Consider the following 57,671-nt stretch of genomic DNA (forward strand, 5'->3'; position numbering starts at 1 on the left):
CTGAACAGCATGTACGATCGTTTCTGGTCAATTCTTCCTATTGGTGTGCTTGCCATAGCGATCGCTCGTGTATCTGTGAGCGTTCCTCAAGGCCCGGGTTGTTCGTTTCACTATGCGACTGGGTTGTGGTGCCCTGGGTGTGGAGGTACTCGTGCGCTTCATGCTATGTGCCACGGACAATGGAGCGAGGCGTGGGGGTACAACCCTGCTGCATTCATTATTGTTCCGGGGCTGATTGCCATGAGCATATGGGTGGCATGTCAAACGCCAGTACGGAGCCTGCCTGTGCTTCCCGTGAAAACCATCATGGTTGCGGCCATGATGCTAATTGCGTTTGGAGTGGCTCGGAATATTCCTGACTTGGTACCGATTTTGTCTGAGCGCCTGGGGCCCACCGAATGGATGACTCGCTGATTCCATGCGAAGCAATTTGAGGATTTATGGCGTGTGTTAGCCGGATACTTAGGGGAGAACTCCCCGTAGGAAAACCGAGACATACTCGTGAATTCATCACCGTTTTTGATAGGGTCTATCCGTCACAGTGAATGAGAAGTCATTCTGAATAAGTTGAGGAGTCTGTTATGACCGCCCCGTACAACCCCGCCCCATACTCGGGACAGAACTATGGCTACCCTGCCACTGCTCCCAAGTCCAAGACCGCCGCAGCACTGTTTGCTTTCTTCCTTGGCGCTATTGGTGTCCATGACTTCTACCTGGGTAAGAAGACTCTCGGCATCATTCACGTCGTGCTGGCCGTCATTGCTTTTGCTCTGGTGATTGCAGGTTTTGTATATGTCGGTGCTCATGCCACTGGTCCTAACGGTGAAGTACCAAGCGATGAACTTGGTCCTGTCGCTCTGTTCCTCGGCTTGGGCTATGGAATTGGCATCATCAACGCTCTGTGGTCATTCGTTGAATTCATTCTCATCCTCGTCCGCAAGGATCCTAACCTTGTTTGATTGACAGTCCGGCGGTTCACCGCGAATCGCTATCATTGTCTTTGATGACTCGTGTGCGCGCCGGCTTTGCCGGCGCGCACACGTCTATTCACTATCCGGACGAGATTTGCTTTCCTATGGTGGTAAGCGTCACTATTAAGCGGTTAAGTCATTGAAAAGCGAGGGAAGATGAACGAAAGCGTCGTGGACATAGCCCGCGTTCGTGCTGCCGTTCATCAGCGTCAACAACAGATCAGTCTTGATGATCTGAAGGAAAAAGAGCAGCGCATTGCCGGAGCGCGTCCTGTCCTTGATACCTTGCGGCGTTCGCGATCAACGGTTCACGTCATCGCTGAAGTTAAGCGAGCAACTGCCACATTCGCCGACATTAGTGGTGTGGGGGACCCCGGTATGCTGGCCCGATTCTACGAATCTGGGGGAGCGGTGGCAGTCAGTGTGGTTACCGAGTGTACGCGTTACCGTGGCTCATTGACCGATCTTGATGCCGTCCGATCAGCTGTAGATGCTCCTGTTCTAGTCAATGACATGATTGTCACCCCTTATCAGGTCCATGAGGCGCGTGCCCACGGAGCTGACCTTATTCTTCTTAAAGTGCGAGCCCTGCCACACATCGCTTTAGAATCTTTGATTGAACGGACCCATTCGTTGGGCATGGTTGCGGTCGTTGAAGCGCGAACTACTGGCGAAGCCATGATTGCTGTGGATTCTGGTGCTCAAATTATTGCTGTGGATGCCCGTGATCCGGTCACCTTCGATATTGAACGTAATCTGTTTGAGCGCGTAGCCCAATGCTTACCGCCTTCGGTGGTGTCTGTCGCTGAGGGTGGTGTTCGCGGACCCCATGACGTGATGGATTATGCTCGGGCCGGTGCCGATGTGGTAATTGTGGGTGAAGCAGTGGTCCGCTCTGCTGACCCGCACCAGTTTGTTGCCGAACTGGTTGCCGCAGGGGCTCACCCTGCACTTTGCCAGTCTGCGCGTTCTCGTCACGGAAGGTAATCCATGTCCCTGTCAGCCATGATGGCCACCTCAATTCCTTCGCCATCTCAGGGAGTGTGGCACTTGGGCTCGATTCCTCTTCGTGCCTACGCGCTGTGCATCCTTGCTGGCATCATGGTGGCTGTCTGGTGGTCAGATAAGCGCTATCGTGCCGATGGCGGAGAAAAAGATGTGGTGCTTGACGTCTGCCTTGTGGCGGTCCCCGTGGGCATTATTGGTGCCCGCATTTACCACGTCATCACTAGCCCTGATGCCTATTTTGGTCCTCACGGTGATCTCACACGCATTCCCTTGATTTGGGAAGGTGGTTTAGGGATCTGGGGAGGCGTGGCAGCAGGTCTTCTTGCCGCATGGATTTACACCCGCAAGCGTGGCATCAATTTCCCTCAACTGGCTGACGCTGTTGCACCCACACTGCTCATCGCTCAGGCAATGGGCCGCTTTGGTAATTGGTTCAATCAAGAACTTTTTGGTGCCCCCACGACTAAACCTTGGGGCTTAGAGATCGATGTGGCCCACATGCCCTCCGGTTATGCTCCCGGAACGCTGTTCCACCCGACGTTTGCTTACGAAGCATTGTGGAATTTAGCCGGTGCCGCTTTCCTTGTGTGGGCCCAAAAGCGTTTCCATCTTCACGGTGGCCGCGTTATGTGGTTGTACGTTGTGGTGTACACCAGTGGCCGTCTATGGATTGAGATGTTGCGTATTGACTCTGCCCAGCACATTTTTGGTCTTCGTCTCAACGTATGGACTTCGCTTATTGTGCTGAGTGTTGGCCTGATCGGTTTTGTTTTCACCGGTATGCGTCAGCGTGCCCAGGAAGTAGAACCCTCCGAATTAGTCACACGGTAAACCCGGTTTTTCTCACAGCTCGTGCGCGGTGTGTCATCACTGAGCAAGCCTGGCGTTCGACACCATGAAATTGAACGTGTGACATAGGGAAATTAACGTGCCTTAGGTACTTTCGTGCCCTAGGCTTAGGGTATGCGTAGAGCCAAAATTGTGTGCACCCTAGGTCCGGCCACAGACTCGCCCGAACAGGTGCAAGCCCTTGTCGATGCCGGAATGAATGTGGCACGCATCAACCGTAGCCACGGTCGTGCAGAAGACCAAGAAGTAGTTATTGAGCGCATTCGCGCCGCCGCTGAAGCATCCGGCCGTTCAGTGGCAGTCCTCGTTGACCTCCAGGGGCCGAAGATCCGCCTGGGCCGATTCATCAATGACCAGAAGGTTATGCTCCATAAAGGTGATGAATTCACCATCACCACTGACGATGTTTTAGGAAACGTTAAGCGTTGCTCCACCACTTTTAAAGGCCTCCCGGGCGACTGCCGTCCTGGCGATCGTCTCCTCATTGACGATGGAAACGTCGCTGTTCGCGTCACTGCCGTGACGGATACGGATGTAGTCACCCGTGTTGAGGTTCCCGGCTATGTTTCCAACAACAAGGGCATTAACCTGCCCGGTGTCGCTGTGAGTGTTCCAGCCCTCAGCGAGAAGGATCGTGAAGATCTTCGCTGGGCCATCCGCATCGGCGCGGACCTTATTGCTCTGTCATTCGTTCGTAATGCCCAGGACATTGAAGACGTTCACCAGATCATGGATGAAGAAGGAATGCGACTTCCTGTCTTTGCCAAGATCGAAAAGCCTCAGGCCGTGGACAATCTCCTCGATATCGTCGAAACTTTCGACGGCATTATGGTGGCCCGTGGCGACCTGGGTGTGGAAATGCCCCTTGAAGCGGTGCCGCTGGTTCAAAAGCGCGCCATCGAACTGGCACGTCGCAACGCCAAGCCCGTTATCGTGGCAACTCAGGTTCTTGAATCCATGATTCACAACCCCCGACCAACTCGTGCAGAAGCTTCCGACTGTGCTAACGCTATTCTTGATGGCGCTGATGCAGTGATGCTCTCGGGTGAAACTTCCGTGGGTGCCTACCCGATTGAAGCTGTGCGTACAATGGCACGCATTATCGAAAATGTCGAGGAAAACGGTGGCGAACGCATCGCTCCTCTCGGCTCTCACCCCACCACATGGGCTGGCGCTTTGACTCGCGCTGCTGCAGAAATGGGCGAACAACTTAACGTCGATTATCTGGTGACCTTCTCCCAGTCCGGTGACACCACTCGTCGTCTCTCCCGTCTGCGTTCACCCATTCCGCTGCTTAGTTTTACTCCGTTGCAGAGCACCTACAATCAGATGGCTGTGTCGTGGGGGGTTCAGCCTTACCTTGTGCCCGAGGTGCGTCACACCGACGAGATGGTTGCCCAGGTCGATGAACTGCTTCAGGAAAAGAATCTTGCACAGCCTGGCGATCAGGTGATTATCGTGGCCGGTATGCCTCCGGGCACTCCAGGTTCTACCAACTCACTGCGTGTTCACACCGTGGGTACACCGGTCAACCTCGGCTGACACTCATGGCCTGAGTAAGTTCATCGTGAACTTACTGGCACTAATACGCATACCGCTTGGGCGGCAATGGGGAAGTTCTCCCCATTGCCGCCTAGCAGCGTATAAGGCAAGGTGAAGGCATGTTCTCCTTCTTCACCGCTCAACGTCACAGAACTAGGCATTCCACTGGAGAAACGCATCAGTCTGGACAGCGTTATCACCCACCGTCAGGCCAAGAGAGCCAAAAAAATCCCCAAAGCATAATGCCCACGATGCTTGCCGATGAACAATCGGCTGTTTACACCACGCAAGAAAAATCCCACGACCTGCATGTGTCGGATGGAGAGGCTATTCATACAGTCTATGACGAAGATAACACCGATCTTCCGTGTACTCCGGTGAGATGCCTAAGTGCACAAACGTCTTGTGCTCCAACCCTTGATTCCCCAGCGAGCCCCGAATAGCCCATCACCCCAGATTTCTTCACACAACCGGTGATGTGAGCACCGGCGGGACACAGAGGATGGGTGAAGAAGACGGTGGGCCCGATGCCTAAAGCATCGGGCCCACCGTTGTGTTAACAGTGCCGGATGTGGGACTCGAACCCACACGCCCGTAAGGACAACGCATTTTGAGTGCGTCGCGTCTACCATTCCGCCAACCCGGCAAGGAGGCGTTCTCAATCGAACTGCTCAGTAACTGTAGCGACTAATGCGTCTTAAGTCCAACTAGAAACTCCACAGAACTCTCACGATTCACGGACACTAACCGGTTAAAAGACTTTCATAAGGTGAGTACACTATGTATCCGTGAGCACTGAAGCAACAAAGCGTCGCGTACTCGTCGCTGAAGACGAAGCGCTAATTCGCTTAGATATCGTAGAAACATTAACTGACGCCGGATTTGAGGTTGTTGGTGAAGCCGCCGACGGTGAAGAAGCTGTGCGTCTCGCTGACGAATTTGACCCTGACCTGTGCGTGATGGATGTGAAAATGCCCGTCATGGACGGTATTACCGCAGCTGAGCGCATCCTTAAGAATCACTCCTGCGCCATCGTCATGCTGACCGCCTTCTCCCAGAAGGAATTAGTCGAGCGCGCCAGCGCAGCAGGAGCCATGGCCTATGTAGTGAAGCCTTTCACCCCCGCTGACCTCATTCCGGCACTCGAAATCGCTTTTTCCCGTCATGAGGAAATCCTTAGTCTCGAAAGTGAAGTATTCGATCTCACTGAACGCTTCGAAACTCGAAAGCGTGTGGATCGTGCTAAGGGACTGCTCATGGAGAAGATGGGTCTAACTGAGCCTGAAGCATTCCGCTGGCTCCAGAAGACCTCGATGAATCGTCGACTAACTATGCGCGAAGTCTCTGACGCGGTTATTGAGCAGGTCGGTGGGGGAGCTAAGAAAACTCCGAAAAAGACAAAAGCCCGCCCCGCTGACCAAGACAGCCCAGACTCGGCAGTCAGCCCGGCGTCGTCTGATTCGGCAGATAGCGCTGATTCAGCAGACTGAACGTTAGTAAGAACCCCCAACGGGTGTGAGCGCGTCGGAACGATGCTCACTCTTTCCGATTGCTAGTTCACCATCGTAAACATACTGCGCAAGGTGCCGGTAGCCATGAGGTTACCGGCACCATCGTGTACATCCACCCGATACAAGGCGCTTCGTGCACCACAATGAACAGGTGAAGCGGTCGCAGTGATCGAGCCTTCGCGAACCGCCTTGATGTGATTGACATGCAGTTCCATACCCACGGGCACGTGTCCTTGTGGTGCCGCCTCACGAGCAGCCACGGAAGCAGCCGTCTCAATGAGTGCAGCGCTAGCCCCGCCATGAACGATGCCTACCACCTGCAAGGCACCATCAACAGGCATCGTGACAACCGTGCGCTCAGCACTGCGCTCAAGTACGCGCATGTGGAGGGTTTCCATGAGAGTACCGCGTTCTTGCTCATCCCATGAGGACTCGGCGGATGGTGAAAAATCGGCCTGGCTGGCAGCGGAGGAGTGGCTCATACCTTTAGGCTGTCATGGTGAGCACTCTTGACGCTACCTCCCAAGCCCAGTCCGCACGACTTCTCCTCATCGACGGCCATTCCATGGCCTTCCGTGCCTTCTATGCGCTTCCGCCCGAAGGATTTACTACCTCCATGGGGCAGCATACGAATGCCGTGCATGGCTTCTTGTCCATGGTGCTCACCCTGGTGTCCACGGAAAAACCCACTCACATGGCCGTGGCATTCGACTTACCCGGCGGCACCTTCCGCACCCGCGAATACACCGAATACAAGGGCACCCGCCCTGATACTCCTGAAGCATTTAAGGGGCAGATTGAACTGATCCAACGCATGCTTTCCACTGTGGGCATCACCTGGCTCACTTGCGAGGATTTTGAAGCGGACGACATTCTTGCCACATTGTCCCGTCAGGGGCGCGAAGCTGACATGGACGTTCTCATCTGTTCTGGTGATCGCGATTCTTACCAACTCATCACACCGACCTCCACTGTGCTCTGGCCGATTAAAGGGGTTTCCACGCTTAAACGTATGGATGAGAAGGCTGTGGAGGACAAGTATGGCGTCAGCCCTACGCACTATCCTGACTTAGCTGCCCTGGTGGGAGAGAGCAGTGACAATCTGCCTGGTGTACCCGGCGTCGGTCCGAAAACTGCTGCCAAGTGGATCGCTCAGTACGGCGATTTGGAAGGCGTCCTTGCCCATGCGGACGAGATTAAAGGGAAAGCCGGTCAGTCCCTGCGCGATCACCGTGAGGACGTTGAACGTAACCGCCGCCTTAATGCACTCGTCGCTACTCTCGACCTGGGGGTGGAGGTCTCTCACGACCTGACTATGCGCACTCCCGATTGGGAAGCCTTTAACGCACTGTGTGATGAATTGGAATTCCGCACCATCCGTGGCCGTACCGTCACTGTGCTTTCCAATGACGCCGCTTCTGTGCCTTCCAGCACCACCGGTATTGCTGAGGGGGGAAATGAGCCGGTTGAAGAAACCGCGAGGGACGCGGCGGCCAAGCAGGCATCTCAAGAAAAGGCCCGCCAAGCAGCCATCCGCACCGCACTGGTCACCGATGATTTAGGGATCTCATTTGATGGTCTCAAGCGCCTGGAGAATCAGCATATTGTGGTCAGTGAAGATTCTGGCCTGCTCGATATGTTTGCTACCGAATCCCAAGCTCCTGCCGTGCTCGACGCGATGGCCAAAGCTGGGGGAGTAGTCGCTATCGATACCGGACGTGGCCTTATAGGTGACGGCCAGCCGTGGGGGCCTATCAGCCTCGTCAGTGAAGCGGGTGCTGTGGTCCTTGACCGCGATTTTGTCGCCATGGCCCGTGACGGCGAACTGGCTGGAGACGCTGACTTCCAATCTTTAGCAGCACTGGTTACCTGCGAGGACATTAACTTCGTAGCCCTCGATTCCAAGGCAGTGCGCCACGACTTGTGGGCACTCGACCTGGAACTTCCGGCCACATGCAAAGACGTCAGCATCGCTGCTTACGTGGGAGATCCTGATGATGGCGCTCTTGATACTGAAAAACTCTGCCAAACAAAGGGTGGGGTGGACCTTGCCGACCGCTGCGGAATTGATCGAAGCCGTCGCGGAAAGGCAGCCGTGGCTCAGTGGAGCGAAGAAGTCAGCAGAAACTATGGTGAGGGGGAAAGTCAACAGCTTTCTCGCCGCGCACACCTGGCCGCCCTGCGTGCTGCTGTCCTTCCTGACCTGTATGCGGCATTCGACAAACGCATGACGAATCGCGGTGCCACACCGCTGTATGACGACGTGGAGATGCCGGTATCTCGAATCCTTGGCGACATGGAACAAGCAGGCATCGCCGCGGATATGGATGAACTTAACTCCCGCGTGGAGCAGTTGCGCCAGCGCGTAGAAGCGGCGCAGGAAGGTGCCTGGGAAGCTGCGGGTGGCAAGAAGGTCAACCTCTCCAGCCCCAAGCAACTTCAAGAAATTCTCTTCGAAGACTTGAAGATGCCTCCTACACGCAAAACCAAGCGCGGATATACCACTGACGCTGAAGCACTGGCCACCCTGTATGAGACCACCGGCCACCCCTTTCTCAAGAATCTTCTTGAGCACCGTGATGCGATCAAGTTGCAGCAAACCGTTGAGGGCCTGCGCAAAGCCGTGGCTGACGATGGACGCATTCACACCACCTTCCAGCAGACTGTTGCTGCTACGGGGCGCTTGAGCTCAACAGAACCCAACCTCCAGAACATTCCCGCACGCACCGAAGAAGGCAACCGCATCCGCGAGGCCTTCGTGGTGGGCCAGGGATACGAATCTCTCATGACCGCGGACTACTCCCAGATTGAGATGCGCCTCATGGCTCACCTGTCCGGAGATCAGGCTCTTATTGACGCTTTCAATTCCGGCGAAGACCTTCACCGCTATGTGGCAGCAATGGTTCACGGCGTGAGGGTGGAGGAGATTACCCACGAACAGCGTTCGCACATTAAAGCCATGAGTTACGGCTTGGCCTATGGGCTGAGTGCCTTTGGTCTGTCGCGCCAACTGGGAATTTCCGTGCCTCAGGCGCGTGCCCTGCGCGATCGCTATTTCGCACGTTTCGGCAAGGTCCAAGAGTATCTGGAAACTGTGGTGGCTCGCGCTCGTCAAGACGGCTTCACAGAAACGATGCTTGGCCGTCGCCGTTACCTGCCTGACTTGACTAGTGACATTCGTCCGCGCCGTGAGATTGCGGAACGCGCAGCACTCAATGCGCCGATTCAGGGAAGCGCCGCAGATATCGTCAAAGTTGCCATGATTCGCGTCGATGACGCACTGGTTGCCAATGAGTTGAAATCCCGCTTACTCTTGCAGATTCACGATGAACTTATCCTGGAGATTGCTCCGGGTGAGAAGGACCAGGTTGAGGCTCTTGTCCGTGAGGCCATGGAGGGGGCTGCACAGTTGAGCGTGCCCCTTGATGTATCCGTTGGCGTGGGCCCCAATTGGAAGGCTGCTGCACACGATTAACGTGAGCAAACTTACGCGCCTATCAGCCTGATAGGGATGCCTCTCAGTGGCGGATAATTCCGGTAAACCTGGTATCGTAGGCCAGGCATGCCCTAGAACCTCTGTATCTGAGGTTCAGCGGAGTGACTCGTTGGACCGGACCAACAGTGACAAAGTGGGGTATGTGGTAACTATTCGTCCGTACATTTAGTCCGTATTCGGAGCACCTACTCAATGACCACTACTACGCCCTCCACGCCGAGCATCGCTCAGGTTGCCGTCAACGACATTGGCTCTACCGAGGAACTCCTCGCAGCCGTTGACGAAACCATCAAGTACTTCGACGATGGTGACATCGTCGAGGGCACCGTCGTCAAGGTCGACCGCGACGAAGTTCTTCTTGATATCGGCTACAAGACCGAGGGCGTCATCCTCGCTCGTGAGCTGTCCATCAAGCATGACATCGATCCTGACGAGATTGTCGCTGTTGGCGATGAAATCGAAGCTCTTGTCCTCCAGAAGGAAGACAAGGAAGGTCGCCTCCTGCTGTCCAAGAAGCGCGCACAGTACGAACGCGCTTGGGGCACCATCGAAAAGGTCAAGGAAGAAGACGGTGTTGTCACCGGCTCCGTTATCGAGGTCGTCAAGGGTGGTCTCATCCTCGACATCGGTCTGCGTGGCTTCCTGCCCGCATCCTTGGTTGAAATGCGCCGCGTGCGTGACCTCCAGCCCTACGTTGGCCGTGAGCTCGAAGCCAAGATCATCGAACTGGACAAGAACCGCAACAACGTGGTCCTCTCCCGCCGCGCATGGCTTGAGCAGACCCAGTCCGAGGTTCGCACCAACTTCCTCCAGACCCTCCAGAAGGGCCAGGTTCGCCCCGGTGTTGTGTCCTCCATCGTCAACTTCGGTGCATTCGTGGACCTTGGTGGCGTAGACGGTCTCGTTCACGTCTCCGAGTTGTCCTGGAAGCACATCGATCATCCCAACGAGGTTGTCGAGGTTGGCCAGGAAGTCACCGTCGAGGTTCTCGATGTGGACTTCGATCGCGAACGCGTCTCCCTGTCCCTCAAGGCCACCCAGGAAGATCCCTGGCAGACCTTCGCACGCACCCACGCCATCGGCCAGGTCGTGCCCGGTAAGGTCACCAAGCTCGTTCCCTTCGGCGCATTTGTTCGTGTTGAAGACGGCATCGAGGGACTCGTTCACATCTCCGAGCTCGCTCAGCGTCACGTTGAGGTTCCCGAGCAGGTCGCCAAGGTTGGTGACGAGGTCTTCGTGAAGGTCATCGATATTGACCTTGAGCGTCGCCGCATCTCCCTGTCCCTCAAGCAGGCCAACGAAGGCGTGGATCCCTCTGGTGAAGAGTTCGATCCCAGCCTCTACGGTATGGCCGCTGAGTACGACGAAGAGGGCAACTACAAGTACCCCGAGGGCTTCGATCCCGAGACCAACGAATGGCTCGAAGGCTACGAGGCACAGCGCGAGGCTTGGGAAGCGGAATACGCTGCTGCTCACGCTCGCTGGGAAGCACACAAGGCCCAGGTTGCTAAGGCAATCGAGATCGACGTGGAAGCAGGCGAAGAGGCTGCTGCAGCACCCGCTGCCAACACCTCCTACTCCTCTGCTCCTGCGGAGGCAACTGGCACTCTCGCTTCCGACGAGGCACTTGCTGCTCTTCGCGAAAAGCTCACTGGCAACTGATTCATTAATAATCAGGCGTATTCCTAGCGGATACCATTAAGCCTTCTGCGTGTGGCCCGAACCAATTGGTTCGGGCCACACGTCATTTTGGGGAGGTATTTGGAAGTAGGTGAATAGCGCGTGACATGTTTCGTGTTGTAGAACAGAGGATGTATCGGGTGAAATGGTTTTGCTTGTTGTGTGAGGTGGCAATCACCCACTCCGATACATACATGTATCGAAAGTTGATAAAGTATGGCTATGAAGAAACTCTTTTCCGATCGTGCTGTGCACGCACACCGGGCCGGCTCCCATTCCCATTCGCATGCCCACCGCGAGCATGATGTGGAAATCCCTGAACTCCCGCCGCCACCACGTGCCGCCCGTATTGGCCTAACCGGCGGTATCGGTGCCGGAAAGACTGCCGTCTCACGTCTCCTGGCTGAGCGTGGAGCAGTGACCATTCGTGCCACCGAAATGGGTCACGAACTGATGATGAGTGGTCAACCTGGCTACGACGCAGTTCTGGCTGAATTTGGCCCCATGATTCTTGACCCTGAGACCAAAGAAATCGACCGTACCGCTCTGGGGAGCCTCGTCTTCGATGACACGATGGCCCGCGTTCGCCTAGAGACGATTCTCTTCCCCCTCATTGCCGCCGAAGCATTACGCCAATTCGACGAACTTCCTCCTGGCAGCGTTGGCGTGCTTGACGCACCACTCATTATTGAAACTGACGCACAAGATGCATTCGATGTGGTCATTACTGTTGAAGCAGACAAGGAACTTCGCCGTGAGTGGCTCCTTAACCGCGGGTACACTAAGGCACAGGTGACCAAGCGTATGAATGCCCAAGCGCTTGATGATGATCGACTTTCGGTAGCAGACGCAGTAATCACCAACACTGGTGATAACGCCAAACTCGTCTCTGATGTGGACGCGGTATGGCGCACCATTATCGTTCCAGCCATTCGTCGCCTGCGTTAAGGCACACTAGAGACATGATCCTTCAATTAACGCCGCGCAGCCTCACCGCCGCGCGGCGTTGCCATCGGAGCACACCTATCGACAAAATTGCTCCATAATTCTTATATCCACCATACAAGCCCGTGAACTTCACGGTCTTTGCACGCAAGGGCGCACTCATGACTTCACAAGCTCACCAGGTGACGACACCTGCAGCCACCACACTGGACGTGCGCGCAGAAATCGTGCGTCCGGCATCGGGACGTGCCCTTCTTGTCGGGCTGACCGGAGGTATTGGGGCCGGTAAGTCCACAGTGGCCAACCTACTGGCTGAATATGGTGCGACCATCGTTGATGCTGACCAGATTGCTCGTGACATCGTGGAACCCGGTGAGCCTACACTTGAGGCAATCGTGGAAACATTTGGTAGTCAGGTACTCAACGCTGATGGCACCCTTAATCGCCAGGCTCTGGCTGCCATTGTTTTTGACGATGCCGCCGCTCGCCAAATCCTTGAAAGCATTACCTTGCCCATAATTGCGGCAACCTCACATGAGCGCTTGTCATCCCTTCCTGCAGGACGTGTGGGTGTCTACGACATGCCGCTGCTGGTGGAAACTGACTCTGCAGGTGCTTTTGATGCCGTAGTCGTGGTCGATTGCCCCCTGGAAACACGCCTGGAACGTCTTGTGGCGCGTGGTGTGAGCATGGATCAAGCACGAGCTCGTATGGAAGCACAGGCGAGTGATGGCGAACGGGAGGAAGTTGCTCACGTGCTCATTCATAATGACGGCGACGTGGATCATCTTCGCTCACAGGTGAGCGAACTGTGGCAGTTCTTGGCCAGACACGTAGGCTAGATGGTATGAGTTCTGAGCGAGTCATTCCGAGAAGCACCAAGCCTTTCGAGGTTATTTCTCCCTACACGCCAAGCGGTGACCAGCCTCAGGCCATTGCTGAACTCGCTGAACGTATCAAGGCAGGAGAGAAGGACGTTGTTCTTCTTGGCGCTACTGGTACCGGTAAATCTGCCACTACTGCGTGGCTCATTGAACAAGTCCAGCGCCCTACCCTCATTCTCGAGCCCAATAAGACGCTTGCCGCTCAGATGGCTGCAGAGTTCCGCGAACTGCTGCCAAATAACGCAGTGGAGTATTTCGTCTCCTACTACGACTACTACCAGCCTGAGGCCTACGTCCCTCAGACCGATACTTTCATCGAGAAAGACTCATCCATTAACGATGAAGTGGAGCGTTTGCGTCATAGCGCCACTAACTCGCTTCTTACCCGCCGTGATGTGGTGGTGGTTGCATCGGTTTCCTGCATCTACGGCTTGGGTACGCCCCAGGAATACGTTGAGCGTATGGTCAGTCTGGAAGTGGGCCAAGAAATTGACCGTGACGCCATGCTACGTATGTTCGTTGACATGCAGTACACCCGCAATGACATGGACTTCACCCGTGGCACTTTCCGAGTTCGCGGTGACACTGTGGACATTATTCCCGTCTATGAGGAACTGGCCCTGCGTGTAGAAATGTTCGGTGATGAAATTGAATCACTGGCTACGCTTCATCCCGTCACCGGTGACGTCATTGAGCAGGTGGAACAGGTCTTTATCTTCCCGGCATCGCATTATGTGGCCGGTCCTGAGCGCATGAAACGAGCGATTGAAGGTATCGAACAGGAGTTAGCTGCGCGCCTAACTGAGCTGGAGCGCAGTAACAAGTTGCTGGAAGCCCAGCGTTTGAAGATGCGCACCACCTATGACTTGGAGATGCTTCAACAAATTGGTATGTGTTCGGGTATCGAGAACTACTCACTCCATATTGATGGTCGTGAGCCTGGGACTCCGCCGAATACGCTTCTCGATTACTTCCCTGATGATTTCCTTCTCGTCATCGATGAGTCACATGTGACCGTACCTCAGATTGGTGCCATGCATGAGGGTGATGCCTCACGGAAGCGCACTTTGGTTGATCACGGTTTCCGTCTTCCTTCCGCACTCGATAATCGGCCGTTGAAGTTCTCTGAATTTGAAAACCGTATCGGGCAGACCGTGTACCTGTCCGCTACACCAGGCAAATACGAGTTAGAACGCAGTGATGGAGTGGTGGAACAGATTATTCGTCCCACCGGCCTGGTAGATCCCAAAGTGGTAGTTAAACCTACCGAGGGGCAGATTGACGACCTTCTTGGCGAAGTGCGTCAACGCGTTGATCGTGGCGAACGCGTGTTAGTAACCACCTTGACTAAACGTATGGCTGAAGACCTCACTACCTACCTAGCAGAGCGAGGTATTCGCGTGGAGTATCTGCACTCTGACGTGGACACGCTTCGCCGTGTGGAATTGCTCCGTGAATTGCGCTTAGGGCAATTTGATGTGTTGGTGGGCATTAACTTGCTTCGTGAAGGCTTGGATTTACCTGAAGTGAGTTTGGTAGCCATTCTCGACGCCGATAAAGAGGGCTTCCTGCGCTCATCCACTTCTCTCATTCAGACAATCGGCCGCGCGGCTCGTAATGTTTCTGGTGAAGTGCACATGTATGCTGACCGCGTCACTCCAGCAATGGCTCAAGCTATTGAGGAGACTGAGCGCCGCCGTACTAAGCAGATCGCCTATAACACCGAGCACGGCATTGATCCGCAGCCTTTGCGTAAGAAGATCGCGGACGTAACAGACATGCTGGCCCGTGAGGACGTGGACACGGAAGAACTTTTGGCCGGGGGATACCGCGGTCATGAAGATTCCTCTGCTCGCCTCAAACGGAAGAAGAACGCGGAAAGCAGCGTACGTGAGAAGTTGGCTGGTGCCGCTGAGGGTGAATTGGTGCAACTGATTGAGGAACTGACCGCCCAGATGCATCAGGCTGCGGAGGATCTCCAGTTCGAGTTAGCTGCCCGTTTGCGTGATGAAGTTAAGGACTTAAAAAAAGAATTACGTGTGATGCGTGAAGTCCAGTAGGGTATCAGCGAGACACTGACTCCTGTTTCCTTATCCACCGGAGAATACGCTCCAGCATGATTTCATCTTTCCTATGGTAACGAGCCATATCAGTTGAGCATTTGCCAGGATCGGTGTGGGCCGTGGCCATCAGTCAAGGTTTCCAAGCCCTTGCCACAATCTTCTTTCTTCTCTCCGTCACTATCAATGGTGTCACTAATGACAATCTCATCGGGCTTGGTCTTACTTTTGCTGCTTGTAGTCTTCCTATGATCATCACTCGGTGGAGTATTTGCAGACCGATACAGCGCTGTGACTATTGCGCCGATAAGCCAAATTGTCAGGAGTGTTATTTATCTTTTCAGCGCAATCACTGTTGCCCTGTACGGTCTAGGCTGGTCACTTCAGGTCCTTGTTCTCATCACAGGTATTGCTCATGCTGCAGGCACTCCAAGTCTCTACGCACTCTTGCCAGCACTGGTTGATGAGGCTAACAACATGCGAGCCAATGCCTTAGTGCGGACTTTCCGTCACTTCGTTTCTGGTATGGGAACTCCACTAGCAGTAACGCTAGCGTTGGTGACATCTGATGCCACGGTTATCGGATTATCCGCAGTGGTGATGGCCCTAACCGCTATCGCATTAGGAGGCGTTCACATTGACAATCACGCTACGCCAGAGGCCTCGTTGCTCTCTGACATTCGTAGTCTTGGTGCTGTTATTCGTGCTAATCGTGTGATGGTGACTCTTATCGGATATTAGGCAATCATTCTTACCGTGGAAGGGGCGGTTGCTTCCATCCTTGCTCCTGGCGCAGTCATTCATCTCACTGCTCCAGGGACATGGTCTTTAGTATCGGCAAGTTCCGCTGCGGGATACATCCTCGGCTTACTCATATCGTTGCGTTTGCCTACTGTTCGTTACCTGTTAGCAGGTTCTGTGGGATTGATGTCTTTGGCAACAGTGCCACTGTTTGCTTTTGCCTATAGCGCCGACCCGCTTATTTGGTGTCTTGCTGGCGGCATCGGAGGAATAGGACTGGAATTATCGGGAGTCTTTTGTGGGACAGTTCTTCCAACACGTACCTGCGGCTCAGTGATGACAGCGCCAATCGGAGTCTTTTGGGGCCAGTTCTTCAAACACCTACCCAACGTGAGTATGTAGGTCGCTTATCGAGTTGTGATTATGCCGTGAACTTTGGTTTTTGCTGATCGGTTATGCAATTGCGGGCTTGATAAGCAATGTGTCTTACACTCAACCGCTCCTTATAGGAAATAGGAATCTTCCTCGTCGTTACTGCATTAATCACCACTACGGCCACCATCCCTGTTGACCGCAAGCACCACAGCACTATGTGATGTCACTTGCAAAGAACCTTTCAGTGCACTGAGGACGCGGAACTACCCCTTAGAATGAACCGTCCACACGGAGGGGAGTACTCCCACCAACAGTGACGTCGTCATCACGGCCTCTGGTAAGCAGACGTAAACCAGCGCCCGGCGTCACCGGCCACACTGCGACGACTCACGCTACGGCGTCGGAGAACACTCGCGAGAAACAGTGGCGGGAAGAGACCTCCGGTACCAACCCCGTACCGGAGGAGCATTCATTGCACGTCCATACTCTCGGATGGATTGGCCTGGCTGCCATCGTCCTGACCCTCATCACTATTGACTTCGTTGGCCACACCCGTAAATCCCACGCTCCCAGTCTCAAAGAAGCAGCAATCTGGTCTGGTTTCTATATTTTCTTAGCCGCCTCCTTTGGCGTCATGGTGTGGGCAATTTATGGCAGCCATTACGCCGCCCAGTACTACGCAGGTTGGCTTACCGAATGGTCCCTGAGCGTCGATAATCTCTTCGTCTTCATCATCATCCTGGGAGCCTTCCGCGTCCCGCGCGAGTACCAGCAAAAAGCCCTGCTTTTCGGTATTGCCACAGCACTTATTCTCCGACTTATTTTCATTCTGCTTGGCGCCGCTCTTATCGAACACTTCAGTTGGGTTTTCTACTTCTTCGGAGCATTTCTCCTGTGGACCGCCTATAGCCAAGCCAAAGAATCCGGCGGATCTGAGGAAGACGACGAATACGAAGAAAACCAATTTACGCGAATCATTCGCAAGGTTCTGCCCACTACCGATGGATTTGTGGGTGACAAACTCTTTCACCGCGTTAACCACCGCACCTACGTCACTCCTCTCTTCATTGCCATCATCGCCCTGGGCAGCGCAGACATCATGTTTGCTTTCGACTCCATCCCGGCGATCTTTGGCCTGACCCAAGAGCCTTATTTAGTATTTGCAGCCAATGCCTTCGCATTGCTCGGTCTTCGTCAACTCTTCTTCCTTATCGATGGTCTACTTGAACGTCTCATTTACCTCAACTACGGTCTGGCCATCATTCTGGGATTCATTGGTCTGAAACTCATCAACCACGCGCTGCACCACAATGAAATCCCTTTCATCAACGGTGGTCACCCCATCACCGCTATTCCCGAGCCATCAACCATGCTGTCCCTGGGCGTTATTGTGGTCACCCTTGTGCTTACCGCGGTAACCTCACTCCTAGCAACCCGTGGACAGGATCAGGTCACCAAGGCCTAATTAGTCACGAGCCGACTACCCATGTTCAGGCCATATCGATGATGTGACCGCACACCAACAAGGAGTACACGTGAGTACACCCGTGCCTGTGGAACCAACCGACGGACTTGTGGACGCCGGCGGCCTCACTCAGGCGCGGGTCGCAGAACTCACCCACGACGGTTACACCAACGCCTACAAAGAACGCTCTTCACGTTCGGCTGCACAGATCCTGAGAGCGAATATCTTCACGATCTTTAACGCCATCCTTGCTGGCGCTGTTGTTATTGTTCTGGCCGTTGGCCACTGGCAAGACGCCGTGTTCGGATTTGTTCTGCTTATCAACACGGCCACCGGCACTATTGCCGAAATCCGTGCTAAGCGCGCACTGGATAAACTCAGCGTACTTGCTGCCCCTACAGCTACCGTGATCCGCGGCGGAGAAGTAGCCACCATTGAGGCAGAAAAACTGGTGCTCGGTGACTTGATGAAAATCAGTGCCGGTCAGCAAATCCCTGCTGATGGTGTGGTCCACGAATCCTCCGGCGTGGAAATCGACGAATCCATTCTCACCGGCGAATCGGACACAGTTCGTAAACGTCGTGGCGAGATGGTGATGAGTGGAACTACCGTCACCGCAGGCAGCGCATTAATGGAAGTTACTGCCGTGGGTGCTCATGCCTACGCACGGCGCTTGGCTGCCCAAGCCAAGAAATATTCTGTGGTCCGTAGCGAACTGCAAGAAGGTACGAACAAGGTCTTACGCTGGATCAGTTGGGTTATCGTACCGATGACGATCCTTCTGGTCTGGTCTCAACTGCGAGTAGCCGGGGGAGTAGTGACCTCTTGGGATGATGGTGCTTGGAAACCTGCGGTAGTCCTCGCCGTTGCTGGCGTGGTGGGCATGGTCCCGCAGGGCCTAGTTCTGCTCACCAGCGTGAACTTCGCGGCCGCATCGATATCATTGGCCCGTAAGAACGTCCTGGTTCAGGAACTCCCTGCCGTAGAAGTCCTCGCCCGCGTGGACAGTCTCTGCCTGGATAAAACCGGCACGCTCACCACCGGCGCCATAGGCCTTCATGACGTCAAACCCTGCGGGGACTACACCCAGGACACCGTCAACGCTGCTCTCCTCGCCCTTGCACGAGTAGGCGAAGCGAACGCCACCGCCACTGCTATTGACTCTGGCCTGGGAGAGTCCATTACCGCACTTGATGTTGTAGATTTTGTTCCCTTCTCCTCGGCCCGCAAGTGGAGCGCCATCCGCACGAATGCTCCGCAATCACATGGCACCTGGGTGCTTGGCGCTCCTGAGATTGTTCTTGCCCAGGCTGAGGGCGGCGAGCACACTCTCGCTATCGTGAACGAGATTGCGTGCGGGGGAGTGCGTGTGGTGGCCCTGGCTCATTCACCAGCCACTATCAATGCCTCCGACGCCGAACCCTCACTCCCATCGCCCCTCACCCCAGCCGCTTTGGTCACCCTCGGTGAAAAAGTTCGCCCCGATGCAGCACAGACGTTGGCCTACTTCAAAGATCAAGGTGTGCAAGTCCGCATTATCAGTGGTGACAACCCCACCACTGTGGCTGCGATCGCTGCCAGTGTTGGCGTGAGCGCACCTGATGGTGGCCCTGTGGAGGGTATTGATGCCCGCACACTTCCACACTTGGCAGATAATCCCCGCGGTCTGGCTCAGGCACTGGAAGATGGCCGCGTCTTTGGTCGCGTCACTCCTGAGCAAAAGCGTGACTTCGTCTCCGCACTCCAGTCCCGAGGCCATGTGGTGGCCATGACGGGTGACGGCGTCAATGATGCTCTCGCTCTCAAAGATGCTGACCTCGGTATTGCTATGGGTAACGCCGCTCCCGCCACCAAGGCTGTCGCGCGACTCGTTCTTCTCGACGGTCAGTTCTCTTCACTGCCCAGTGTGGTTGCCCAAGGACGCCGCGTTATGGCCAATATGGAACGCGTCGCCTCACTCTTCCTCGCCAAAACCACCTACGCCGCACTCATTGCACTCGTGGTGGCAATGTTGGGAATTGGGTACCCTTTCTTGCCACGTCAATTAACGATTGTGGGTTCACTGACGATCGGTATCCCTGCGTTCATCATGGCGCTTGCCCCCACGTCGCAGCGCTACCGTTCTGGGTTCCTTGAGCGTGTTCTTCGTTTAGCCGTACCATGCGGCCTGGTGGTCGGCATTGGTGTGCTTGTGACTCGTACGTGGCTGGTGTGGACCCATACCCCCGATCTTCAGGTGGCAACCGGTTCCACGCTGGTGTTGGTGGCTGGAGGCCTGTGGCTGCTGTCTATGACGGCTCGCCCCTGGGAACTGTGGCGCATCGCGTTGGTAACTGTCATGGCTGCGAGCGCCGTGCTTGCCGTGTTCATTGAACCGGTCCGTCATTTCTTTGCCCTTGAATGGCCCGATGCTCATACCTGGATGGTTATTGCCATCATGGGAACGATTGTTTGTGCTGCTGTTGAGGCTGCGGGGCGATTCGGTGCTGTTGTTGAACTACCGTCACGCAAGTCTCGCCGCTAAGGACTCCTCGTAACCACAGTTCGCGGATAGGAACCGTCCTTAGTGAACAGTTCATTGTCATCTCTCTTGAGACGTGCTGCGGACAGTAACGGTTCTCGGCTAACAGTGCATCGTGAAGCCTAGTGACTGTGATTGGTATCGGCAGCATGTGGAGTTACCTCCTGCGCAGGTGCCTGAACCATAGAAACCTTGCCGTGAATGAGTTTGCGTTCTGAGCGCGTTTGACGCCGAGTAAAACGACCGAGTTGATGGGCTTTCCAGGCAAGAACTGCGCTGACAGCACACAAGATAAGCACCGTGACAATCGAGCCTTCCATGCCCATCGAACCACCCGAGAGAATCTCGGGTCCGCTCATGTGGGAGGTGAAGAATCCGCCTGATGTCCCTGTTCCTGATACATCCCCGCCGAAGAGCCCTAGTTGAAGTGCATTCCACGCAGTGTGGACACCTGCACACATCCATAGCCGCCGCGTGATGATGAATAACAATCCGAATAACACGCCTGCCTCCAAGGCAATGGCGATTACGCCCCAAATGGTGGCACCGGAGTTTGTGATGTGCAGGCCGCCGAAGATCGCTGACGTAAGAATCAACGCAGGAACAGAACCCATTAATCCATCAAGCAGACGCATTCCTGTGGCGCGCATGAGGAATTCTTCGCTGAATCCCGGAGCAATTCCAACCGCTAACCCTGTCAGCATGACTGGCGACCATCCCACGCTGTCGACGTGGTAGACGCCGATAAGAGCCAGCACACCGAAACATAACGAGACCAGCACGCTTCCGGCGAGGAGCCCAAGAGCGAACTCACGCACACGTCCTGGACCGCCGAGAAGCAAACCGGGGCGCTGTCCAATAAAACGTATCACCAGTGCTAAGCCACTCACGCACAAAATGGCAAGGAGGCATGCAAGAACAACCTGAATCAGCCCGTCTGGGTATGACTCCGCAGGACGCATTAGAGGTGTGGCAGGGAATAACCAGGCGGATAGCAACTGCGTGATCACCATGCTGACGATATACACTGCAAACAGAGCGAAGAACTGGGCCACGCGATGTCGATCAGTCCGGTCAATCGGTGACAACGCCAGTCCGAGGAACTGAGGACGTTGCTGATCTGACAACTGGGGATGCTCGTCCATGCGATGAAGAATAACGTGATGTTCTCAGGCGAAAACAGTGTTTCCGAAAACTTATGCAGCGTGGCTTCGGGCAAGAGAAGAGGCGATGAGGCCACAGGCCACTAACTGCAACGCGTGGAACACAATCAACGGCACGGCTACGCCCGCAGCCACAGCAGGAGTAAAGATCGCACCGGCTAAAGGCAGACCTGTGGCTAAAGACTTCTTTGATCCGCACATCAGTAACGCCACTCGGTCCCCATAGGGAAGCTTCAAGACTGAACCGGAATACCAGGTGATTGCTAGCATGACGAGCAGGATGATGAGGCACACCATCATCATCACGAGCAGGCTTGTTGCGTCCACACCGGACCATACGTTCTCACGCACGGATTCAGCCATTGCCGTGAGGACCACAAGCCAAATGACGCTCTGGTCCCACCATTTGAGCATCAACTTATGCCTTCGAACCCGCTGACCAATCCACCGCTCACACAGGTGCCCGATAATGAAAGGAATAAGGATCTGCTTAATGACGCCAAGGAACCCCGCCGCACCGGTTGATCCGTGGGTTCCTAGCACCATAAAGGCCAGCAGGGGAGTAACGAACATACCCAGCAGAGTTGATGCTGTTGCCGCACACACTGCGCCGGCAATATTGCCTTTGGCTACGGACGTGAACGTCACCGAGGACTGCACTGTAGAGGGCAAAAGACACACAAACATCATGCCCATGGTGAGCGCAGCACCCATCAATGGCTCGGCAACTAGCGTGATGCCTTTGCCGAGGAGAGGAAATACCACGAAGGTTGCTAATACGATGGCGCCCTGGAGTTTCCAATTTGTGAGCCCAGAGAGAACTTCTTTGGTGTGAAGCCTGGCACCATACAGGAAGAAAAGAATGACAATGCCCCACCACTTTGCCACACTCAAAGCGTGAAGAACCGCGTCAGGTAGGGGAATAGTCAACCCTATGACGAGGAAGAAAAGAATCCCAAGTACGAATGGATCGAGCCAACGAGGCAAAGCAAGGCGCATGGGCGTCAGTTTAGACTGGCAGACGTGAATGATTCTCTGATTATCCGTGGTGCGCGTGAACATAACCTCCAAGGAGTCAACCTGGATCTGCCCAGGGATTCCATGATCGTGTTCACCGGACTGAGTGGTTCGGGAAAATCATCACTCGCCTTTGACACCATCTTCGCCGAAGGACAGCGCCGCTATGTGGAGTCTCTGTCCGCCTACGCCCGTCAGTTTCTGGGGCAGATGGATAAACCCGATGTGGACTTTATCGAGGGCTTGAGCCCCGCCGTCTCCATTGATCAAAAATCCACCTCGCGTAACCCCCGCTCCACGGTGGGCACCATTACCGAGGTCTACGATTACCTTCGTCTGCTCTACTCACGTGCTGGCATCCAGCATTGTCCCACCTGTGATGAGGTCATTTCTTCCCAGACCCCACAGCAAATCGTCGACCAAATCATGGCCGAAGACGAAGGCACTCGTTTCGCCGTGATCGCCCCCGTGGTCAAAGGCCGCAAGGGGGAACACCTTGACGTGTTCGAAGACCTGCGAAGCCGTGGCTTCATGCGCGTGCGCGTGGACGGCGAGATGTACAAACTCGACGATGTTCCCACCCTTGCCAAGACACGCAAACACACCATTGACGTGGTGGTTGACCGCATGAGCGTCAAGGAATCGACCCGCCAGCGCCTGACTGACTCGGTGGAAACCGGCCTGGACGTCAGCGGCGGCATTATCATCGCCGACTTCGTTGACCGAGACGAAAAAGACCCCAAGCGCGAACGCCGCTTCAGCGAAAAGCGCGCCTGCCCGAATGAGCACCCTCTTGCACTCGACGAGATGGAGCCCCGCACCTTCTCCTTCAACGCTCCTTACGGCGCCTGCCCTGAATGTACAGGCTTGGGCTCACGACTCGAAGTGGACCCCGAACTCGTGGTGCCCGACGAGGATCTGACCCTCAACGAAGGAGCCGTGGTTCCCTGGACCATCCACTCTGACTACTTCCTGCGCCAACTCTCCGCACTCGCCGTCGAACTCGTTTTTGACCTGGATACCCCATGGAAAGCCTTGCCCGAACGCGCCAAGGAAGCGATTCTGCGCGGCAAGGATTACAAGGTCAAGGTGAAGTATCGCAACCGTTGGGGCCGCGAGCGCACCTACCACTCCGGCTTTGAAGGCGTGCTTGATTACGTCATGCGTAAGCATGATGAAACGGAATCGGACCTCAGCCGTGAACGCTACAAGGGTTACATGCGCGAAGTGCCCTGCCCCGCCTGTGGGGGAGCCCGCCTCAAGCCCGAGGTGCTCGCCGTGCGTGTGGGGGATAAGTCCATCGCTGAAGTTTGTGATATGCCCATTGAGGATGCTCGCGACTTCCTGGCCAACCTCCATCTTGAAGGCCAAGCCGCAAAGATTGCTGGTTCCGTACTCAACGAAATCAACGCCCGTCTCGGTTTCCTCGTGGACGTAGGCCTGACCTACCTGACCATGTCTCGAGCAGCAGGAACACTCTCTGGTGGCGAAGCCCAGCGTATTCGCCTGGCCACACAGATCGGTTCCGGTCTAGTCGGTGTGCTCTATGTGCTCGACGAGCCCAGCATCGGGCTGCACCAGCGTGACAATGCTCGGCTCATTGAGACCCTCACGCGCCTGCGTTCCCTGGGTAACACCCTCATCGTGGTGGAACACGACGAGGACACCATTCGTCACGCCGACTGGATTGTGGACATCGGTCCCGGTGCCGGCGAACTGGGCGGCGAAGTGGTCTACTCCGGCCCCGTCCCCGGCTTGCTTGAGGCAGAGCGCTCCGTCACCGGTGACTACCTTGCTGGCCGACGCCGCATTGAACTTCCAGCGCAGCGTCGCCCCATCGATAAGAAGCGTCAACTGACCGTGGTGGGCGCCCGTGAAAATAACCTGCGCAACATTGACGTCAGTGTTCCCCTTGGCTGTTTTGTTGCCGTCACCGGTGTATCTGGATCGGGTAAGTCCACCCTCATTAACACGATTCTTTACCAGGTACTTGCCAATAAGTTGAATGGGGCACGTAGCGTAGCTGGGCGTCACAAGAGCGTTAAAGGCTTAGAGCATCTGGACAAGGTGGTCCATGTGGATCAATCACCTATCGGACGTACCCCGCGCTCGAACCCTGCTACGTACACCGGCGTGTGGGACCACATTCGTAAGATCTTCGCCTCGGTTCCTGAGAGCAAGGTTCGTGGCTATGGCCCCGGACGCTTTTCCTTCAACGTTAAGGGCGGTCGCTGTGAAGCCTGTAAAGGTGACGGCACACTGAAGATCGAAATGAACTTCCTGCCTGATGTGTACGTGCCCTGCGAGGTTTGCCACGGTGCACGCTACAACCGCGAAACCCTTGAAATTCGGTTCAAGGGCAAGACGGTAGCTGAGGTTTTGGATATGACTATCCATGAAGCCAGCGAATTTTTTAGTGCCACCCCGATCATCGCCCGTCACCTGGGCACTTTGGTAGATGTGGGTTTGGGCTACGTGCGACTAGGACAAAGCGCCACCACCCTGTCTGGAGGCGAAGCTCAGCGCGTCAAACTTGCTACTGAACTGCAGCGTCGTTCCACTGGCCGCACCATCTACGTGCTCGATGAACCCACTACCGGCCTGCACTTTGAAGATATTCGTAAACTTCTTGCTGTGCTTCAGGGCCTGGTGGACAAGGGCAACTCAGTGGTGGTCATTGAACATAACCTTGATGTAATCGCTAGTGCCGACTGGATTATTGATATGGGGCCTGAAGGTGGCAGCGGTGGTGGCACCGTGGTTGATGAAGGTACTCCAGAAGACTTGGTGAAGCGTGCCAAGGCGACTGGCTCGCATACGGGTGCTTTCCTCGGAGAAGTCCTCAACCGCTAGGTTCTAGTGATTGGCATTCGATTCACGTCAGCACCACGGTGCAGGCTTGGTATCGCTCAATGGGATGGTCCATCCTCGATGCGGGGGAGTGGAGGCTGCCTGCTTGATAGCGCTTGGCTCGGCCGGTGGATACAGGGCTGGTAGGAGACAGGTCCTAAAATGTGGGTGTTCGACGTCGAAAAGCCAACTTTTCCGCACATAAACTGCCATGTGACGCGACACAATCGAACACAATCCAGTACAGTGGAATCATGAGCGAAGCCGGATTGCTAGCAGCACAAGACAAGATGCGTGAAGGCGGGGTGGCGCAAGCAGCCATCGATGTGTTCACCCATTACTACAAGGCCGTTGAGACCGGAGCAACCGGCCTCATTCCAGAGGAAACCATCGAACCTCTTACAGAAATCGATTCTCTGGAAACCGTTGAAATCACCGATGATGAAGCACGCGAAGCACTTAGCAAAACTGTGCTCATCAAACTCAACGGTGGTCTGGGAACCTCCATGGGGATGGACAAGGCCAAGTCCCTCCTGCCCGTGCGTGATGGCAAGTCCTTCCTCGACCTCATTGTCAATCAGGTACAGAAAGCTCGCGAACATTACGGCGTGACCCTGCCCCTGATCTTCATGGACTCCTTCCGCACCCGTGAAGATACCCTCGAAGCACTCTCCAAACATCCCGGCATCGAAGTGGATGGACTTCCCCTGGATTTCCTTCAGAACCGTGAGCCCAAACTCCGCGCCGACGATCTCACCCCTGTTGAATGGGAAGCGGATCCCGAACTCGAATGGTGCCCGCCCGGACACGGTGACATCTACACCGCACTCGTCGCCTCCGGCGTTCTTGATGCACTTATCGACAAGGGCTATCGCTACGCCATGACCTCCAACTCCGACAACCTCGGAGCCACCCCCAGTGCACAAATCGCTGGCTGGTTTGCTCAATCGGGCGCCCCTTATGCCCCTGAAATGTGCCGCCGCACCCCTGCAGATGTCAAGGGTGGTCACCTGGCTATCCGCAAGAGTGATGGACGTGTCATCCTGCGTGACACCGCCCAGACTCCCAAGGATCAGATGCACTACTTCACCGACCAGTTCCGTCACCCCTTCTTCCACACAAACAATCTCTGGTTCGATCTCATTGTTCTGCGTGACACCCTCAAGGAACGCAACGGCATCCTCGGCCTGCCACTTATTAAAAACGCTAAGACCGTCGATCCTGCTGACTCCTCATCCACCCCGGTTATTCAGATGGAAACCGCTATGGGGGCAGCAGTCGAGGCTTTCGAAGGTGCTACTGCCATTGAGGTTCCCCGCTCGCGTTTCCTACCCGTTAAGACCACCAACGATCTTCTCCTGGTGCGCTCCGACGTGTACGAACTCGATGACATGGGCGCACTCGTCCAGCGCGGCGATCAGGCCTGCGTGATCAGCCTCGATAGTCGCTACTACAAGACTATCCACGAGTTTGAAAAACGTTTCCCCTATGGTCCTCCGTCACTACGTCGCGCCACCAAACTCACCGTTGATGGTGACTGGACCTTCGGCAAGGGCGTGAAGATCGTTGGATCGGTTCGCCTTGAAGATCCTGGATATTCTACTGACGTTTCTGATGGAGCATTGCTCTAAGGAGTAACGAGAACTCCTCTTGAGGAGTTTGTTTAAGACAACCTTGGGTGGGCGCCGCTAATGCGGCGCCCACCCATTTGCTGTGCGTCAACTTAGAGGGCTTCTTGCTTGTTGTACGTTGTATTGCGGTGCTTCCCACTTGTTGTCTTTCGTCTTCTGTGCGTCAGCGTGGTGGTGCATTCGTTACGTTGAGTGACCGGTAGTTTCATCAAGGTACAAAGAGACGTTTCAGGGGCGTGCGTGTGATGAGGATGGTCCCCTGATGAACTTACAGTTCCGTTGAGGTGAGGAAATCTCAGAGGTGGCGCATCTCCAGCCGGTGAGGCTGAAGGAGAATCTTGGCGGATACAACAAAAGACCGGAAGAGTTGAACTCTTCCGGTGCTATTGACGGTGGGCGATACTGGGTTCGAACCAGTGACCTCTTCGGTGTGAACGAAGCGCGCTACCACTGCGCCAATCGCCCGTGCTGAAACAGGTTAGTCGCAACAGTGTCATTTGAGCAAATCGCCTTGCGGTGAGGTGGATCACCGGCGAGCCAATTTGCGAAAAGGGTAGGAGGTAGTGTTATTGTTTTCCAGCACCGCGAAGGTTTGGTCTTCATGCGGTACGCAATGCGGATGTGGCTCAGTTGGTAGAGCATCACCTTGCCAAGGTGAGGGTCGCGGGTTCGAGTCCCGTCATCCGCTCCATGGAGCCGGGAGCGCCCAGCCTCCAGCTTCACGATGGTGGGTTGGCCGAGTGGCTAGGCACCGGCCTGCAAAGCCGTTTACACCGGTTCGAATCCGGTACCCACCTCGGGCGATTGGCGCAGCGGGAGCGCGCTTCCCTGACACGGAAGAGGTCACTGGTTCGATCCCAGTATCGCCCACCAGTGAGGATGTCCTTAACGCATAGCGTTAAGGATTTTTCTTTTCTTTCACATGTCTTTTACCGCGTCACGCCACCGTCAAGGAGGCGAACCACGGTAGTCTTACCTAAGTAATTCGTGTGGTTAACCACCGGAGCACTACCGCCTTACGGCAGTGATCAACAGTGGCGACACGTCCTGACCGCTGAGAGTACCGAGCAAGGGAGAATCCATGCCCATCACGCGCCCCACGCCACTGCGTCCTGTGATTATTGGTGGCGACATTGGTGTGTATGGCATTGGTCGTTCTTTCCATGAAGCATTTGGGTGCCTCTGCACGGCTGTGGCATCTGCCCCCGTTGATGCGGTCGCGCGCTCGTCCTTTTTCGAGGTTGAGCCCATCGTTGAGCATGCAGACGATGAGACTCTTTTGGCTACCCTCATGGACTTGGCTCTGCGCTATGACAACAGTGACCTTGTCCTCATGGCCAACCATGATCTGCACTCTTCCTTCATCGCCCGCAATCGCAAGGCGCTCTCAAAGTACTACGCACTGCCCTTTCCTGATCTCGAAACTGTTGACCGCGTCACCGACAAGGCCACGTTCGCAGCTATTTGCGACGAACTGGACATCCCCACCCCCGGAACCGTTGAGGTGGACATGGCAGAAGCGTCCAACCCTGATTGGCAAGCACCTCAGATCCCGTTCGATTTCCCTGTGGTTGCTAAGGCTGCACGCGGAGACGAATACGATGCCATCGATTTCCCTGGCAAACGGAAGATCTGGTTTATCGAATCTGCTGAGGAACTCGCTCAACTGTGGACTGACCTTGCAGGTGCAGGATTCACCGGCGTTTTTCTTGTTCAGGAACTCATCCCCGGTGATAACACTCAGATGCGTTCCATTACCGCCTATGTGGATTCCTCCGGTTCCACGACCCTCATGGGTAGCGCCCGAGTCCTCCTCGAAGATCATGCGCCGACGATGATCGGTAACCCCGTTGCCATGATCACTGAGCCATTCCCTCAACTATGGGTCCAGGCGGATCGTTTCTTCAAAGCCACTGGTTACCGAGGTTTTGCCAATTTCGATGTGAAGATTGATCCTCGTGACGGTCGAGCTTTGTTCTTCGAAGTCAACCCGCGCATCGGACGTAACAATTGGTACATGACTGCAGCGGGGGCGAACCCTATGGTTCCTATGGTTGAGGACCTGGTAGACCACAAGCGTGTCACTCCGCGTGAAGTCTCCACTCAGGTTCTTTACACCCTCGTTCCCGATAAACTCCTCCTTCATTACATCCGTGATGAGAACCTCCGTTCCCGCGTGAAATCCATCATCGCCCAGGGACACCGCTACAACCCGTTGTTCTACTCAGCGGAAAAGGATCTGCGACGCAACGTCGTGGTCAGAGCACAAACGCTCAACCAGTTCCGTAAATTTAAGCGGTACTACCCCGAACCCACAGACCAATCGTTCTAAACACCAGGAGGCATCATGACCCGTACCGAGACACTCCGACGGATTGACGGCCATGAGATGCGCCTGGCTTCCGGCGGAGGCCGCGAACTTCCCGTCGAACAAACCCAAGCCTGGGACAACTTTGACCGTGCTATGGGCCGTGAGCCATGGGGTCGCTACGTATACGAAGATAACGGCAAACCTGTCGCTGTTATCGCCCTGACCGAATACACAATCGGTGGTCAGAAGTTCCTTTGGGCCAAGCACGGACCAGTCTGGTTGAAGGAACAGTCACCTGAACGCGAAGCTCACTTGCGGCGTCTGCTGGTCAACGAAGTTCGCTCTCTCCAGCCTGAAGTGGCTTTTATTCGTATGCATGCTCGCTACAGTGCACCCGACTGCCATGAGTTACTTAACTCCTTGACCTACGATCGCACCTATGTGATTGACTTACGTCCGAAGACTCCTGAAGCTATCGCCGCCGCGATGCCCAAGGACGGACGTCGGGCAGTCAAGCGCGCTGCTCGCGTCGCTGAGGAAGCCGGGTGCAGTCTCTCCGACGAATCAGACATCAGTCGTGAAGATTTTGATGCTATTTATGGCGTCATGCTCGAAACCGCTGAGCGTGATGGTTTTACTCCCCACCCTATTGAGACCTACTGGAACATGCTTCAGTCTCTAGGGCGCGAGCACGCACGTCTCTTCGTACTTCGCTATGAAGGCCAGCCGCACGTGTGGGTACTTTGCGTGACCTCCGGAGTTCAATCGGTGGCCTACTATGGTGCATCGACCTACGAATCTAGGAAGTTCCGTGGCGCTGAAGCGCTTGATTGGTACTGTGCATGTGTACTGGCTGAAGAAGGCTACGAAGGTTACGACCTTATGGGTGCTGGTTCTACACGAGTTCCCGAACTGTACTCCGTAGGACAGTACAAGAAGCGATATGCCCAGCACGTAACCGAAGTGGACGGCGCATGGGACGTGCCAGTCAACATCCCGATTTTCGCTGCTCTGCTTACTGCCAAGAAGGGTAAGCACCTGGTGCGCGGGGCTCAGTCTATGGCCTTACAGATGCCTGACACTCTTGCCCAAGCACCTACAAGCGGTGAAGACATTGTTGATTCTGTGCGCTCGCACGCACCTCGTTGGTGGCGTAGTGCTAAAGCAACCCTGACTCATCAAATTAGTCTGCTGCGTCGTTAATGTCGGGGGTGCGTGGTGGCAAGCCACCACGCACCCCATGCTCACTAGGCCTCTGTAACACTGTTGCGCAACGAAAAGATCACCATGACTTCCTCCCCTCTGATGCCCTCCGCTCCCTTTGCGCCACAGGCCGGTGCCTCCCACGTTACTGGTGCCCTTATCACAGGCCTTAGCCGCAATGATTGGATTGACCGTGCCGACATGATGCTCGGCTCGTTACAGCATTACGCAACCCCCGGGCATGCAGGATTCGATATTCCCGGACTCACCTCCATGTCCGGTTACGAATCAGACAAACTTGAAGGATTCGCCCGTTCTTTCCTTCTCGCAGGTTTCCGCCTCGCCGGTTCCCAAGGGCAACCCGTGTGGCTGGCCGACTTTTACCGTGAAGGACTTATTGCAGGCACTACGCCGGATTCTCCAGAATCATGGCCGCGCCTGTCAGAATGCCCCCAAGCTAAAGTTGAAGCAGCTTCTATCTGTTTAATCTTGGACATGACCCGTCCTTGGATTTGGGACATGTTATCTGGACGTGAGCAGGCCAATGTCATTCGCTGGCTTGAGGATTTCGTCGGTGATGATTCCTCCCCACGTAATAACTGGTTGTGGTTCCGTGTGGTTGTGGAAACTTTCCTTCGCTCCGTGGGAGGACCTTGGAGCGAACAGGACATCATCACCGATCTTCGCCGCCACGATTCTTATTACCAAACCCATGGATGGCTCAGCGATGGTGCAGCCCGCAGTTACGATTACTACGCAGGTTGGGCTATGCATCTCTATCCAACGCTTTGGGCGCGTATGGATGGCGCACGAGATTTCGCCTCCCCACGCCGTGAACGCGACCACGAGCGGCTTGAACGTTTCATTACTGATTACGTGCAACTCATCGCAACGAACGGTGCCCCAATATTCCAAGGCCGCTCACTGATCTACCGTTTTGCAGCAGCCGCTCCGTTTTGGGCTGCAGCACTCGACGAATGTACTTCTGTTCCCATGGGGCAGTTGCGCACGGCAGCGTCAGCCATGTTGAACTCTTTCACCAACCATGGCACCTTTGGTGATCCTGAGGCTGGAAGTCTGGTTCACGGCGTCGCTAGTAATCCTGAGGAGGTGACGCGTCTCAAACCAGGAATCTTGAGCCCCGGTTGGCTGGCTTCTGCAGAAATCATGCGTCAGGAATACTCTGGACCTGCTTCACCTTACTGGGCCAGCAAAGGCATGCTTGGTATTGCCTTGCCCGACACTCACCCCATCTGGCAAGCCACTGAAGAACCTCTGCCACACTGGCAGAAGCCCACCATGCGTACCGTAAAAGCACCGGGCTGGATCACTACCCAATCAGAAACTCGTGGAACCCAGCGAGCGGCCATCATTATCAACCACGGAACCGATCACAGTGCCCCAGGGCATTACTGCGTGGACGCGCCGCTCTATGCGACCTATGCCTACTCCAGCGCAACCACCCCCATCATCAATGCTGAGCGTGTAGCCGGGCCTCTGGACCAGCACGTGGGACTCATCGCACCCGTGCCTATTGCACCGCCAGCACTCAATGAGCATGCGGGGGAGCGCACTTTGGCTGCTAACTTCACCGGTCATGATGGCCAGTGGATTTCCAACCGCACTGGATTCATCACCCGTGCCCTCGGCGCAGATGAACATACTCACTGGGCTGTTTCCGAAGGACAAACCACGTGGATCTGGCCCTACGCCGAACAAAATAACTTCGGTGGTGGTCTTGAAGGTCAACCTGTTCCCGCAGGCCACCTCACTGTGATTTCTCTCGTCCGTGGCGGCTGGGAAGCACGTTGCATCAAAGTCACCAATCCTACCGTTCCAGATGCACGCCTACGTCTGAGCGGATGGGCACTGAGCGCTCACGCGGGAGCGCCAACAACTACGCTCTGCCAAGATGGAGCAGACTCCTGTCTCATGGATACTAACGCCGCCCAAGCAGATCAAGTCCAGGGACACCACTGGCAGGGCGCGGCTATGGGAGCCTCCACACCCCAATACTTCACCTCACAGACTAGCCCTGCGATACAGCTGAACACCCCATGGTGCGTGCGAACTGAAGCGATCAACGCTTACGGAATGCCCGTCACCGCCTACTTGACCTCTACGTTCCCGGTTGACCTTTCACTCGTCAGCCACACCGGGCAATTCCCCATGGGCACCACCATGACCTACCCGCAAGTTAGCCTGGCGTTGACGGAGGACTGGGTGACTATCGGCCTAGGTCTCGAAACGGCAGATGAAGGTGATGACTTTACCCACACCGCCTGTGCTAACCCACGCCTGAACGCAACTGTCACAGAAGGCGAAAATACCTGGGAAATTCAGGTCAGTTGGCCCGATGGAATCACTACGACCTCAAGCATCAGCGCAAACATCTCATGATTAAATGCCCTATGTGAAAAACGCGTGGGCATCATTTATTAACTCGGCACAATCCAAACTCTGGGTTCTGCCCATGGTCAGTGGCATCATCGGTGCGATCTTGGCCCTCATCGCCACAGAAATCACTATCCCTGAACAGTACTTCTTCGCCCGCTTTTTGTGGCCCGGTGACGCCAAAGCCGCCTCTGATATGCTCAGTTTCATCGCTTCCACCACGATGACTGTCCTGACTACCACTATCTCGATGACGCTCATCGTGCTTCAAGTGGCTAGTGGCAACTTTTCCCATCAACTTCTGCGTGACTATATCCAGTCCAAAGCTGTCCGTGTCATCATCGCCGTGTACGTGGGGGTTTTCACCTATACGGTGCTCGTGCTGCGCTCCATGGAGGATGACGCAATCGTTCCTCCACAACTGGCCATGACCATGTCCATGATTATGATCTTCATCGCCGTGGCCACTTTTATTTGGTACGTCTCACGCGTGGTGGACATGGTCCGTGTTGATACCATCATTTCCACGTCCGTGGATCGCACCGTGAAATACGCAGCCATCGCGACTGATGATGACACTCCAGCCCCCTCCGAATGCCCGGAGATTCCCGATACCGCATTCCACGTGTTCGCTACCGATTCAGGATACGTTCAGCGTGTGGACCTTGACGGTGCTGCTCGATGGGCCAAGAACCATAACGCCACAGTCATTGTTCAAGTTCGCCCCGGGGACCGCGTGATGGAAGGACGTACCCTCCTACGCTGGTGGATGAACGAGGAAACTCACTGTGTTGCTGACGCTCCCGTTAATGAACAAGCCCCTGAACACGGCGTAGTCGCCGGCCGCGATCAAGGTGAAGATAGCGCCCCCACCCCGCCTACTATCGTCAACCTCGACCATGAGCGATCTAGTGGCCAAGACTTCTCCTTGGGCTTGCGTCAGTTGTCTGACATTGCCGTGCGCGCATTGTCCCCAGGAACTAATGACCCCACGACCGCTCGTCACGTCATTGCTCAGGCAGCTACCGCATTACGTACCCTCGTGGCCAACCCGCCTCAGCCTCACGCTCGTTTTCTTGAGGAAGACGACGCCGATCAGCCTCGTCTCGTTGTGTGGGCACCTTCACGAGGAGCCGCTGAACTCGTTGACTCCTTTATCGGAGAAATCCGTCGCTACGCTGAAAGTGAGCCAGGTATTCTTATTGACCTTCTCACTGTGCTTAGTTGGCTCGACCACTCGACCACAGACCCGTGGGTTCACGATGTTGTTGATGCACAGCGTCATTCCATTGTGGCCGCAGCAAACCGAGGTATTAGCGATGACCGTGATCGTGAGCGTGTTATCGAAGCCGCAGAAGGACGTACCAGCCACGGAGCCTGGGATTACGGGATGTGAACGCAGGTTAATTGCTAATAACAATAGATCTCATCGGTGACCCTCCATAGCAGCCACGCGCGCACCATCCTTGGCCTAAGAGGTGAAACAGCCTGGCCGTACTTGAGGGAGAGAAAGGGCAATGAGCCACTGATCACCATTGCCAGGCGAACGTGAGAATCCATGAAATAGGCGGGTAGACTCACTACTTGAGAGGAACGCACCAGTACAGCGTTCCTGAGTACTCATATCAAGGAGAATACTGTGTCCGAACAACTTACCCTCACCATTAATGGCCAGGAACATCAGGTTCCCAGTGGAACCACCGGAACAGAACTCTTTGAGAACACCGCTACTGACAGCCCCATTGTTGCTATGACTGTCAACGGAGAATCCTGGGACCTTTACCGCGAACTGCCTGACGGCGCCAGCGTTGAACCTATTACCTTGGATAGTGAAGAAGGCCTCAACATCCTTCGCCATTCCTGCACCCACGTCATGGCTCAGGCAGTCCAGGACATCTTCCCCGACGTGAACCTCGGTATCGGGCCCTTCATTACCGACGGCTTCTACTACGACTTCGGCAACATTGATCCTGTTACCCCCGAACTGCTCAAGGACATTGACAAGCGCATGAAGCGCATCGTCAAGGAAGGCCAGAGTTTCCAGCGTCGTGACATCTCCGCTGAGGATGCTGAAAAGGAACTGGCCAACCAGCCCTACAAGCTCGAACTCATCACCACCAAGGGCAAGGGCGCAGAAGGCGCATCCGTGGAGGTCGGCTCCGGTGGCCTGACCATGTATGACAACGTCCGCCGCAACGGTGACGTGGTGTGGACTGACCTCTGCCGCGGCCCCCACCTGCCTACCACCAAACTTATCGGCCAGGGATTTGCCCTGACCAAGGCTTCAGCCTCCTACTGGAAGGGCGACCAGAGCGGAGACCAACTCCAGCGCATCTACGGCACCGCATGGCCCAGCAAGGAAGAACTCAAGGCCTACCAGGACCGCATCGCTGAAGCCGCACGCCGCGACCACCGTAAACTCGGCGCCGAACTTGACCTGTACTCCTTCCCCGAAGAAGTGGGTCCCGGCCTGGTGCTCTTCCACCCCAAGGGCGGAATCCTGCGCCATGAAATCGAGCAGTACGTTATTAATCGTCACAAGGAATACGGTTTCGACTTCGTCCACACTCCCGAAATCACGAAGTCCGGCCTGTTTCACACCTCCGGGCACCTTCCTTACTACAAGGAAACGATGTTCCCGCCCATGATCGCCGACGAAGAGCGCGATGAAGAGGGCAACATCACCAAGCCTGGTCAGGAGTATTACCTCAAGGCCATGAACTGCCCGATGCACAACATCATCTTCCGCTCTCGTGGGCGGTCCTACCGTGAGTTGCCCCTGCGCTTCTTCGAAATGGGCCACGACTACCGCTACGAAAAGAGCGGTGTGGTCCATGGCCTGACCCGCATGCGCGGATTCACCCAGGACGACTCCCACACCTACTGCACCCCCGATCAGGCACGCGATGAAATCAAGCGCCAGATCGATTTCTTCATCTCCATCCTCTCCGCATTTGGACTCAAGGACTTCTACCTTGAACTGTCCACCCGCGATGAGGACGGCAAGAAGAAGGACAAGTTCATCGGCTCCGATGAAGACTGGGAAAACGCCACCAGCGCATTGGAAGCAGCATGCGCTGAAACCGGCCTCAACCTGGTTCCCGACCCGGGCGGCGCTGCCTTCTACGGCCCCAAGGTCTCCGTTCAGGTCAAGGATGCGCTGGGCCGCACCTGGCAGATGTCCACCGTCCAGTACGACTTCAACCAGCCCGAGCGCTTCGACCTCGAATACACCGCACCTGACGGCAGCCACCAGCGCCCCGTGATGATCCACACCGCCAAACTCGGCTCCGTGGAACGCTTCATCGGTGTGCTCGTTGAGCACTACGCTGGCGCATTCCCCGCCTGGCTCTCACCCGTCCAGGTACGCCTCGTCCCCGTGGCAGAAGCCTTCGACGAGTACTGCCAGAACGTGGCCGCCAAACTCCGCGAGCGCGGCGTGCGCGTTGAGGTGGACCTGTCCGATGACCGTTTCGGAAAGAAGATCCGCAACGCCTCGAAGGAAAAGATTCCCTTCGTCCTCATCGCCGGCGGCGATGACGCTGACGCAGGCGCCGTATCCTTCCGTTACCGCGACGGCAGCCAGGACAACCAGGTTCCCGTGGACGAAGCAGTGGAGCACATCGTCTCCGTCATCGCTCAGCGTCTGAACGAACCCGGCGAAGAAAAGCGCTCAAACGCCAACGCCTAAGTCACCGGCTAAGGGAGTGGAATCAGTGGAGCACCAACAATCTCAGCCCACCCCTGCGCAGCCTTACCAGGACATTCCTGAAGGCTGCGCGGTAGAAAACCCTGAGGATCGCGTCGGAATCCCTGACGCCTTCCAACGGCTGTGGACCCCACATCGCATGGTCTACATCGGCGGAGAAAACAAACCCGCTGATTCCACCCCCGGCCAGTGCCCATTCTGTGCCAGCCCCAACCGAGGTGACGATGAGCAAGCACTCATCGTCTACCGCGGCGAACTGGTGTACGTGATTCTCAATCTCTACCCCTACAACCCTGGGCACTTGCTCGTTTTACCCTACCGCCACGTCGCGGACCTGACAGACCTGACATCTGCCGAGCGCGACGAGTTGTTCGATGTTTCTGCCCAGGCTATGCGTGTGTTGCGCGCCGTGAGCCACCCCGATGGCTTTAACCTGGGAATGAACCAAGGCGATGTAGCCGGAGCAGGTATTGCTGCCCACCTGCATCACCATGTGGTTCCCCGCTGGAAGGGGGACGCCAACTTCCTTCCCATCGTGGGACAGACCAAAGCCGTTCCCCAGCTCCTCACCGAGGCACGCAACGCGTTGGCTGAGGCTTGGTCAACCCATGCACACGACGGCGAGCAAGGAGCAGCATGCTAGGCCAACACGGACGCTGGATCACCAAAGCACTCCTCACCAAACCCGCCCTTGCCTTGGGACGCATGGGCGTAACCCCCAATATGTTGACCGTCACGGGCACTGTCCTGAGTGTCAGCGTGGCTACTCTCGTCATCCCCACCGGCAACTTCGCCCTGGCACTCGCTTTGCTCATCGTAGTGATCGCCGGCGACGCCTTCGACGGCATCCTCGCCCGCGCCACCGGAACAGCATCACCCTTCGGTGCCTTCTTGGACTCCACCATGGACCGATTCGCTGACGCTGCCGTGTTCGGGTCCTTTGCCCTGTGGGCCCTGTGGCACATGCCTTCTGGCCGACTCCAAAGCGTCACCGTAGCATTGTCCGTGGTGTGCGTAGCCTTTGCACTGACCGTGTCTTACGCTCGCGCTCGCGCAGAATCTGTAGGAAAGACAGCAGCAGTGGGTATTGCCGAGCGAACTGATCGCCTCATCACCATTGCCCTCTTTGCTTTGGCAAGCCAAATCTTCTCCTACCAGCCCGCCGTCACCATTGGCCTGGGCGTGGTCGCAGTAGCCAGCTTCATCACCATCATTCAGCGCATGTTCACCGTCAAGCATCAATTCGACGCCGAACGCTCCACTTCACACGCCACCTCACCTCACCCTGACATCACAGCCCCGGATACTTTGTGAATACTGATCGACTCTTTGCCTTCGGCTGGGCCAATGCTCGCCGCCTGCCCACTCCGCTTGGATACGCCCTGGCACACGGCGGTGCCGATGCAGCGTGGCTGGCTCACCGAGCCCTCCAGGCCGTTGGAAAGAAGGGTCTTCGGGGTTTAGGACAACTCGAAAAGAACATCATCAAGGTTGAGCGCTACGCTCAGCGCCCCACCAATCCGACACGCATTCACCGCCTGTCGCGCAGCGGAATGCGCTCCTATATGCGCTACTTCTACGAAGCCTTAGCGTTACCCGCAGTGACGCAATCACAACTTCGTGCCCGCGTTCGCGCTGAACTCGACCCACGTCTCGAAGACGATCTTGCTGACGGCAGTGTGGTGATGGCGCTACCTCATATGGGTAACTGGGACCTGGCCGGAGCGTGGGCTAGTGCCACCCTGGCAACCGTTCTTACCGTCGCAGAAAAACTGGAGCCCGAAGAGCTTTTCCACCAGTTCGTCGCCTTCCGCGAATCCTTAGGCATGGAAATCATCGGTCAGGCCAAAGGTGAACGCGTATTTGACCAACTTGTCTCCCGTGCTCAAACAGGCCACTACTTCATCCCCCTCTTAGCCGATAGGGACCTGTCGATTAATGGCATCACCACACAGTTGTGTGGCAGTGAAGCTCGAGTCGCGGCAGGTCCGGCTGCGCTTGCTCTTCGCCTTAATCGTCCTCTTTATACTGGCACACTCACCTACGAACGTCTCAGTGGTGAGCGTCGCCGAGAAGCAGGTAGTTCATGGGGATTGGTGATTGATGTTCGTCGTATTGGTGAGCCAGCAGATTTCGGGTGGACCTCAGAGACCACCCGTGATGAAGCCCGCTCTATCACTTCGAAGATGACTCATCAATGGGTACAACAACTCTCCGAGCTTCTCCGAGATACCGTCACAGACTGGCATATGCTTCAACCTGTTTTCACTGATGACCTTGATATGCAACGCCTCCAGGCCAGCCACGATCGTGCGCGCCAACGCCAAGAGGCTGAAGCTGCCGGTCATCAACTGCTCGATACTCACCAGGAGGCATAGTCATGAGAATCGGACTGGTCTGCCCGTATTCCTTCGATGCTCCTGGTGGCGTCCAAGTTCACATTACTGATTTGGCTCAAGAACTAATGCGCCGTGGTCATGAGGTCGAAGTTCTTGCCCCCGCAGGTAAAGAGACATCACTACCATCGTGGGTGACTAGTGCTGGTGAAGCAGTGCCGATTCCCTATAACGGATCCGTAGCACGTTTGAATTTCGGTGCTGTAGTCGCACGGCGAGCCCGTAAATGGCTGGAACACGGACAATTCGATCTTCTCCACATTCACGAACCCATTACCCCTTCTGTTGGCATGCTTGCGCTGCAGGCGGCAACGGGCCCCGTGGTGGCCACCTTCCACGCCTCGGTGGACCGCTCATTAGCGCGCGAGTTGATTTCCCCGGCAGCAGTGCCACTTATGGAGAAAATCACTGCACGTATTGCTGTGTCCCAGGCAGCACGTCGCACCTTGCTGCAGTATCACGAAGCAGACGCCGTAGTAATTCCCAATGGTGTTTACGTCAAGCCCTTCCAGGATGCGCCGTCCAGCCCACAATGGGTCGGCACCCCTGAGTCCCCCACTATCGCTTTTCTTGGCCGTATGGATGAATCTCGTAAGGGACTTCCCATCCTGGCTGGAGCAATCCCACACGTTCTTCGTCAAATTCCTGGCGCACGTTTTTTTATCGCAGGCCGCGGCGATGCTACAGAAGCTAAACGTGATTTGGCTCCTTACGCAGATCACGTCCAGTTCCTTGGCGGTATCACCGATGAGGAAAAAATGTCTCTTCTCTCCAGCGTCGATGCCTACATTGCTCCGCAAACTGGTGGGGAATCATTCGGCATTGTGCTCGTTGAAGGTATGGCAGCAGGAACGAACGTCATCGCCTCGAACATCCCTGCGTTCGAAGATGTTCTTGATCATGGAGCACTGGGCCACACCTTTATCAATGAAGATAGTGAAGACCTTGCACGCGTCATTATTGACACACTGACGAATATCGACGACTCAACTGCACGGCGTGCCGCCGCTGACAAAGCTGTTGGTCGTTATGACTGGTCTACCGTCACTGATTCCATTATTGATGTCTACGATATGGCCCTATCTACGGACCATTCACGGGTTACTGTGGACCCCAGTTCAGCAACTTTGCTGGGACGTTTACGAGAGGCATGGTCAGAAATGTGGGATGAGGTCGATCGATGAACGAACATATGACCACACTGATCATCGTGTTCGTCGTGGTACTCGTCATTGTGGCAGTCGTGCGTTTATATAACCGTGCCGTGCGTGTAGACCGACTTCACCATCGAGTCTTGGGAGCGCGTGCCACCCTAGATGCCATGCTTCTTTACCGTGCCACTGCGGTCCTTGAAATGCTTTCCACCGGAGTTTTCGATGGTGAAGACAAGCAGCGCCTCACCCTGGCCGCCCAGCAAGTACTTCATTGTCAACTCCCCATTGTCGAGGACAACCTCGAACCTGATGATGAGCGTACGGATATGCCACCGGTCAGTTGGGGAAGCAAACTTAATCTTCGTGTCACCTCAGCCAAGATCGAGCATGGTGAGGGTACTCATGACGCGATGAGGGAGAGGGAATCATCGCATAATTCTCCTCGCGTCACTCAAGAAAACGCCCTGACGACCCTAATTCACACCATGCTCACCCCTGAGGTTCGCCAGCGCGCAACAGCGAAGCCGGCTCAGGCTCAAGCCATCGAGAACCTCGACCGGGCCATGTACCGTCTGAACCTTGCGATGAGTTTCCACAATATGCACGTGCTTCAAGCGCAGCGTATTCGCGCTTCATGGGATGCTCGACTCTTCCACCTCGCTGGTCATGCTCCTATGCCGCAACAGTGCCACCTCGCACTAGACCATCCTGGAGAATTACCTCAGTGAGTACCATTCCCCCCTCGTACCCGCCGTCACACACTCGACAATCGTCGCCTCAAGCGTTACCGGGAATGGACTCGGCATGGCAAGCACGTCCGGGATATCAATCTGCTCCCGCAGCAACACCGATTACCTATGCACAGACCCCTTTCTGGGCTCAGCCTCAAGCTCCTCAACGTCATGAACGTGGTGACATCCTCCGCTACATTATTGGAGCTTTCGGCATCCTGGGACTCCTTGGGCTGCTCTGGCTCATTTCCTCCCAAGCAGGCTCTGCAGGCAGTACCATCCTTGCCACGGTGTTGGCTTTAGTCCCGTTAGCCATCGTGTTGGCTACTGTCCGGTGGATTGACCGCTGGGAGCCTGAACCGATAACCGTCCTTATCGTTGCGTTCCTCTGGGGAGCGGGCGTAGCCACCGTCATCTCCCTGATCGTCAATACTTCATCAGCACTAGTGGTTGCCCAACTTACTGGGGATACCACCGCAGCAGAAACCTTCTCATCCGTGGTTGCTGCGCCATTGATTGAAGAAGGTACGAAGGGGCTCGGTGTACTCATCATTTTCCTGATCTGGCGCCGTTACGTTGATGGACCGGTGGACGGTATTGTCTATGCAGCCGTTGTTGCCGCAGGTTTCGCTTTTGCTGAGAACATTCTTTACTTCGTTCAGTATCAGGATGAACTTGTCGCCACTTTTATTGCCCGTGGCATCGCTTCTCCCTTTGCCCACATTATTTTTACGTCGGTGACGGGTTTGGCTATCGGCCTCAGCGCACGTATGCGTTCACGTGTGGCCTGGTTATGGATGTGGCCGCTTGGATATATCGGTGCAGTCACTCTCCATGCCATATGGAATGGCATCGTCGCTGCGAACCCCGTGGTCATGTACTTGGTTCTCGAAGTCCCTTTGTTCTTCCTATGCGTCGGTATCGTGCTGTGGCTGCGCTGGAAAGAAAAGAATCTTATCCGTCAGCGTCTAGGTGAATATGCTCGTGCCGGTTGGTTTGTCCCGAGTGAAGTGACCATGCTGACCACAGGTTCGGGTCGTCGAAGCGCACGTACTTGGGCAAAAAGCCGGGGGCCTGAAGCGCGGAGCGCCATGAAGCAATTCCAGAACACGGCACTACGGTTGGCTCATATGCGTCAGCAAGCCATCGATGGACATGCGGGCATTGACTACCCGGTGCAAGAATCCCGTATGCTCCATTCCATTACCCAACTGCGTATGACTTTCTTGCGATAACCACACTTTTCTTATGTCCACTCACGAGCCACATTGTCACGAACCCCAGCACGTATCGTCTCCATCGCCTCAGGGCCAAGCGTTGAGTGAACTGTCTGATGTTTTCGGCGTTGACACGTCACTGCAGACACCCCTCCTCAATACGGCAGTAACTAGTGAAGATGGGCACAAGATTGGTGAAGGACTAGTACGTGATGGTGACGGCTGGCGTGATCCTTCACGAGTTCCTGCCAATTGGCGAGACCATATTGATGCCCGGGAGTGGATTCTTGGATCTGAAGGTCTGCCTGAACGGGATGCTGCCCGTGTTGTCATTATTCGACGCCGGCCCACTCATTCTTGTGCATCCCCTCATCAGAGTGCTGTAGCAGAAATAACTGCCTCTGATCTGTCAGAATCGCCTTCAACACTCCAGCCATCAAGCGGCTCCGATGCTGCAATTCACGGTGATGATCACCAGAACTCGCTGGGTGGGGAGTGGGAAGCATTCCTCGTTGAAGGCCATGATCGAGACAAACCTGAATGGCACTGGATTTTCACTGTTGGTGGCGGTTGTCAGCCTAATGAAGATACTCGTGTAGCAGCGGCCCGAGAACTTTACGAAGAAACCGGTATCACGGTCAGTCCTGACACACTCATCGGCCCTATTGCCACGCGTGACGACCTTTTCGAATTCACAAAAGTTACTGCACGTGCTCACGAGACCTTCTTCGGTCTTATCCTTCCTGACGTCACTGAATCTCATGATGATGCCTTGTATGAGATGAGTTTCTCCGGATGGACTGAACAGGAGCATGAACTTCTCGATGGCATGGCCTGGTGGAGCCCTAACGAATTGCGCGCGCATATGGCCAGTGGGCAAGACGTGTTTCCCACAGATTTGCCCGACATCATCGAACGTCTTGCTAGGGATGGACAATTAACAACATTGCAGTGAGTGTGATGTGACGGTGTGCTGCATGGTTGTTATGCGGCGTCGAACAACACCGGTGAGATGTGGAGAAGACCTCATCGTGTGCGCGAACATAGACGAGAGCGACGAACGCGGTAGAATCGCCGTAGTTCGCTGTGGATCACGGTGACTAACCCGACGAATCAGTGCGGTGGCTTTGAGTGTAACCGCCTGGTAGACGGCTGAGTCCTCCTGACATTCATCAGTGAAATACGCGCACTGTGTTGAGGTGACTGATACCCTTCCCGCCACGCCGTCTAAGCGTTGGCGTCATGGAAGTAAAGAAGCCGTGATGCGCACGCTGCGCCCTAGATCGTGAAGCAACGCAAGGAGAACACATGTCGGGTCACTCTAAATGGGCAACCACAAAGCACAAGAAGGCTGCTATTGACGCAAAACGTGGCAAACTTTTTGCCCGTTTGATTAAGAACATCGAAGTTGCAGCCCGTACTGGCGGTGGTGATCCTGCAGGTAACCCCACCCTCTTTGATGCTATCCAGAAGGCAAAGAAGAATTCCGTCCCTGCTGACAACATCACCCGCGCCGTCAAGCGTGGTTCTGGTGAAGAGGCTGGTGGTGCTGACTGGCAGACCATCATGTACGAAGGCTATGGTCCGAACGGTGTGGCTTTCCTCGTGGAGTGCTTGACCGATAATCGTAACCGCGCAGCCTCTGATGTGCGCGTTGCTTTCTCTCGCAACGGTGGCAACCTTGCAGATCCTGGTTCTGTTGCTTACAACTTCTCACGTAAGGGCGTAGTTGAGGTTGCCAAGGGCGAAGGCATTGACGAAGACTCCATTCTTATGGCCGTCCTTGATGCTGGAGCAGAAGAAGTTCTTGATATGGGAGAAAGTTTCGAAATCTATTCTGATCCCAAGGACGTCGTTGCCGTGCGTTCTGCATTGACCGACGCAGGCATGGATTACGACTCTGCCGAAGTTCAGTTCGTTGCTGGCACTAAGGTTGAAGTTGATGTGGAAGGTGCACAAAAGTGCTTCCGTCTCATCGATGCGCTCGAAGATTCTGACGATGTTCAGAACGTCTACACCTCCATGGATATGAGCCCGGAGGTAGCAGCAGAATTCGCTGAGGATGAGGACTAATACCTCTGTTTCAACACACGCCCAGGTTGCACAGCAACGCATATTCGGGATTGACCCGGGTCTGACACGCTGTGGCCTGGGCTGTGTTGATATCGACCCGCGTCGGCGTGCACGATTGGTGGCTGTCGATGTGGTCCGGACAGGGCCTCACGAATCACCTGAACAACGCCTCCTTACGGTAGCGAACGCTATTGATGAATGGATTGCCACCTACGGCCCTCATACGGTCGCCATTGAACGCGTCTTCGCTCAAGATAACCTTCGCTCCGTCATGGGTGTTGCCCAGGTAATGGGCGTGGCTATGGTGGCTGGAGCCCGTGCAGGCTTAGAAGTTGCTCTTCATACTCCCAGTGAAGTTAAAGCAGCTGTTACTGGTTCGGGTCGAGCCGAAAAGGCTCAGGTGCAGCATATGGTGGCACGTATCTTGGGGCTCGATTCCGTTCCTAAGCCTGCTGATGCCGCTGACGCGTTAGCCCTTGCTATTTGTCATGGATGGCGTGGAGGGGGAACCGGTGCTGATGGCGCTGGAGAAATGGTGTCCGCTGGTGGGTTCGTGCGAGCTAGTGCACGTACTCCCGCTCAAAAGCAGTGGGCACAAGCACAAGCAGCGGCACGCCGGACCGGGGCAGTAGACCCACGGCGCCGAGCACGCTAATCTACGAAGAGAAACGAACATCTGTTCGAATACTCTGAACTGTGCCGCTTCTTGGACTGTGTTCGTGCTAGGGGAGTGACACACCACCAACCCATACGAGGGGAATGCTGTGATCTCATCGATCCGCGGAATTGTCAGTCATGTAGGCCTGTCTACTACGACCATCGTGACCGCAACAGGTATGGGATTGACCATTTGGGCAACGCCCACTACTCTCTCTCAACTTCGTGTTGGTGGCGAAACTACTCTTCATACCGAACTTATCGTCCGTGAAGATTCCCTGACGCTCTATGGTTTCTCCGATGCTGACGAACGCGATTGCTTCACCACTCTTATGGGAGCCAAAGGGGTCGGCGCCAAACTTGCTCTCGCCATGCTTGCTGTACACACTCCCGATGCTCTTCGCCGTGCAATTGCTTCTGAAGATATTGCTGCGCTCAAGCGTGTCCCGGGGCTTGGTCCCAAGGGAGCTCAACGTGTCATCATCGATATTGGTGACAAACTTGGCCCTATTCAGGGCACTGACACTTCCGGTCAGTTAAGTGGTGCGGCGTCTTTCTCTACTCAGGCTCGCAGCGCGCAGGCAGCCTTCTCAAGCGGACAACCCCATCCTGATGTGGTGGCTGCATTGATGAATCTTGGTTGGAGTGAGGCACAGGCCGCCACCACTGTCAGCCAGGTCCAAGACACCATGGTCGCCGAAGCCGAACGCGAAGGCGCTTCGCTTCCCACCGTTAGCGATCTCCTCCGTATGTCCTTACGTTCTTTAGGAGGTGCACGTCGTGGCTGATTTCGATCCTGTGATGGGGGTAGGAGGTCTTGGGGCAGACTTAGTTCGTCCTCAGGCAGACGATCCTGAACGCGCCGCAGAAGCAGCATTACGCCCTACTAGTCTCGAAGAATTCGTTGGTCAAGATGTGGTATGCGGACAGTTATCAGTGGTCCTGAGGGCTAGTCTCAACCGTGGAAGCACTCCCGATCACGTTCTCCTTTCCGGCCCTCCCGGACTTGGCAAAACTACTCTGGCCATGATCATTGCCCACGAAGTCCATGGAGCCTTGCGCTTGACCAGTGGCCCGGCCATTGCCCATGCCGGAGATCTCGCAGCAATTCTGTCCTCACTTGAGGAGGGGGATGTGCTGTTTATCGATGAAATCCATCGTCTAGCCCGAACTGCAGAAGAAATGCTCTACCTTGCGATGGAGGACTATCGCGTTGATATCGTGGTAGGTAAAGGTCCTGGTGCAACCTCCATCCCTCTGTCGCTTCCACCTTTTACCGTCGTTGGGGCCACCACGCGCGCAGGTCTCCTCCCTGCACCGTTGCGTGACCGCTTCGGATTCACGGCGCACCTGGATTATTACGAACCTGTGGATCTAGCCAAGATTGTTATGCGTTCAGCTCGCTTGCTCGGTGTGCATCTGGAACCCGACGCGGCTGACCATCTTTCGCGTCGTTCGCGTGGAACACCGCGTATTGCCAACCGTCTAGTGCGACGAGTCCATGATTGGTCAGATGTACACGGAACCCCCGGCATACTCGACTTGTCTGCCACGAAGGAAGCACTTGACATGTTCGAAGTGGACTCCCGAGGACTTGACCGTCTCGACCGCCAAGTTCTCCAGGCATTGTGTGAACGCTTCAACGGTGGCCCCGTAGGCTTAACTACTCTCGCGGTGAGCGTAGGGGAGGAACCAGAAACTGTTGAGACGGTTGCCGAACCGTACTTGGTTCGTGAAGGATTTATGGTGCGCTCACCTCGCGGACGCATGGCTACTGTTCAAGCTTACACTCATCTTGGCTTGCCTGTGCCTGAACAATGCGGACAGTCTTGGTAAATCTCGTTTACCGCTGTTGGTCGGGTGAGGATCTGCCAGGGGCTGTGTTTCACTTTGATGCGTCTCATTGTTTTGGTTGTGGACAATAAACACGAATGGACAGAAAACGGTTAAACTGAGGTGCTGAGGAACACTCCTAATCACCGAAAGAACTTTTATGCCGTCAACTCTCGTAATCTTGGTGCTCTTCCTGCTCATGATGATGCTCATGTCCAGTTTTGCTCGCCGCCAGCAACGCAAGCTTACCGAGCAGCAAGCCCAGCAACGTGACGAAGCGTTGGTCGAAGGTAATTGGGTTCGCACCACTGCTGGTTTCTATGGACGTGTCGTTGAGGTTGATGGTGACGTGGTTACTCTCTCCACCCCTCTTGGTGATGAAACATTGTGGCAAAAGCGTGCCATCGTGTGTGCCGAAGAACCTCCCTTCGCTTCCACCCAGGACGAAATGGATGTTGCGGCTGTCGAAGAACCTGACATGGCTGAAGATGCCCTTCGTACTGACGAAGATCGCGAACCTCAGGCCTGAATTGCTGGCCACCAGTTACTGACTGTCGCAGTCACTGCTGATGCCACGCGGTGACTATCGATTATGGAAGGGACCCTCGTGTCCACCTATAAAACGAAGCACGCAGGACGTACTCTTATTGTGTTGTTCGTCCTCGTTGCGTTAGCAACAGCCGCCTTGGTTACGGGCGCTGCCACTCATCGAGCATCGCTCACACCGGGGCTTGCCCTTGATCTTGAAGGCGGAACTCAACTGATCCTCACGCCTACCACCACGGACGGCTCACAGATCACTGACGCAGATATTGATCAAGCGATCGATATTATTCGCCAACGTGTTGATGCCTCCGGTGTGGCCGAAGCAGAAATCAACCGCCAGGGCGGACAGAACATCGTAGTCTCTTTGCCTGGTAAACCGAGTCAAGAAACCTTGGATTTGGTGCGCTCTAGTGCGGTGCTTTACTTCCGTCCCGTTATTCGCGCTTACTCCAGTAGCGCCACGGCTATTGCTCAGGCTGAGAACGCTCAGATTCAGCAGGCAGGTCAGCCGGTATCCTCCGCCGCTCCAAGTGATGAAGCCTCCGTATCAGCGCCTGTACAACCAGATGCTGAGCAGACTGCTGCCGAGACTGAAGCCGTTTCTCCTGCGCCAGAGGCAACGGCACTACCCACTGTGACTGCCCAAGAGGTTGCCAACCAAATCGCTGACGTCAACCATGACGGAACCATCAGTGATGAGCCACTGCCGTCAACCTCTGATGACAATTCATCAGACAGTTGGATCAGCGAAAAGATGATCTTTGATGCGTTGATGATGGACTGCAAAGCCCCCGAAAACCTTAAGGGGGGTGCACAGGACCCTGATAAGGCCGTGATTTCTTGCTCTAAGGACGGGGACGGTGTGGTTTTCATTCTCGGTCCTGCAGACCTTAAAGGTACAGATATCACCAACGCTACGTCCGGTCTTCAGATGACCTCCCAAGGGCAGGCAACCAACACCTGGGTTGTTAACCTCACCCTGGATAAACAAGGCACTGAGATATTTGCTAACGTTTCTCAGCGCCTCATGCAGTACCGCAACTCTCCGACTGATCCTCAGAAGAACCGTTTTGCCATTGTTCTTGATGGTCTGACGGTTTCCGCTCCGGGAATCCAGTCACCTATCACTGATGGTCACGCAGAGATTTCCGGTAGTTTTACCCAAGCCTCTGCGGCAACCTTGGCTAATCAACTATCCTTCGGAAGTTTGCCACTGAACTTTACGGTTCAATCTGAACAGCAGATTTCAGCAACATTAGGCAGCGAACAACTGACCTACGGCTTGATCTCGGGACTGATCGGTTTTGCCCTTATTGTCTTGTATCTCTTGTGGCAGTACCGAGGCCTGAGCGTAGTGGCCGTGGCTAGCCTCTTTATGGCAGCGCTTATTACCTACCTCACCATTACCATTTTGTCTTGGACGATGGGTTACCGACTCAGCCTGGCAGGTGTCGCCGGTTTGATTATTTCTATCGGTATCACGATGGATTCCTTCGTCATCTACTTCGAACGTGTTCGTGATGAAGTTCGCCATGGCCGCACACTCACGGTAGCTGTTGATGAAGGTTGGGTCCACGCTCGCCGCACGATCATCGTGTCCGACGCAGTGAACATCCTTGCCGCTGTTGTCCTCTACATCTTGGCCGTGGGCGGTGTGCAGGGCTTCGCCTTTACCCTTGGTGTGACCACTGTGGTGGATCTGATCATTATCATCATGTTTACCCACCCGATGATGGTTTCTATCCTGAAGTTGCCCTTCTTCGGACAAGGCCACCGCCTTTCTGGTCTAGATCCCGAACACTTGGGGGCCTCATCCTCGGCAGTTTATGCAGCTGGACGTCAGCGTGTGGCGGACAACGTCACCATGTCCTTAGCTCGAAAGAAAGCCCTAGCTCGTGAACAGGCTAAGAAGACGCAATCCACTTCCTCCGAGCAGGATGGAGACAACGCATGAAATCCCTCGCCACACTCGGTAACGAGCTCTACGCAGGGCGCACCTCCATCCCCTTCGTAGGTAAGCGCAAACTCTGGTACATCATTGCCTCTTGCGCTATCGTCATCAGTCTTATTTGCCTGGCCACCATTGGCCTGCAGCCAGGCATTGAATTCAAGGGCGGAACCCAGGTCACCATCACCAGCGTGAAAGATCCTAAAGAAGGTCCTGCCAATGATGTATTGGCTAAAAATAACTTAGCCACGAGCGCACGCGTGAGTACTACAGGCTCATCATCTGTTCGCGTTCAGACACCGGCACTCGATGCTCAGCAACTCACCGGACTGAAAGATGAACTCGCTCAGGCCTACTCGGTGGGCTCTGACGATGTGGCTGCAACAACCATCGGTCCTTCCTGGGGTAAAGACGTTTCTGCTAAGGCATTGCGTGGCTTAGTGATCTTCTTTGTACTCGTCGGCGTACTGATCTGGGTCTACTTCCGCACTTGGAAAATGAGTGTGGCAGCATTGCTTGCCCTGACTCATGACGTGATTATCACTGTCGGTGTGTACTCCTTGTCCCGCTTCGAAGTTACTCCCGCAACCGTCATTGGCGTGCTCACTATTTTGGGTTACTCCCTCTATGACACGGTGGTGGTCTTCGACAAGATTCGTGAAAATACGGCGGACGTTCTCACCCAGAAGCGATCTACCTACGGAGAATTGGCTAACTTAGCGGTAAACCAGACCTTCGTCCGCTCTATTAATACTTCTGTTGTTGGACTGCTTCCTGTTGCCTCTATTTTGTTTATTGGCAGTGTTATTTTGGGAGCAGGAACCCTCCGCGACATTTCCCTTACCCTCTTTATTGGCATGATTGCAGGCGCAGCATCCTCGATCTTTTTAGCCACCCCACTCCTTGTCGACCTTCGCTCTCGCGAAGCAGATATCAAGGCTCACGATGAGCGCGTGCTTGAAGAACGCGGCGAACGTCGTACGCAAGCCGAAGCTCGTGGTGAAACTATTGATGACATTCCGGTTGCTGCACCGGTCCGCCCCGGCCACCACCTTGGCCATGCTGCTCAACCCAAGAGGAAGAAGAAGTCATGAGCACCCCTCAGCCTATCTCTCAGCACTTGACCGATCTCGTGCTGAACAACCTGCGTGAAATCCCTGATTTCCCTGAACCGGGAGTGCTCTTTCGAGACATTACTCCGTTGCTGGCTAACGGTGAAGCTTTCCGGGAACTCATTAGTGGTTTGGCTGATCACTACCGTGGTCGCATTGATGCCGTCGCTGGCCTGGAATCACGAGGTTTTATCCTTGCTGCGCCATTGGCAGTTTCCCTTGGTATCGGCATGATTACCGTGCGTAAGTCAGGCAAACTTCCCGGTCCAGTTATCGGGCGAGAGTACAAACTTGAGTACGGCACTGCGTGTATGGAACTACGCCCCGATTCGGTCGTTGATGGCTCTCGAGTTCTTGTGATTGACGACGTTCTTGCTACTGGTGGTACCGCAGCAGCATCCATCGAACTGCTCGAAGAGGCCGGTGCGAGCGTGGAAAGCGTCTGTATGCTCATGGAACTTCAAGCCTTGGGCGGACGCAGTAAACTCGAAGGTCGCATCATTGATGCGGTGGTGAGTTTCTGACCTTGAAATTTTTGCTCGGTGTGGGGCTGCTCTGGTGCCAAAATGCACCTGACCAGCCCCACACCAGCGTTATAGGCTCTCAACGTGTTGGTACATTGACTATGATCAGTCCATGAGTGAGAGCAAGAGCACGCAGAACACGTCCGACACTGTGGTTCCGGGATCACGTGTTCGTAGCCGTTTGGCATGGTTCGGTGCGCGGGGACACTCCACCCCACCTGCTATCGAACCGCTCTTGCGTGCCGTGCGTGCCCATCACCCTAAAGCGGACACGTCGCTCATCGTCCGTGCATATACCGTGGCCGAAAAATGTCACCAAGGTCAACGCCGTAAGAGCGGCGAACCCTACATCACTCATCCTGTCGCTGTAGCGACCATTCTTGCTGAACTGGGTATGACTCCCCAAACCCTTGCCGCAGCACTGCTCCATGACACGGTCGAGGATACAGATTTTACTCTCGATGACCTGCGCGCGGACTTTGGTGATGAAATCGCTCTTCTTGTTGACGGCGTTACCAAACTCGACAAACTCCAATATGGAGAAGCCGCACAGGCTGAAACTGTGCGCAAGATGATCGTTGCCATGAGTAAGGACATCCGCGTCCTCGTGATCAAACTTGGTGACCGTCTCCATAACGCGCGTACTTGGAAGTACGTTAACCCCGAATCTGCCGCTCGTAAAGCACGCGAAACGCTCGAAATTTATGCGCCGTTGGCTCACCGACTTGGTATGAACACCATCAAGTGGGAGCTTGAAGATCGTTCCTTCAAAGCTCTCTACCCAGGTGTCTATGAAGAAATCGAACACATGGTGGCCGAACGGGCACCTGCACGTGAAGAGTACCTTCGTGCCGTGCGTGTCCAGATCGAAGAAGATCTGCGTATCAACAAAATTAAGGGCACGGTCACGGGTCGCCCTAAGCACTATTACTCCATTTATCAAAAGATGATCGTCCGCGGTAAGGACTTTGACGACATCTACGATCTGGTTGCTGTTCGCATCATTGTGGATACGGTTCAAGATTGCTACGCCGCACTCGGCGCTATGCACGCACGCTGGACCCCTATGAGTGGGCGATTTAAGGATTACATCGCCATGCCTAAGTTCAATCTCTATCAGTCGCTTCATACGACTGTGGTTGGACCCCAGGGCAAACCCGTTGAAATTCAAATCCGTACCCATGACATGCATCGCATGGCTGAATACGGTGTGGCGGCTCACTGGAAGTACAAGGAAGATCCCAATGCTCAAGGGGCTGCGAACCTTAGCGGTCCTGCTGCTGATAGCGGTGGCTCAGAAATGGGATGGTTGCGCCAACTTGTGGATTGGCAGCGCGAAACGCAGGATCCAGCAGAATTCCTTGACTCGCTGCGCTTCGAGATGGGGGGCCAGCAGGTTTACGTCTTCACGCCTAAGGGTGACGTGGTCCAGCTACCGGCGGGCGCAACGCCTGTGGACTTCGCCTATTCCGTCCATACTGAGGTTGGTCACCGCACTGTGGGCGCCCGTGTCAATGGACGCCTCGTTCCTCTTGATTCTCACCTCGACAACGGTGACACGGTGGAAGTCTTCACCTCGAAGGCTGATAATGCTGGCCCCAGCCGCGACTGGCTGAGTTTCGTTGTCTCTCCGCGTGCTCGCTCCAAGATTAAAGCCTGGTTTTCCAAAGAGCGTCGTGAGGAAGCTATCGAAGAAGGAAAGGCTCAAATTGCTCGCCTCATGCGCAAGCAGAACTTGCCTCTTCAGCGCCTGATTAATCATGACTCTCTAATGGACGTGGCTACCACCCTGGATAAGCAGGACGTGGATGGTCTTTACGCTGCTGTTGGTGAAGGCCATATCTCCGCTCAGCATGTGGTTAAGACCCTCGTTGCTTCTATGGGCGGCGAAGCGGGTACAGAAGAAACCCTCGCCGAAGGAACCCTACCCAGTAAGAGCATCGGCTCACGCACTAATTCTCAAGATTTTAGTGGTGTTGTAGTTGCTGGAATGGATGCCGGTGACGTCTACGTGAAACTCGCCCGTTGCTGCACACCTATGCCCGGTGACCCGATTGTCGGTTTCATTACTCGCGGATCAGGCATTTCCGTCCATCGTGAAGACTGCCAGAATATGGAGACTTTGCGTGGTGAGCCTGAACGCATCGTTGATGTGTCCTGGTCCTCCACTTCTCATTCTGCTTTCCTTGTTCAACTTGAGGTGGAAGCACTTGATCGTGGCGGTCTCCTTGCTGATATGACCCGTGTGTTGGCTGATAACCATGTCAACCTCATAAGCGCCTCGATGTCTTCTACACGTGATCGTGTGGCTACTGGCCGCTTCGTTGTGGAATTGGCAGACGCCGCACATTTGGAACATACACTCAACTCGCTTAGGCGCATTGATGGCGTGTTCAATGCACGGCGCCATTAATTCATCTTTTGAGGGCAGATTCACTGTCACAGTGGTTTGTTGAGAGGCACTGTGATGTGAAACGCCGGCACCCTGCATGGGTGCCGGCGTTTAGCGTTGAATGATCGCGCACTGCTTGATTGCGCCAACCCCTATGATCCAAACAACTAAGGGGTTACAGTGACTGCTCTCCTCCGTAGACCTTGGCTTCAGCCAGATAAGGGTTTGCGTGATGCTCGTGTTTCATTGTGGTGATTGCACCATGACCAGGAAGGAGAATCGTTGAAGGGCTCACTGCTTGAGCCAGGAAACGCAAGGTAGCCATCATTTGTACCTGATCACCACCCGGCAGGTCAGTACGGCCCACAGCGCCCTTAAAAATTACATCGCCATCAAGAGCAAATAGTTCAGGAGCAGAATCGTCAGCCTCAACCTCAGCCTCAATGAGCATGCCATCATCATCAAGGCTGCCTTCAAAGAAAATCAACGAGGAACCTTCGGTGTGTCCTGGAGCGGGAACAGCGCGCATTGCAATGCCATCGACGAGTTCTTCAGCCTGAGTAAACATGCTCTGGGGGAGTGGCCGCACATCATCAGGTTTTACCCATTCACTCCCGGCCATTTGGGGGAAGGTAGCACCGAATGTGCGAGCGCCGCCGGTGTAGGTGTGAGGAGCATCGAGGCGATAGAGGTCTGGCTCAGGGATGTAGACCGGAATGGTGGTGTGACCGGGAGGCAACAACTGGGCGTCGGCACACAAGGAGATTAAACGAGCCGTGTCCCAACAATGATCAGCGTGACCATGAGTGAGCAGGACACAGCCTAAGGTCAACTGATGTGAACGAAGCAAAGCTACGGCTCCAGCAGCACTACCAGCACCAGGATCCACCACAATGGCCTGTGAGCCATTCTTTGGGGCAATCACATAGCAATTTGCAGCAAAAACCGGGGCGATCGTGCGTTCAATAATCATGTCCTAAGCATACGTGCGTCAGGCAGTGGATAAACAACGATTTATGTGCAGCCCACACAAAAAACCCGTAAACTTCCTGGGGAATGGACCTTCCTTAGTCCATCACCTCACTACAATCCACCCAGTATGACTGGGCGAGAACGGAAGTGCCTGAACATTAGGCATATCCCCGTCAAATGAAGGAGCGCACCGTGACCGATAATCTCGAGTCCGTAACCGAGCCCACCGAGGCTCCTCAGACCACACCGGAAGCCCCCGTGCAGCCTGAGACTGCCGAAGCTGTCCAGCCCGAGCCTGCTGTTCAAGAAAGCCAGGAGACGGTAGCACTTGACGCGGCGGCCACCGAGAATGCTGCAGAAACTCTTGCTCCCGGCGCTGCCGCCCAGCAGGATGACACCGCCCATCAGGAGCAGGCTGAGCAGAGCGAGGAAACCTCAGAGGAATCTGCCGGTAGCCAGGCACCAACTCCCAATGCCATTCGCAGCGGTGAAGCCGATGAAGCGGAGAAGAACGCCAATCGTGTCGCTCCTCCCATTGACCCCGAAGAAGCACTTGACGCTTCCAAATGGGGCCGTGTTGACGGCGAAGGCAACGTTTACGTGCAGGATGCTGACGGTGAACGCATCGTTGGTCAGTTCAAGGATGTTCCGGTCGCAGAAGCCATGGCTCTCTACATTCGCCGCTTCCTTGATCTCAAGGCGCAGGTCACCCTGTTCGCCACTCGCCTTCCCCAGTTGAGCGTGAAGGAAATCGATTCCACTATCGCCACTTTGGATGAAGCACTCAAGGAGCCCGCAGCAGTCGGCGACCTTGATGGTCTTCGCGCGAGTTTCCAAGCCCTTAAGGGGGTAGCAAGCGAACGCCGTGCAGCCGTGGCCGCAGAGCGCGCTGCCCTTAAGGAAGTGGCATTGGCACAGCGCACTGCGCTGGTCGAGCGTGCTGAAGCGATTGCGGCTCAGGATCCTGCACGAACCCAGTGGAAGTCTTCCTCCACCGAACTGCGTGAGTTGCTTGAACAATGGAAGGAGGCTCAGCGTCGCGGACCGCGCCTGGATCGTCCCACTGAAGATGCTCTATGGAAGCGCTTTAGCCACTCCCGAACCGCTTTCGACCGCCATCGTCGCCAGTTCTTCAGCGAACTCGACGCCAAACAGGCACAGGTCAAGGCCGCTAAGGAAGCCCTCATCAAGCGTGCTGAAGAACTTCAAAACTCTACCGACTGGGGTCCGACCTCAGTTAAGTACCGCGAACTTATGGAAGAGTGGAAGAAAGCTGGACGAGCCTCCCGCAAGGAAGATGATGCACTGTGGGCACGCTTCCGCGCTGCTCAGCAGGTCTTCTATGACGCACGTCGCGCTAAGGATGAAGCCACCGACGCTGAGTACGAGGCGAACCTTAAAGTCAAGGAAGAACTCCTCGTCAAGGCAGAAGCACTCCTGCCCATCAAGGACCTCAAGGCCACTAAGCGAGCCCTTCGTCCCATCCAGGATGCATGGGACGAAGCAGGCCGTGTGCCTCGCGCGCACGTTCGTCGCATCGAAGGGCGCATGCGTGCTGTGGAAGATGCTGTTCGCGAAGCAGAACAGGCCGAATGGCGCCGTAGCGATCCTGAGACTAAGGCTCGTGCCGAAGGTCTAGCGGGACAGTTACAGGATTCCATCGCCTCCCTGGAAAAGGATCTTGAAAAAGCTAAAGCCAAGGGTGACGAAAAGGGCATTGCCGAAGCAGAGGCAGCTCTGACCGCACGCAAGGCATGGCTTGAGCAGGTTTTGCGTTCTGCGCAGGCCTAAGTCATGTGACGTCTCGTATTCTTCTCACCTGATTGCTGAGAATCCATTGCGTGATTCCCTGTCAATAGCGGGCGGTCATGGAATGAATGAGGATTCATCGGTAACAATGTGAGACATGATTTCATCGGTGGGGGTGCCAACCTGATGGTTGGCACCCCCACCGATGTCTCTGGGACACAGGGAGTTGGGGCATATTCGTTTCCAATCGCTGGCAGCCTTAGTGTTTCGCAAGGCAGTGTTGAGATTGGGGAGGAGTTATCCACAGTTTTTGCTGAATTTTGGCGAATGCATTCGACGTAGCCAGCAAGTTTATACGCTGTCGTTATGAGCCCACTAACTCCTGGACACTCACGAAACTTTGAACACTCACGAGTTGCTAAATGCACTCGCTTTTCTGATGACAATCAATTTTCTGAACTGTATCAACTCTCTAAACACGCCAGAATCTTAGAAAATCCTCGAATTCTTGACCGCTGCCCAGATGTGCACCATAGTGATGAATTTCGAAGCCTCGCGCCTTCAAGTGTGTGGGCACTGAACTATTGGAACACTCCACCTTGTCAGCATTACCTCGATACCACCAGTGATGAGACCACTGTGTTGTCTGTTGACACGGACACGTTATCGCGGTGCTACCGCCTGGGACACTTCCTCATTCCTCACGAGCAGTGTCGAACACCTGAACAGCGATGGCGCGCACTCGATACTCTCATCGGCCCAATGCTTGATAAGAACACCACAATGTGCGGGCGAACCGCCCTCTGGATACACATGGGAACCGCCCAGAACGTCCCTCTTGATTTTTCCCATCCCCGTGGCAGGGGAGTAGTCGATGGGCATGATGTGCGCCGCCACCATCATGAGGAGGATGAATGCGAAAGACTGCCACGCGGCGTCGTTCTTCCCTGTTTGTCACTGACCTATGCCGCAATTGAAACTGCCTGCTGCGCATCCCCTTCTCAAGCCATCACCACCTTGCTGCTTGCGCGCGACTATGGAAGCACGATTGAGGAACTTGACGCGGCCGCGCATGAGATTCACATACGCCCAGGACTTCCCTCTGTTCGGCGCATCATTAACCAGTTGCGGCAGTTGGATGTATCGCGCTCCAATGTCTCGTGATGAGGACAAGACGTGAGAGAATGCCCCCATGGCCAAAGCATCATTGTCTGGATTCCCTGAATGGTTACCTACAGGGCGCATTATCGAACAATCGTTCCTTGATACGCTGCGCGAAACCTTTGAACGTCACGGTTTTAGCTCGATTGAAACTCGTGCAGTAGAACCCTTAAGCGAACTTACCCGCAAAGGCGAAACCAGCAAAGAGGTCTATCTTCTCTCACGCCTCCAGGCAGAACCTGGTCAAGAAGACCACGATCCTCGCAAACAACTTGGTCTTCACTTCGATCTCACGGTGCCCTTTGCGCGCTATGTGCTTGAACATGCCGGCCAGTTGAACTTCCCGTTTAAGCGCTACCAGATTCAAAAAGTTTGGCGTGGTGAACGTCCTCAAGAAGGCCGCTTCCGCGAATTCATCCAAGCAGATATTGACGTTGTTGGTGATGGCACTTTGCCGTTGCACTATGACGCAGAACTGCCCCTCATCATGCATGAGGCGCTGAGCACCCTGCCCATTCCAGCGGTAGTTCTCCATATTTCCAATCGGAAAGTTGCCCAGGGCTTCTACGAAGCCATTGGCCTGAATGATGATCAAATGGTGGAAGTGCTCCGCGTCGTGGATAAACTCGACAAGATCGGTGCCGAAGCTGTTGCTGCGGAACTCGTTGACTCGGTGGGGACTACCCCTGAGCAGGCTCAACGAGCTCTGCAACTAGCCGAAATCATCAGCGATAATCCTGATGAGATTGAACAGGCAGTCGCTCAAGCCCTTAACGGCACTGAGCCGACCGAACTACTCACTGAAGGCTTGGGAGAACTGCGTCACGTTATCGAAACTGCAGCACGCCGCCGACCCGGTGCCGTGGTCGCTGATCTCAAG

45 protein-coding genes and 5 tRNA genes (2 of these 50 running past the window's edge) are annotated in these 57,671 nt (G+C 55.1%); 44 read left to right on the top strand and 6 right to left on the bottom strand.

The features are described from left to right. From A9753_RS04050 to pyk, 5 genes are all read left to right on the top strand, one after another. On the top strand, nucleotides 1-414 hold the 3' portion of the coding sequence (locus tag A9753_RS04050) for a DUF2752 domain-containing protein (protein WP_067780733.1). 15 nt of this gene lie to the left of the window's left edge; only the last 414 of its 429 coding nucleotides appear in the window; its start codon lies off the left edge, out of view; the stop codon is at nucleotides 412-414. Nucleotides 415-581: 167 nt separating this feature from the next. After that, the gene (locus A9753_RS04055) at nucleotides 582-959 is read left to right on the top strand and encodes a TM2 domain-containing protein (RefSeq protein ID WP_067780736.1); all 378 of its coding nucleotides are present in this window, start codon (nucleotides 582-584) and stop codon (nucleotides 957-959) included. A gap of 168 nt (nucleotides 960-1,127) precedes the next feature. Further along, nucleotides 1,128-1,958, top strand: a complete 831-nt coding sequence (locus A9753_RS04060) for an indole-3-glycerol phosphate synthase TrpC (protein ID WP_067780739.1) — start codon at nucleotides 1,128-1,130, stop codon at nucleotides 1,956-1,958. A gap of 3 nt (nucleotides 1,959-1,961) precedes the next feature. Continuing rightward, the gene (gene lgt, locus A9753_RS04065; protein WP_245637357.1) at nucleotides 1,962-2,810 is read left to right on the top strand and encodes a prolipoprotein diacylglyceryl transferase; all 849 of its coding nucleotides are present in this window, start codon (nucleotides 1,962-1,964) and stop codon (nucleotides 2,808-2,810) included. Nucleotides 2,811-2,942: 132 nt separating this feature from the next. Further along, nucleotides 2,943-4,370 carry a pyruvate kinase gene (pyk, locus tag A9753_RS04070; RefSeq protein ID WP_067780742.1) on the top strand — a complete coding sequence of 476 codons (1,428 nt, stop codon included), beginning with the start codon at nucleotides 2,943-2,945 and terminating at the stop codon, nucleotides 4,368-4,370. Nucleotides 4,371-4,933: 563 nt separating this feature from the next. On the opposite strand, the gene A9753_RS04075 is transcribed toward pyk, so the two are convergent. Next, a tRNA-Leu gene (locus A9753_RS04075) sits at nucleotides 4,934-5,016 on the bottom strand. Nucleotides 5,017-5,158: 142 nt separating this feature from the next. On the opposite strand from A9753_RS04075, the gene A9753_RS04080 reads away from it, so the two are divergent. Continuing rightward, entirely contained in the window at nucleotides 5,159-5,860 is a 702-nt protein-coding gene (locus tag A9753_RS04080; protein ID WP_083090289.1) for an ANTAR domain-containing response regulator, read from the top strand. 62 nt (nucleotides 5,861-5,922) lie between these two features. On the opposite strand, the gene A9753_RS04085 is transcribed toward A9753_RS04080, so the two are convergent. Continuing rightward, complete coding sequence (locus A9753_RS04085) at nucleotides 5,923-6,363, bottom strand: PaaI family thioesterase (protein ID WP_067780745.1); 441 nt, start codon at nucleotides 6,361-6,363, stop codon at nucleotides 5,923-5,925. A 14-nt stretch (nucleotides 6,364-6,377) separates the two neighbouring features. Here A9753_RS04085 and polA point away from each other — a divergent pair, with 14 nt between their 5' ends. From polA to A9753_RS04125, 9 genes are all read left to right on the top strand, one after another. Then, nucleotides 6,378-9,356, top strand: a complete 2,979-nt coding sequence (gene polA / locus A9753_RS04090; RefSeq protein WP_067780749.1) for a DNA polymerase I — start codon at nucleotides 6,378-6,380, stop codon at nucleotides 9,354-9,356. Nucleotides 9,357-9,569: 213 nt separating this feature from the next. Continuing rightward, nucleotides 9,570-11,039, top strand: a complete 1,470-nt coding sequence (gene rpsA / locus A9753_RS04095; RefSeq protein WP_067780752.1) for a 30S ribosomal protein S1 — start codon at nucleotides 9,570-9,572, stop codon at nucleotides 11,037-11,039. Between the two features lie 234 nt (nucleotides 11,040-11,273). Then, complete coding sequence (gene coaE, locus A9753_RS04100; RefSeq protein WP_245637358.1) at nucleotides 11,274-12,005, top strand: dephospho-CoA kinase; 732 nt, start codon at nucleotides 11,274-11,276, stop codon at nucleotides 12,003-12,005. Nucleotides 12,006-12,163: 158 nt separating this feature from the next. Further along, nucleotides 12,164-12,844 carry a dephospho-CoA kinase gene (gene coaE, locus A9753_RS04105; RefSeq protein WP_083090290.1) on the top strand — a complete coding sequence of 227 codons (681 nt, stop codon included), beginning with the start codon at nucleotides 12,164-12,166 and terminating at the stop codon, nucleotides 12,842-12,844. Nucleotides 12,845-12,849: 5 nt separating this feature from the next. Next, nucleotides 12,850-14,946, top strand: coding sequence for an excinuclease ABC subunit UvrB (gene uvrB / locus A9753_RS04110; RefSeq protein ID WP_067781120.1), 2,097 nt, complete (start codon nucleotides 12,850-12,852; stop codon nucleotides 14,944-14,946). A 291-nt stretch (nucleotides 14,947-15,237) separates the two neighbouring features. Continuing rightward, entirely contained in the window at nucleotides 15,238-15,687 is a 450-nt protein-coding gene (locus A9753_RS04115) for an MFS transporter (RefSeq protein WP_067780755.1), read from the top strand. A gap of 15 nt (nucleotides 15,688-15,702) precedes the next feature. Then, nucleotides 15,703-16,089: a hypothetical protein gene (locus A9753_RS09610; RefSeq protein WP_141673298.1), complete on the top strand. Its 387-nt coding sequence runs from the start codon at nucleotides 15,703-15,705 to the stop codon at nucleotides 16,087-16,089. Nucleotides 16,090-16,534: 445 nt separating this feature from the next. Beyond that, the gene (locus tag A9753_RS04120) at nucleotides 16,535-17,527 is read left to right on the top strand and encodes a TerC family protein (RefSeq protein WP_067780757.1); all 993 of its coding nucleotides are present in this window, start codon (nucleotides 16,535-16,537) and stop codon (nucleotides 17,525-17,527) included. A gap of 70 nt (nucleotides 17,528-17,597) precedes the next feature. Then, on the top strand, nucleotides 17,598-20,051 hold the full coding sequence (locus tag A9753_RS04125) for an HAD-IC family P-type ATPase (protein WP_245637359.1): 2,454 nt from the start codon (nucleotides 17,598-17,600) through the stop codon (nucleotides 20,049-20,051). A gap of 119 nt (nucleotides 20,052-20,170) precedes the next feature. Here A9753_RS04125 and A9753_RS04130 read toward each other — a convergent pair whose 3' ends face one another. Next, nucleotides 20,171-21,193, bottom strand: coding sequence for a CPBP family intramembrane glutamic endopeptidase (locus tag A9753_RS04130; RefSeq protein ID WP_083090292.1), 1,023 nt, complete (start codon nucleotides 21,191-21,193; stop codon nucleotides 20,171-20,173). 51 nt (nucleotides 21,194-21,244) lie between these two features. Beyond that, nucleotides 21,245-22,273, bottom strand: coding sequence for a bile acid:sodium symporter family protein (locus A9753_RS04135; RefSeq protein WP_083090293.1), 1,029 nt, complete (start codon nucleotides 22,271-22,273; stop codon nucleotides 21,245-21,247). Here A9753_RS04135 and uvrA point away from each other — a divergent pair. Together uvrA and A9753_RS04145 are read left to right on the top strand one after the other, a co-directional pair. Continuing rightward, the gene (gene uvrA, locus A9753_RS04140) at nucleotides 22,235-25,081 is read left to right on the top strand and encodes an excinuclease ABC subunit UvrA (RefSeq protein WP_067780764.1); all 2,847 of its coding nucleotides are present in this window, start codon (nucleotides 22,235-22,237) and stop codon (nucleotides 25,079-25,081) included. The two genes, A9753_RS04135 and uvrA, sit on opposite strands and share 39 nt — an antisense overlap. A gap of 251 nt (nucleotides 25,082-25,332) precedes the next feature. Continuing rightward, a complete protein-coding gene (locus A9753_RS04145; RefSeq protein ID WP_067780767.1) occupies nucleotides 25,333-26,709 on the top strand; it encodes a UTP--glucose-1-phosphate uridylyltransferase in 1,377 nt (458 codons plus the stop codon). Nucleotides 26,710-27,102: 393 nt separating this feature from the next. Here the strand turns inward: A9753_RS04145 and A9753_RS04150 are convergent. Further along, nucleotides 27,103-27,174: transfer RNA gene (locus tag A9753_RS04150), tRNA-Val, on the bottom strand. Nucleotides 27,175-27,324: 150 nt separating this feature from the next. On the opposite strand from A9753_RS04150, the gene A9753_RS04155 reads away from it, so the two are divergent. The 24 genes from A9753_RS04155 (at nucleotide 27,325) to A9753_RS04270 (ending at nucleotide 52,930) form a co-directional block, all read left to right on the top strand. Beyond that, nucleotides 27,325-27,400: transfer RNA gene (locus A9753_RS04155), tRNA-Gly, on the top strand. 35 nt (nucleotides 27,401-27,435) lie between these two features. Further along, nucleotides 27,436-27,506, top strand: a tRNA-Cys gene (locus A9753_RS04160). A gap of 1 nt (nucleotide 27,507) precedes the next feature. Further along, a tRNA-Val gene (locus tag A9753_RS04165) sits at nucleotides 27,508-27,582 on the top strand. Nucleotides 27,583-27,790: 208 nt separating this feature from the next. After that, nucleotides 27,791-29,041: a carboxylate--amine ligase gene (locus tag A9753_RS04170; RefSeq protein ID WP_067780770.1), complete on the top strand. Its 1,251-nt coding sequence runs from the start codon at nucleotides 27,791-27,793 to the stop codon at nucleotides 29,039-29,041. A gap of 15 nt (nucleotides 29,042-29,056) precedes the next feature. Further along, the gene (locus A9753_RS04175; RefSeq protein ID WP_067780772.1) at nucleotides 29,057-30,223 is read left to right on the top strand and encodes a lipid II:glycine glycyltransferase FemX; all 1,167 of its coding nucleotides are present in this window, start codon (nucleotides 29,057-29,059) and stop codon (nucleotides 30,221-30,223) included. Between the two features lie 84 nt (nucleotides 30,224-30,307). Further along, entirely contained in the window at nucleotides 30,308-32,623 is a 2,316-nt protein-coding gene (locus tag A9753_RS04180; protein ID WP_067780775.1) for a DUF2264 domain-containing protein, read from the top strand. A gap of 13 nt (nucleotides 32,624-32,636) precedes the next feature. Then, nucleotides 32,637-34,013 carry a DUF2254 domain-containing protein gene (locus A9753_RS04185; RefSeq protein ID WP_176702723.1) on the top strand — a complete coding sequence of 459 codons (1,377 nt, stop codon included), beginning with the start codon at nucleotides 32,637-32,639 and terminating at the stop codon, nucleotides 34,011-34,013. Between the two features lie 243 nt (nucleotides 34,014-34,256). Beyond that, the gene (thrS, locus tag A9753_RS04190) at nucleotides 34,257-36,308 is read left to right on the top strand and encodes a threonine--tRNA ligase (RefSeq protein WP_067780782.1); all 2,052 of its coding nucleotides are present in this window, start codon (nucleotides 34,257-34,259) and stop codon (nucleotides 36,306-36,308) included. Nucleotides 36,309-36,381: 73 nt separating this feature from the next. Further along, nucleotides 36,382-36,969, top strand: a complete 588-nt coding sequence (locus A9753_RS04195; protein ID WP_067781132.1) for an HIT family protein — start codon at nucleotides 36,382-36,384, stop codon at nucleotides 36,967-36,969. Next, entirely contained in the window at nucleotides 36,963-37,640 is a 678-nt protein-coding gene (locus A9753_RS04200) for a CDP-alcohol phosphatidyltransferase family protein (RefSeq protein ID WP_067780785.1), read from the top strand. Before A9753_RS04195 ends, A9753_RS04200 begins: the two co-directional genes overlap by 7 nt. Next, on the top strand, nucleotides 37,637-38,704 hold the full coding sequence (locus tag A9753_RS04205; RefSeq protein WP_067780788.1) for a phosphatidylinositol mannoside acyltransferase: 1,068 nt from the start codon (nucleotides 37,637-37,639) through the stop codon (nucleotides 38,702-38,704). The genes A9753_RS04200 and A9753_RS04205 overlap by 4 nt, the downstream gene beginning before the upstream one ends. A 2-nt stretch (nucleotides 38,705-38,706) precedes the next feature. Continuing rightward, nucleotides 38,707-39,906: a glycosyltransferase family 4 protein gene (locus A9753_RS04210; RefSeq protein WP_067780791.1), complete on the top strand. Its 1,200-nt coding sequence runs from the start codon at nucleotides 38,707-38,709 to the stop codon at nucleotides 39,904-39,906. Next, nucleotides 39,903-40,604, top strand: a complete 702-nt coding sequence (locus tag A9753_RS04215) for a hypothetical protein (protein WP_067780794.1) — start codon at nucleotides 39,903-39,905, stop codon at nucleotides 40,602-40,604. Before A9753_RS04210 ends, A9753_RS04215 begins: the two co-directional genes overlap by 4 nt. Continuing rightward, complete coding sequence (locus A9753_RS04220; RefSeq protein ID WP_245637360.1) at nucleotides 40,601-41,842, top strand: PrsW family intramembrane metalloprotease; 1,242 nt, start codon at nucleotides 40,601-40,603, stop codon at nucleotides 41,840-41,842. The genes A9753_RS04215 and A9753_RS04220 overlap by 4 nt, the downstream gene beginning before the upstream one ends. Nucleotides 41,843-41,924: 82 nt before the next feature. Continuing rightward, the gene (locus tag A9753_RS04225; RefSeq protein WP_067780799.1) at nucleotides 41,925-42,779 is read left to right on the top strand and encodes an NUDIX hydrolase; all 855 of its coding nucleotides are present in this window, start codon (nucleotides 41,925-41,927) and stop codon (nucleotides 42,777-42,779) included. Between the two features lie 353 nt (nucleotides 42,780-43,132). Continuing rightward, nucleotides 43,133-43,897: a YebC/PmpR family DNA-binding transcriptional regulator gene (locus tag A9753_RS04230; protein ID WP_067780802.1), complete on the top strand. Its 765-nt coding sequence runs from the start codon at nucleotides 43,133-43,135 to the stop codon at nucleotides 43,895-43,897. After that, nucleotides 43,887-44,552 carry a crossover junction endodeoxyribonuclease RuvC gene (gene ruvC, locus A9753_RS04235; RefSeq protein WP_083090295.1) on the top strand — a complete coding sequence of 222 codons (666 nt, stop codon included), beginning with the start codon at nucleotides 43,887-43,889 and terminating at the stop codon, nucleotides 44,550-44,552. Before A9753_RS04230 ends, ruvC begins: the two co-directional genes overlap by 11 nt. A gap of 109 nt (nucleotides 44,553-44,661) precedes the next feature. Beyond that, nucleotides 44,662-45,342 (top strand): Holliday junction branch migration protein RuvA, encoded by a 681-nt coding sequence (gene ruvA, locus A9753_RS04240; protein WP_067780805.1) that lies wholly within the window; start codon nucleotides 44,662-44,664, stop codon nucleotides 45,340-45,342. Nucleotides 45,343-45,355: 13 nt separating this feature from the next. Then, nucleotides 45,356-46,390 (top strand): Holliday junction branch migration DNA helicase RuvB, encoded by a 1,035-nt coding sequence (gene ruvB, locus A9753_RS04245; RefSeq protein WP_067781139.1) that lies wholly within the window; start codon nucleotides 45,356-45,358, stop codon nucleotides 46,388-46,390. Nucleotides 46,391-46,547: 157 nt separating this feature from the next. Continuing rightward, entirely contained in the window at nucleotides 46,548-46,916 is a 369-nt protein-coding gene (locus A9753_RS04250; protein WP_067780808.1) for a preprotein translocase subunit YajC, read from the top strand. Nucleotides 46,917-46,994: 78 nt separating this feature from the next. After that, entirely contained in the window at nucleotides 46,995-48,887 is a 1,893-nt protein-coding gene (gene secD, locus A9753_RS04255; protein WP_067780811.1) for a protein translocase subunit SecD, read from the top strand. Beyond that, complete coding sequence (gene secF / locus A9753_RS04260) at nucleotides 48,884-49,975, top strand: protein translocase subunit SecF (protein ID WP_067780814.1); 1,092 nt, start codon at nucleotides 48,884-48,886, stop codon at nucleotides 49,973-49,975. Before secD ends, secF begins: the two co-directional genes overlap by 4 nt. Then, nucleotides 49,972-50,517: an adenine phosphoribosyltransferase gene (locus tag A9753_RS04265; protein WP_067780817.1), complete on the top strand. Its 546-nt coding sequence runs from the start codon at nucleotides 49,972-49,974 to the stop codon at nucleotides 50,515-50,517. Before secF ends, A9753_RS04265 begins: the two co-directional genes overlap by 4 nt. Before the next feature lie 112 nt (nucleotides 50,518-50,629). After that, nucleotides 50,630-52,930 (top strand): RelA/SpoT family protein, encoded by a 2,301-nt coding sequence (locus A9753_RS04270; RefSeq protein ID WP_067780820.1) that lies wholly within the window; start codon nucleotides 50,630-50,632, stop codon nucleotides 52,928-52,930. 154 nt (nucleotides 52,931-53,084) lie between these two features. On the opposite strand, the gene A9753_RS04275 is transcribed toward A9753_RS04270, so the two are convergent. Then, on the bottom strand, nucleotides 53,085-53,882 hold the full coding sequence (locus A9753_RS04275; protein ID WP_067780823.1) for an MBL fold metallo-hydrolase: 798 nt from the start codon (nucleotides 53,880-53,882) through the stop codon (nucleotides 53,085-53,087). A 176-nt stretch (nucleotides 53,883-54,058) separates the two neighbouring features. Here A9753_RS04275 and A9753_RS04280 point away from each other — a divergent pair, with 176 nt between their 5' ends. The 3 genes from A9753_RS04280 to hisS all read left to right on the top strand — a co-directional run. Next, nucleotides 54,059-55,672: a DUF349 domain-containing protein gene (locus A9753_RS04280; protein ID WP_067780826.1), complete on the top strand. Its 1,614-nt coding sequence runs from the start codon at nucleotides 54,059-54,061 to the stop codon at nucleotides 55,670-55,672. A 324-nt stretch (nucleotides 55,673-55,996) separates the two neighbouring features. Beyond that, nucleotides 55,997-56,794, top strand: a complete 798-nt coding sequence (locus A9753_RS04285) for a hypothetical protein (RefSeq protein ID WP_141673302.1) — start codon at nucleotides 55,997-55,999, stop codon at nucleotides 56,792-56,794. Nucleotides 56,795-56,822: 28 nt separating this feature from the next. Then, nucleotides 56,823-57,671: the 5' portion of a histidine--tRNA ligase gene (gene hisS, locus A9753_RS04290; RefSeq protein ID WP_067780832.1), read on the top strand. Its footprint extends 543 nt past the window's final position; 849 of the gene's 1,392 nt are visible here — the first part of the coding sequence; its start codon is at nucleotides 56,823-56,825; the stop codon falls past the right edge of the window.

This window comes from Actinomyces vulturis, assembly GCF_001687305.1.
In the GTDB taxonomy this organism is placed as follows: Bacteria; Actinomycetota; Actinomycetes; order Actinomycetales; family Actinomycetaceae; genus Actinomyces; species Actinomyces vulturis.

Excerpts from the sequence above, each read along its gene's own strand:
- polA (WP_067780749.1), top strand. The coding sequence starts at position 6,378 with ATGGTGAGCACTCTTGACGCTACCTCCCAAGCCCAGTCCGCACGACTT.
- A9753_RS04200 (WP_067780785.1), top strand. The coding sequence starts at position 36,963 with ATGCTAGGCCAACACGGACGCTGGATCACCAAAGCACTCCTCACCAAA.
- A9753_RS04265 (WP_067780817.1), top strand. The coding sequence starts at position 49,972 with ATGAGCACCCCTCAGCCTATCTCTCAGCACTTGACCGATCTCGTGCTG.
- rpsA (WP_067780752.1), top strand. The coding sequence starts at position 9,570 with ATGACCACTACTACGCCCTCCACGCCGAGCATCGCTCAGGTTGCCGTC.
- A9753_RS04180 (WP_067780775.1), top strand. The coding sequence starts at position 30,308 with ATGACTTCCTCCCCTCTGATGCCCTCCGCTCCCTTTGCGCCACAGGCC.
- A9753_RS04175 (WP_067780772.1), top strand. The coding sequence starts at position 29,057 with ATGACCCGTACCGAGACACTCCGACGGATTGACGGCCATGAGATGCGC.
- A9753_RS04230 (WP_067780802.1), top strand. The coding sequence starts at position 43,133 with ATGTCGGGTCACTCTAAATGGGCAACCACAAAGCACAAGAAGGCTGCT.
- coaE (WP_083090290.1), top strand. The coding sequence starts at position 12,164 with ATGACTTCACAAGCTCACCAGGTGACGACACCTGCAGCCACCACACTG.
- coaE (WP_245637358.1), top strand. The coding sequence starts at position 11,274 with ATGGCTATGAAGAAACTCTTTTCCGATCGTGCTGTGCACGCACACCGG.
- A9753_RS04210 (WP_067780791.1), top strand. The coding sequence starts at position 38,707 with ATGAGAATCGGACTGGTCTGCCCGTATTCCTTCGATGCTCCTGGTGGC.
- ruvB (WP_067781139.1), top strand. The coding sequence starts at position 45,356 with ATGGGGGTAGGAGGTCTTGGGGCAGACTTAGTTCGTCCTCAGGCAGAC.
- A9753_RS04285 (WP_141673302.1), top strand. The coding sequence starts at position 55,997 with ATGAGCCCACTAACTCCTGGACACTCACGAAACTTTGAACACTCACGA.
- secF (WP_067780814.1), top strand. The coding sequence starts at position 48,884 with ATGAAATCCCTCGCCACACTCGGTAACGAGCTCTACGCAGGGCGCACC.
- A9753_RS04275 (WP_067780823.1), bottom strand. The coding sequence starts at position 53,882 with ATGATTATTGAACGCACGATCGCCCCGGTTTTTGCTGCAAATTGCTAT.
- A9753_RS04280 (WP_067780826.1), top strand. The coding sequence starts at position 54,059 with ATGAAGGAGCGCACCGTGACCGATAATCTCGAGTCCGTAACCGAGCCC.
- ruvC (WP_083090295.1), top strand. The coding sequence starts at position 43,887 with ATGAGGACTAATACCTCTGTTTCAACACACGCCCAGGTTGCACAGCAA.
- A9753_RS04250 (WP_067780808.1), top strand. The coding sequence starts at position 46,548 with ATGCCGTCAACTCTCGTAATCTTGGTGCTCTTCCTGCTCATGATGATG.
- A9753_RS04170 (WP_067780770.1), top strand. The coding sequence starts at position 27,791 with ATGCCCATCACGCGCCCCACGCCACTGCGTCCTGTGATTATTGGTGGC.
- A9753_RS04270 (WP_067780820.1), top strand. The coding sequence starts at position 50,630 with ATGAGTGAGAGCAAGAGCACGCAGAACACGTCCGACACTGTGGTTCCG.
- lgt (WP_245637357.1), top strand. The coding sequence starts at position 1,962 with ATGTCCCTGTCAGCCATGATGGCCACCTCAATTCCTTCGCCATCTCAG.
- A9753_RS04085 (WP_067780745.1), bottom strand. The coding sequence starts at position 6,363 with ATGAGCCACTCCTCCGCTGCCAGCCAGGCCGATTTTTCACCATCCGCC.
- A9753_RS04145 (WP_067780767.1), top strand. The coding sequence starts at position 25,333 with ATGAGCGAAGCCGGATTGCTAGCAGCACAAGACAAGATGCGTGAAGGC.
- uvrB (WP_067781120.1), top strand. The coding sequence starts at position 12,850 with ATGAGTTCTGAGCGAGTCATTCCGAGAAGCACCAAGCCTTTCGAGGTT.
- A9753_RS04055 (WP_067780736.1), top strand. The coding sequence starts at position 582 with ATGACCGCCCCGTACAACCCCGCCCCATACTCGGGACAGAACTATGGC.
- A9753_RS04135 (WP_083090293.1), bottom strand. The coding sequence starts at position 22,273 with ATGTTCACGCGCACCACGGATAATCAGAGAATCATTCACGTCTGCCAG.
- A9753_RS04130 (WP_083090292.1), bottom strand. The coding sequence starts at position 21,193 with ATGGACGAGCATCCCCAGTTGTCAGATCAGCAACGTCCTCAGTTCCTC.
- pyk (WP_067780742.1), top strand. The coding sequence starts at position 2,943 with ATGCGTAGAGCCAAAATTGTGTGCACCCTAGGTCCGGCCACAGACTCG.
- A9753_RS04215 (WP_067780794.1), top strand. The coding sequence starts at position 39,903 with ATGAACGAACATATGACCACACTGATCATCGTGTTCGTCGTGGTACTC.
- A9753_RS04060 (WP_067780739.1), top strand. The coding sequence starts at position 1,128 with ATGAACGAAAGCGTCGTGGACATAGCCCGCGTTCGTGCTGCCGTTCAT.